The following is a 57,211-nucleotide window of genomic DNA, read 5'->3' as shown; positions in this document are numbered from 1 at the left end:
CGACGGGGCCCCCGCGGCCACCGGGACGCTGCGCAGGCTGCCGGATCGCTGGGAGATCAAGCGAGTGTTCGTCAGCCCCGATCACCGCCGACTGGGCCTGGCCAGTGCAGTGCTCACCCAGGTCGAGAACGCGGCACGGGAGCGGGGCGCGACGGAGATCTTCCTCCAGACCGGCAACCTCCAGCCCGCCGCGATCGCGCTGTACGAGCGCGAGGGCTGGCAGCACGCGGAGACCTACGCGCCCTACAGCCCGACCGACGGCATCAGCGTCTGCTTCCGCAAGAGCCTGGAGGCCGGCGCGCAGCAGCACTGAGCCGACTGCTGCCCGGGATCCTCAGCCGTTCACCACGCGCGCGAGCTCGCGGTCCGAGGTGCGGAGCGCCTCGCGGTCGTAGGTCGAGCCCGTCGCGAGGATCTCCTGGGCGCCGGTGCGCTCGATGATCTGCTCGAGCCGGCGGCGCACCGTCTGCGCGGATCCGGCGACGGTGGTGGCCAGCCCCTTCTCCACCCGTCGCGATTCGGTGCCGCTCCAGGTCGCGGCGTTGATCCGATCCACCGGCTCGAGCGCCTCGAACACGCCCGTGGTCCGTGAACGGGCCATCGCCCAGATCTCGGGCAGGGCCAGTTCGAGGGCTTCCTCGTCGGTGTCGGCGACCAGCGCGTCGAGAGAGACGATGATCTGCGCGCTGCTGCCCCGGTGCGGACGGAACTCCCGCCGGTAGGACTCCAGCCGTGCAGGCAGCTCCGGGGAATCCAGGATCGGTCCGCCGATCACCACGGGCAGGCCGAGCTCGGCGGCGGCGTCCATCCCGGTGCCGGTCGCCAGCACGAACAGCGGCACGTCACCGGCGTCCGCCGGCCAGGCGGTGACCGGTGCGGCCCCCTCCAGATGGTCGCGCACCGCTGCGATCTCCTGGGCGAACGACTCCGGCGCGACCTCGAGCCGTCCGAGCGCTTCCCGCACGGGCTCGGTGAACCCCAGCGACCTGCCGACCCCGAGATCCACGCGGCCCGGATACAGCGCAGCGAGCATGAGGAACTGCTCGGCGACGACGAGCGGGCGATGGTTCGGGAGCATGACGCCGCCGGAACCGAGACGGATCCTCGAGGTGCGGGCACCGATCGTGCTCAGCAGCACGGCCGGGGAGCCGCTCGCGATCCCGGGCACCGCGTGATGCTCGGCCACCCAGAACCGTTCATAGCCTGCACTCTCCACCGCGACGGCCCGTCGGGCCGAGTGCTCCAGGGCGGACGACGCCGGATGGCCACGGCGCGTGCGGGAGCGGTCGAGCAGGGAGAGCCTCATGCCGTGATCAACGCCGGTGACCGCCCAGAACTTCCCGGATCCACGGTCGAGAACGTCTCATCCCGTGCCCTGTCCACGGGCTGCGGAGCGTGGCTAGGCTCGAGCCATGAATGCCCCTCACGTGCCGCTGTCGATCCTCGATCTCGTCTCCATCTCCGAAGGGATGTCCACCCGGGAGGCGATCGCCGCGTCCATGGAGGGGGCACAGGTCGCCGACCGTCTGGGCTATGAGCGCTACTGGTTCGCCGAGCACCACAACACCAACAGCCTGGCCTCCAGCGCCACCTCGCTGCTGATCGATCGTGCCGCCTCGATGACCGAGCGGATCCGCGTCGGGTCCGGTGGCGTCATGCTCCCCAACCATTCGCCGCTCGCCGTCATCGAGCAGTTCGGCACGCTCGTCCAGTTCCATGGCGACCGTATCGACCTGGGTCTGGGCCGAGCTCCCGGCACCGACCAGCTCACCGCGCAGCTGCTCGCCCGGACGTCGGCGGAGCCCCAGGCCTTCATCGCCGCAGTGGAGCAGATGCGGGACTGGTCCCGCGAGGAGCCGCTCGGCGACAGCCTGCCCATCACGGCGGACGTCGCCCGCGGCACCGAGGTGCCGATGTGGATCCTCGGCTCGACCGCCAATGGTGCTCGCCTCGCGGCGCAGCTCGGCATGCCCTTCTCCGTCGCCTCGCACTTCGCCCCGTTCCAGTACCTCAAGGCGCTCGAGACGTACCGGGAGAACTTCAACCCCCGTGCCGAGGCCGCGCAGCTCGAGACGCCGCGCACCATGGTCGGGGTGAACCTCGTGGTCGCCGAGACCGACGAGGAGGCGCAGCGCCATTTCAGCACCCTGCAGCAGATGTTCCTCGGCGTGGTCACCGGTCAGCGGAAGAAGATCCAGCCGCCGACGCCGATCGAGGAGGTCGCCGCACCTCATCTCGTCCAGCAGGTCGACCAGACCCTCTCGATCCGCGCCGTCGGCTCCCCTGCGACCGTCGTGCGCCAGCTCGAGGAGATCGTCGCGACCACGCAGGCCGACGAGCTGATCCTCACCGCCTACTACTACGACCCGGCGGATCGTCTGAAGGGGCTCGAGCTGCTCGCCGAGGCCTGGGGCCTCTGAGCCGGGGTTCCTCCGAGCCGAACGGCACGGCTCAGAGCGCGCGGAGCTGTGCCATCACGCCGGCATGATCGCTCGCCTGGATGCCGTCGACGTCGTGCGAGTGCGCCGCATAGGCGTCGGCGGCGACACCGCGGGTCATGATCCAGTCGATGCGCGGCCCGTCGGTCGTCGGCTCCCCGTAGTCCGGGAAGGTGCCGATGTCCTCGCCATGGATCTGTGCTGCGTTCTGCCGAGCGTCCTCGAACCCCGCCTCGCGCAGCACCTCCCACGCCGGGCTCGCGCCGGAATCGGCGTTGAAGTCGCCCATCAGGATCACGGGCGCGCCGTCGGCCGCCTCGAGCAGGCGGCGCGCCACCAGGGCTGCGCCGTTCATCCGCGCGAGCGGTCCGGCGTGATCGAGATGAGTCACCGCGATCAGCAGCTCCCGGCCGGTGTCCCGGTCCTGGACCCGTGCCCATACGGCGATCCGCGGGCAGTGGCCGTCCCACCCCACTGATCCCATCAGCTCCGGCTGCTCGGAGAGCCAGAACTGGTCCCAGCCCAGCAGCTCGAAGCGCTCACGCCGCAGGAACAGCAGGTTGTGCTCGTCCCGGCCGCCTCCCTCCCGTCCGAAGCCGAGCCGCAGATGCGTCGAGGCGAGAGCATCCTCGAGCACCGGGAGCTGCGAGGGCAGCACCTCGAGCGCGCCCACCACGTCGGGATCGGCGGTGCGCAGCAGATCGACGAGCACGGGCGCCCGCTGGCCCCAATGGTCCGGTTCCCCGGGGCGGGTGGTCCCGGTGTCCATGCGGATGTTCTGCGAGAGGATGCTCAAGGCGGGAGAGGGCGCGCTGGGGAGGATCATCACCCCATCCTGTCGCAGCTGCCGTGTCCCTGTCATGGCTTCTCCTCTATGACGGCACATGACACCGCGTGACGACTCGCTGCACGACCACCGCTGTCGACGTCGCATACTTCCCCTATGAGCGCTCTGGTCCTGCAATCCGATTTCGGTCTCGACGACGGCGCGGTCAGCGCCATGTACGGCGTCGCCGTCGGCGTCGAGCCCTCCCTCCGGATCCACGACGTCACGCACAACATCCCGCCCTACGAGATCTGGGAGGGCTCCTACCGTCTCGCGCAGGTGCTCACCTACTGGCCCGAGGGCACGGTGTTCGTCTCCGTCGTCGACCCCGGCGTGGGCTCGGATCGTCTCTCGGTGGTCGCCCGCACGGCGACCGGGCACCTCGTCGTCACCCCTGACAACGGCACCCTCACCCATCTCGAGCGCATCTTCGGCGTCACCGAGCTGCGGGAGATCGACGAGACGCGCAACCGCCGCCCCGGTTCGGAGGAGTCCTACACCTTCCACGGCCGGGACATCTATGCCTTCACCGGTGCGCGGCTGGCCTCAGGCGCGACGAGCTTCGAGGAGGTCGGACCTGTCGTCGACCTCGAGCGGATGGTGCGCCTGCCCATCACCGAGCCCGAGCTCAGCGACGGCGCGGTGCAGGGCACCATCGACACCCTCGACGTGCGCTATGGCTCCCTGTGGACCTCGATCCCCCGCACCCTGTTCCGCGAGCTCGACGTCGCACCCGGCGACCGCGTGACGGTGCGGGTCCGCCACCACGACACGGTGGTGCACGCCGCACAGATCACGTACGCGCGCAGCTTCGCGGCCGTCGAGGTGGGCGAATCACTGCTCTACGTGAACTCTCTGGACCGTATGGCGATCGCCATCAATCGAGGTCACTACGCCCGAGCGTTCTCCCTCGGCACCGGCACCTCGTGGCGTGTGACCCTGGTGCCCGTGCGCTGATCCCCTCTCCGCTGCCCACGAAGGACTCTCCATGAACCGCACCTATTCCCCCGTCACCCAGGTGGTCGCCATCGGCGTCGGGGCCGCCCTCTTCTTCGTCCTCGGCCGCTTCGCCGCGATCCCGACCCCGATCCCCAACACGTCCCTCAACATCCAGTACGCGATCCTCGCCGTCTTCGCCGTGCTGTACGGACCGCTCGTGGGTGCCTTGGCGGGCTTCATCGGACATCTCCTGATCGACGTCACCGGGTACGGCATCTGGATCAGCTGGGAACTCGCCTCCGGTGTCTTCGGGCTGGTCGTGGGCGTGCTGCTGCTCAAGCACGCGATCACCGATGGCGAGTTCGGGAAGGCGACGGGCCTCCGCGTCAACCTCGCGATCCTCCTGGCGAACGCCGTGGCCTGGCTGCTCATCGCACCCCTCGGGGACGTCCTGATCCACTCCGAGCCTGCGAGCAAGGTATGGGCACAGGGCACGCTGGCCTTCATCGCGAACTCGGTCACGGCCTGTGTGCTGGGCACGATCATCCTGTCGGTCTATGCACGCACGCGTACCCGGACCGGATCCCTGAGCCACGACCAGTGACCGTGTCCGACACCGGTGGCGCATCGGACGAGGCCCCGCTGATCGAGCTGGCGGGATATTCCTTCCAGTACCGGGCCCAGTCCGAGCCGACTCTGCACGACATCGATCTCACGGTGCGGCGCGGCGAGAAGATCGCGATCGTCGGTGCCTCCGGGTCCGGGAAGTCCACCTTGATCAGCGCGATCAACGGGCTGATTCCTCACCATCACCGCGGCACGTCCAACGGTGCGGTGCGTGTGGCCGGGAACGACCCTGCCATGGTGCCGTTGGCCGCCACCGCGTCCGTTGTCGGCACCGTGCTGCAGGACAGCAACAGTCAGTTCGTGGGCCTCACCGTCGCCGAGGACATCGCCTTCAGCCTCGAGAACCAGCAGGTCCCACACGCTGAGATGCCCGCGCTCATCACGAGGGCCGCCGAGCTCGCCGGCATCAGCGATCGCCTCGACGACTCCCCGCAGAACCTCTCCGGCGGCCAGAAGCAGCGCGTCGCGGTCGCCGGCGTGCTGGTCGACGACGTCGAGGTGCTGCTGCTGGACGAGCCGCTCGCGAACCTCGATCCTGCCAGCGGTCGAGCCGCCATCGAACTCCTCGACGACCTGCACCGTGACCAGAGGAAGACGATCCTGCTGGTCGAGCACCGCCTCGAAGACGTCCTGCACCGCGATATCGACCGGCTCGTGCTGATGGCCGACGGTCGCATCGTCGCCGATGCCGCCCCGGACGTCGTCCTCGCCTCCGGTCTGCTCGAGCAGCACGGCATTCGTCCGCCATTGCACATCGCCGCGCTGAGATATGCCGGGGCACCGGCCACGGCCGAGCAGAGGCCGTCCCGCAGCACGGACATCGCCTTGACGGCGCAGCAGATCACGGCCGTGCGCGACTGGGTCGCGACTGCGGGGTCCTCCCTGGCCGCCGAGCCGGAGGCCGCCGAGCCGTCGCCCGCACTCGCCCCCGCACTGGACCTGCAGGACGTGCGCTGCGAGGTCCGTGTCAGCCCTGAACGCACCTCGGTCCTGCTCGACGGGATCACCGCCCAGGTGCACCGTGGCGAGATGCTCGGCGTGCTCGGCTCCAACGGGGCCGGGAAGTCGACCCTCGCTCGCGTGATCTGCGGCTTCGAGAAGCTCACCGGCGGAGCGCTGCGGATCGGCGCGGCCGATGCGAGCGGATGGAGCCTCTCGGATCGCGGCGAGCACGTCGGCTTCGTGCTCCAGGAGCCGGGTCAGATGATCTCCCGTCCTCTGGTCTCCGAGGAGATCGCGCTGGGCCTGCGCGCCCGCGGGGAGGACGAGGAGGAGATCGCCCGTCGCACCACCACCGTCCTCACGGCCTGCGGGCTCGCCCCGTTCCGCTCATGGCCCCTCTCGGCTCTGAGCCACGGCCAGAAAAAGCGCGTGACCATCGCCTCCGTGCTCGCGCTCGGACCCGACGTCCTCATCCTCGACGAACCGACCGCCGGACAGGACTTCGCGCACTACACCGAGTTCATGCAGTTCCTGCGCACCCTCAACGCCGACGGCACCACCGTCGTCCTGATCACGCACGACATGCATCTCGCGGTCGAGTACACGGACCGCGTGCTCGTGCTGTCCGACGGGCGCCTGCTGGCCGACGCCGACCCCGCCGTCGTGCTCACCGACCCGGACCTCACCCGTCGCGCCGACCTCGTGACCACCGGACTCTACGAACTGGCCAGGCGCTGTGGTCTCCGTGATCCACACACCCTGGTGCACCGTTTCGTGGCGGTGGATCGTGCTGCGCGGGAGGAGGAGCGATGAGCAGCCCCCTGCTGGGATACATCGACCGTGACGGCCCCCTGCACACCCTCTCCGGGGTCTCGAAGCTGGTCCTCTCCCTCGGCGTCGTGCTGGGTGCGATGATCGGCTTCGACGTCCGCTACCTCGCCGCCGTCTCGGCAGGTTCGATCCTGCTGTGGGCGGTCTCCCGTGTGCGACTGCGGGATCTCGCCGTCGTGCTGTGGCTGATCGCCATCTTCATGGTCCTGAACAACATCGGCATCTTCCTGTTCGCTCCCGGCTACGGAACCGACCTGTTCGGAACCCGCCATCTGCTCCTGGAGGGGCCCTGGCGCTGGGACGTCACGGCCGAGCAGCTGTTCTACCAGCTCGCCGTCACTCTGAAGTACGTCGCCGTGCTCCCAGCGGTGCTGCTGTTCGTCGCCACCACCAGACCTCCGGAATTCGCCTCCTCCCTGGCGCGGGTCGGGGTGCCGTATCGCATCGCGTACGCCGTCTCCCTCGCCCTGCGCTACATTCCGGACGTGCAGCGCGAGTTCCGCACGATCTCCCAGGCGCAGCAGGCTCGCGGGATGGACACCTCGCGTGCGGTGCGCCTGCCCACCAGGCTCCGGAACCTGACCTCCGTGCTGATGCCGCTCCTGCTCGGCACCTTCGACCGTATCGAGTCGGTATCCGCCGCCATGGAGCTGCGGGGCTTCGGCCGGGCGAAGGGACGCACCTGGTCCGTCCAGACACCCGTCCGTGCCGCCGACGTGTTCGTGATCGTCGTCAGCATCGCGCTCGTGGCGACGCCGATCGCTCTGCTGGTGGTCAACGGCGGACGGTTCTGGAACCCGTTCCTCTGAGCGGACGGCGGTGCCGCCTCCTGACGCACGGCGCCCTCCCACGGCATCCTGCCCGCCTGGTGCACGGCGCCCTCCCCACCGCGTCCTGCCCGCCTGGCGCACGCCCCGGTTCCGGCGTGCGAAGGGCCCCGACGCTCCGGAGAGGATCGGGGCCCACAGCGCTCACGAGGAGCGGCCTGCGTCGAGTCGACCTCGACGTGCTGGTCCGCCACCGCTCGGGCATCGAACGGTCAACGTCCCAGCGCTCCTCTCATTCGCTCGACATCCCCAGCAGGTTCGGGATGAACATCGAGATCTGCGGGACGAACACGATCAGCAGCAGGCCGGTCACGAGCGGCACGTAGAACGGCAGCAGGCGCGTGATCACCGGCTCGACCTTCATGCGACCCACTCGGGCGCCGACGAACAGGATCACGCCGACCGGCGGGGTGATCGTTCCCAGGCACAGGTTGAACGTGAGCATCAGGCCGAAGTGGATCGGGTCCACGCCCAGTTCGAGTGCCACCGGCAGGAAGATCGGGGTGAAGATCAGGATCGCCGGGGTCGGGTCCATGAACATGCCCACGATCAGCAGTGCCAGCATCATCAGCAGCAGCACGACGATCGGAGAGCTCGAGACCCCCAGCAGCGCCGTGGAGATGAACTGCGGGATGGTCGCATAGGCGAGCACCCACCCGAGCACTCCGGAGACCGCGATCAGCAGCAGCACCACCGCAGTGGTACGGGTGGCCGAGAGGATCACGGCCGGCAGCTTCTTCACGGTCAGCTCGCGATAGATGAAGCCGAGGATCAGGGAATAGACGACCGCGATCACGGCGGACTCGGTCGCGGTGAAGAACCCGGCCACGAGACCGCCGATCACGATCACCATCATGAACACGGCGGGCACCGCCGCCAGCAGGGTGCGCAGTGCGACGGCGAGAGTGAGCTCACCGCGCGCGGCCCCGTTGTCCGAGCCCACCAGTTCGGGGCGTCGCTTCGCCGCCACCCAGACCATCACCAGGCAGGCGAGCATCCACACCACGCCCGGGCCGTAGCCGGCGGCGAACAGGGTCGCCACCGAGGTGGAGGACGCCAGGGAATACACGATCAGCGTGTTCGACGGAGGGATCAGCATCCCGGAGGGGGCGGAGGCCACGTTCACCGCAGAGGCGAAGGCCGGGTCGTACCCCTCCTTGCGCTGCCGCGGGCCGAGGATGCCGCCCACGGCCGCAGCCGAGGCCACGGCAGCGCCGGAGACGGAGCCGAACAGGGCGTTGGCGACGACGTTGGTCTGTGCCAGTGAGCCGGGCATCCGCCCCACCACGACCTTCGCCGCATCGATCAGTCGCGCCGCGACGCCACCGGTGTTCATGAGTTGACCGGCCAGCACGAAGAACGGGATCGCGAGCAGGGAGAACGAGTTCGCCCCGGTGAACATCTGCTGGGCCGAGACGAAGACGGCCGGTTCGACGCCCATGACGGCGATGAGCGCCACCACCGACGGCAGGCCGATAGCGATCGCGATCGGGGCGCCGAGCGCGATGAGAATGACGATGCCGATGATCAGGATGATCCCGGCGAGCATTGCGGGATCCATGATCAGCGCTCCTTCTCGGTGTCGGGGAGGGTGCCGGAGCCATCGGACGATCGCTCGACCGGGTGTGCGTCGGCTCCCTGCTCGTGGACGACGGCGGCCGCAGCCGCGGCGCCGGAGCTCTCGGCCGCCTCGTCGTCGGTCTGCTCGAGCGGCGCGAGCTCATCGCCGCGCAGCGCGAGGAGGAGATCCTCGAGGGCGAGCCAGCCGATCATCACACCGGTGACCGGCAGGGCGAGGTACATGTGCCCCACGGTGAAGGGGAACCCGGGGATCACCTGGTCCCAGGACATCGACATGCCGCGGAGACCGCCCCACACCATGACCAGCACGGCGAAGGCGATGATGCAGATCTGCACGAGCACGATGAGCACGTGGCGGGAGACGCCCGGCGCGCGCTGGGCCACGACGTCGACAGCGATGTGGCCGCGCTCGCCGAACACCAGCGTGGCAGCGAAGAGGCTCAGCCACACGAACATGTACTGGGCAGTGACCGTGGTCCAGGGGCTCGGTGCACCGAGGACCTGGCGGGTGAAGACCTGCCAGACCACGACCACCACGAGCACCGAGAACAGCGCGATGCACAGCACCTTGAGAGCGGAGAGCAGTCCGTGACGAAGAGTGGACATCAGGCACCATCCTTCTCGGAGAGCGCGCGGATCGCGTCGTACAGCGCGATGTCCTCGGGGTTCTCGAGGATCGACTGTCCGGTCTCTTCGATGATCGGGGCGAAGGCGTCGGGCTCGGAGATGATCACGCCGCGATCGAGCATCTCCTGGGTGGCCTCCGCGGTCTCCCGCTTCCAGATCTCGACGAACTCGCTCTGCGTCTCCTTCCAGGCTTCCCGCACCGCCTCGCGGTCGGTCTCGTCCATGTCCGCGAGCAGGTCGGTGTTGGCCAGCATGAAGTCGAAGCCGACGAGATGGTTGGTCATGGTGAAGTGCTTGGCGACCTCGTAGTGCCGCTGGGTGACGTAGGAGATCTCGTTGTTCTCCGCCCCGTCGAGCACTCCTGCCTGCAGCCCCGTGTAGACCTCGCTGTAGGCCATCGGTGTGGGCACCCCGCCCATGTTGCGGATCAGACGCAGGAAGATCTCGGACTCCTGCACACGGATCTTCATCCCGGCCAGGTCGTCGGGCGATTCGATCGGGCCGCCGGAGGTGTAGAGGTGGCGGCTGCCCTGGGTGTAGCCGCCGAGCACGGTGAGGCGCTTGTGCGGTTCGAGGGAGGCGAACAGGTCGCCGACGATCGAGTCGTCGAGCATGACGCGGTTCTGGTGGTCGATGTCGTCGAACACCCCGGCCACGTTCATGGGCAGGAAACGCGGTTCCGAGTTCTCGATCTGAGTGCCGGAGATGACGGCCATGTCGATGGCGCCGTCGGAGACCAGCTGGACCGTCTCCTGCTGATCGCCCAACGAGTTGTTGGCGTAGACGCGGGCTCCGTAGCGGCCGTCGGTCGCGTCGGCGATGCGCTCGCCGAAGGAGACCAGCGACCCGTAGCTGGGATGCGATTCCGCCTGCCCGAGGGAGATGGACAGCACCCTGTCCACGTCGGTGACGGCTCCCTCCTTGGTGGCGCAGCCTCCCAGGAGGGCGGCACCGGCACCGGCGATAGGAAGAGCCTTGAGGAATCCTCGCCGGCCCACTCCTCCCAGCGTTCCGGAGCGGGAGCCGGCGAGCGAGCGGGGTGCTCCTCGTCGGCGGGGCAAACGTGATCGCACTGCATTCCTCCTCGAATGGGCAGCTCCGGCCGGAAGGCGCGCGACGATCACCGCACTGCAGCGTCGTCGTCCTTCCCGGGGCGTGCCGGTCGGACAGGGCTCCCGGTGACCCAGGAGCCGCGGCCTCGCGCGAGACGACGTTCCTCGGGCTTCCGAGATCCGTCGTCGAAGGGCTGCTGTGCCCGATGGCCGCAGCGCCCGGTCGCTTCGCGAAGCCGACCTCGGACAGAGTGCCAGCCGCCGGGAAACCGGTCTCACCCCTTGCCGACGGTTGCCATGGTTGCGGCCCGAGCAGGCAATTCCGCCGCTGACCTGGGAAAGCGCTACCCATCGGCGCCGGCGGTCAGCGGCTCGGCTCAGGGCGTGGCGTCGACAGATCCCCAGCACCCCAGGCAGTACCAGCCGCACGCACAGCGAAGGGCCCCGATCCTCCGGAGAGGATCGGGGCCCTTGGTGCTCTGGTGGGAGCGACGCGATCAGCCGTGAGGCTGGATCACATCATGCCGCCCATTCCACCCATGCCGCCCATGTCGTCGCCGCCGGCCGGGGCCTTGGGCTCCGGCTTGTCGGCCACGACGGCCTCGGTGGTGAGGAAGAGGCCCGCGATGGACGCTGCGTTCTGCAGCGCGGAGCGGGTCACCTTCACCGGGTCGATGATGCCGGCGGCGAGGAGGTCCTCGTACCCGCCGGTCGCCGCGTTCAGGCCCTGGCCGACGGGAAGGCCCTTGACCTTCTCCGCGATGACGCCGCCTTCAAGACCGGCGTTGACCGCGATCTGCTTGAGCGGTGCCTCGACGGCGACCTTGACGATGTTGACGCCCGTCGCCTCGTCGCCCTCGAGGGTGAGCTTGTCGAAGGTGTCCTTGCCGGCCTGCAGCAGCGCGACGCCGCCGCCGGCGACGATGCCCTCGTCCACAGCGGCCTTGGCGTTGCGCACGGCATCCTCGATGCGGTGCTTGCGCTCCTTGAGCTCGACCTCGGTCGCCGCGCCGGCCTTGATGACGGCCACGCCGCCGGCCAGCTTCGCGAGGCGCTCCTGGAGCTTCTCGCGGTCGTAGTCCGAGTCGGAGTTCTCGATCTCGGTACGGATCTGCGACACGCGGCCGGCGATGCGCTCGGCGTCGCCGGTGCCCTCGACGATCGTGGTCTCGTCCTTGGTGACGACGATCTTGCGCGCCTGGCCGAGGTGCTCGAGACCAGCGGTCTCCAGCTTGAGGCCGACCTCCTCGGAGATGACCTGGCCGCCGGTAAGGATGGCCATGTCCTCCAGCATCGCCTTACGGCGATCACCGAAGCCCGGGGCCTTGACGGCCACGGACTTGAAGGAGCCCTTGAGCTTGTTGACGACGAGGACCGCGAGGGCCTCGCCCTCGACGTCCTCGGCGAGGATCGCGAGCGGCTTGCCGGCCTGGATGACCTTCTCCAGCAGCGGCAGCAGGTCCTTGACGGAGGAGACCTTGGAGGACAGCAGGAGGATGTAGGGGTCCTCCAGCACGGTCTCCTGGCGCTCGGCGTCGGTGACGAAGTAGGGCGAGATGTAGCCCTTGTCGAACCGCATGCCCTCGGTGAGCTCCAGCTCGAGGCCCATGGTGTTGGACTCCTCGACCGTGATCACGCCTTCCTTGCCGACCTTGTCGAGCGCCTCGGCGATGAGCTCGCCGATGGCCGGGTCGGCCGCCGAGATGGCGGCGGTGCTGGCGATCTGCTCCTTGGTCTCGATCTCCGTGGCCTGCGCGAGCAGGGTCTCGGAGACCGCGGCCACGGCCTGGTCGATGCCGCGCTTGAGCGCGATCGGGTTGGCGCCTGCGGCAACGTTGCGCAGGCCTTCCTTGACCAGTGCCTGGGCAAGGACGGTGGCGGTGGTGGTGCCGTCGCCCGCGATGTCGTCCGTCTTCTTGGCGACCTCCTTGACGAGCTCGGCGCCGATCTTCTCGTAGGGATCGTCGAGTTCGATCTCCTTGGCGATCGACACGCCGTCGTTGGTGATGGTGGGGGCGCCCCAGGACTTCTCGAGGACGACGTTGCGGCCCTTGGGGCCGAGGGTGACCTTGACGGCGTTGGCGAGCTGGTTCATTCCCCGCTCGAGGCCGCGCCGGGCCTCCTCGTCGTAAGAGATGAGCTTGGCCATTGTGGAATCTCTCCCGTGTGGTGTGGTGTCCACCCGACCCTGTGCCCGCGACGGACGAGATCCCACGCCGTGTTCATGTCCCACGGCGCCGGATCCCTCACGGGGCCGGAATGTTCGTGGTCGAGCAGCAGTGCCTGCTGTCCGATCAGGCTCCCGACTCCCGAGGGCGACTGCCCCGAGGGGCGCTGTCACTCTCGATCACCGAGTGCCAGATCATCATAAGCACTCGGAGGGGGAGAGTGCTAACTCCGCAGGGTCGGATTCGTGCTTTCTGCTCTGGGCCGACGCCGGAGTGCAGAGCCGACGACCGCCCGCATCCCCGGATCTGCCCCGGACCGGCCGCCGCGCACAGCACGACGCGCGCCCGCCGACCCCAGGGGGAAGGCAGGCGCGCGTCGCATGCTGGAACAGAAGGCGTGGCGACGAGCGGATCAGCCCTCGCCGTCGCCCCCGTCGTCGCCCGCATCGGGCTCGTCGACCGCCACGAAGGTGATGCGCGCGTCGTACTCGTCGCTCTGGCGGGCCTCTCCGGCGCCGACCTCCTCGGCCAGGGCCTTCGCGGTGTCCGCATCCTCCGCGTCGCGGTAGAACACGATGGGCTCCTGCTGGACGTTGTCCGCGGTGTTGAGGCTGATGTCGGACCAGCCGGCATCCTCGAGGTTCTCCTGCCAGGTCCCGGCCAGGCCGTTGATCCCGCCGGCGTTGACGACCAGCACGGGGGTGGACTTGTCCGGCTCCGCCGCAGGCTCCTCCTCGTCGCTCTCCTCGGCCTCGGACTCGGACGAGGAGTCCTCGCTCGCGGCGGGAGTGGTGGGGTCCTGCGCACGATCATCGCCGCCGCCTCCGCGACCTCCGATGACGAACAGGAGCACGATCAGCATCACCAGCGCGGCGCCGATGATGATGATGTAGAGCAGGTTCTGTCGCCAGAACGGCTCCTCGGCGCGATGGGCGCCGTGGAACGAGACGGCGTCCGCCTCGTCGTCGAACCGGTCCGGCGGGTAAGGATACTGGGAATCAGCCACGGCCCCATTAAACCTGCTCGATCCGTCCTGCGGGTGGAGCACACGCCCCGGCACCCGGTCCGTCAGGCCACGCGACCGGAGTCACGCACCGGCGGGACGCCGTCCTCGGAGGTGCGCCGGTCGCGCAGCCGGTTCACGACGGCGGGGGCCGCGCGCAGGGCCGAGGGGTCATCGAGCAGGGCGTTGAGCCGCACGTAGTACGCCACCTTGGAGATGCCGATCTCCTCGCGGATGGCTCGTTCCTTGGCCCCGACGTAGCGGAAGGTGCGGGATTCGAGCGCGAGGATCATCCGGTCGCGCTCGGTCAGTCCGTCCTGCGGGGCCGACGGCGCCGGACCGGTCACCGGATCGGGTGCGTCGCCGGTCTCCGGGTCCCACAGCGCCGCATCGGTCGCCTCGCTCTCGCGCGGGGCGCGATCTCGATCACGGGCATGGTCAGCGGACATGGTTCGAGGCTACGCGGGAGCGGACCGCTGCCGAACTCGGCTCGCCGCGTTCCCCCGACGGGTGGAAGACTGCTCACATGCCGACGCCTCTTCCCGAGACCATCAGTGCCGACTGGGCCCAGGCCCTCGCCCCCGTCGAGGACAGGATCCACGCCCTGGGAACGTTCCTGCGCTCCGAGATCGAGGCCGGCCGCGGCTACCTCCCCCACGGCGATGCCGTGCTGCGGGCCTTCACCCGCCCGATGGCGGACGTGCGCGTGCTCGTCGTCGGTCAGGACCCCTATCCGACGCCCGGCCATCCGATCGGGCTGTCCTTCGCGGTGCACCGTGACGTGCGGCCGCTGCCGCGCTCGCTCGCGAACATCTACACCGAGCTGGAGACCGACCTGGGCATACCGCGTGCGAGCCACGGCGATCTCACGGCCTGGCAGGATCAGGGCGTGCTGCTGCTGAACCGGGTCCTCACGGTCACGCCGGGCGCCCCCGCCTCGCATCGACGCCAGGGCTGGGAGCTCGTCACCGACGCCGCGATCCAGGCGCTGGTCGCCCGCGGCGGGCCGCTCGTGGCGATCCTGTGGGGGCGCGATGCCCAGGCCCTGATCCCAGCGCTCGGTGACGTGCCGTATGTCGCGAGCCCGCACCCCAGTCCGCTGTCCGCTTCCCGCGGATTCTTCGGCTCGCGCCCCTTCTCCCGGGTCAACGAGCTGCTCGAGGCGCAGGGCGCCGCACCGATCGACTGGCGGATCCCGCAGTGAGGACCCGGGTCGGGGACACGACCCGCGTCGCCGGGCCGCCCGGCGGTCGCGAGGAGTGGTCCCCCGGCCCGGCGGGCGATGCGCCCTGCTCCGCGGAGGATGCCTCCGGCTCTGCGGGAGATGAGTCCGCGGCGAGCGGCGGGCCTCCTCGCCGACGGCGTGCCGTGCGCGCGGTGCTCCTCTGCACCGGTCTCCTGTGCCTGGCACTCGTCCTGGCGATCGGCGGCGGAGTGACCTATCTGGTCATCCAGCGCGATGCCGCCACGTCCCCGGAGACGGTCCCGCTGGAGGTGGACGGCATCAGCACCGTGGTCCCGACGGGATGGTCCGAGGTCGAGAACCCTGAGTTCGTCTCCCTCCAGGTGCTCTCGGCACTCGCGTCCCCCTCCGAGGATCAGCGGGTCGCGATCGCTCGCGAGACGACGGGCATCCGGGATGCCGCTGGCTTCTGCTCCGTGCTGCTCGACAGCGCCAAGGAGCAGGGCCTGGCGACGATCTCCGCCGAGGTCCTCGACCCGCTCATGGTCGACGGTGCTCGCGCGGCGCACAGTCGGTGGGTCTCGTACAGCGAGGACCGATGGCATCAGGGCGATGCATACTGCATGGCAGATGCCCAGAGCGTCGTCGTCCTCCTCGCCGAGGGCTCCTCCCCCGACGGCGCCGGCCCCGCGCCTGTCGCCGACGTCATGCTCGATACGTGGACCTGGGTCCGCTGACATGAGGCCCTGACCCCCGCCCCATGGGCCCCCTGACTCTCCCTGGCTCTCGTTGGTCCCTGACTGAGACACTCCCCCGGGTCGAGTAGCCGGGATGCTCAGGACTCCGTGGTCCACGACCAGGTGTCCAGGACCTTCTGGGCCTCGGAGACCCCTGCGGCCTCGGCCTCCGGCCCGCTGGTGCGTCCCAGCACCACGACGATGTGGAACTGCCTGGGCAGGCACCACAGGTCCTGGACCATGGTCTCCTCCGTGTCCGGGGCGGGCGCGATGGTCTGATAGTGCGCTGCGACGCGACCGTCCACCTCGACCTCGGGCATCTCGTGGAGTCTCAGCGCCTCGGCCTGATCCTGGCACTCCTCCTCGATCCCGTCCTCGACCACGTAGTCCATGACGGCCATCTTCGAGTTGTCTGCAGCGTCGAGGGTCGTGAGGACGTACTCGAACGAGGAGATGTCCTCCGACGGGTCCTGGGGCGCCCAGTGCGCGGGATAGGAGAACGTGTACCAGCCGGTATCGACCTCGGTCATGGGCGTCGGCGCCTGGTAGGTCGGGAACTCCGGGGCGGCGGCGGGCTCCGGCCTGGTGCTCAGCACGAGGTAGGTGACCGTGCCGACGGCGAGCAGCGTGAGCAGCAGCGCCGCGATCAGGAAGCCTGCGATCAGCAGGATCAGGGGACGGCGGGTCCCTGCCGGCCTCGTGGGCTGGTGCGTCATGAGTCCTCCGCGGGCAGGCCGTCGACCGTCCACTCCCAGCTGTCCAGGATCCTCTCCACATCCGGCATCGACTCGGGGCTGTCATCGTCGCTGAAGGTCTGGGCCACGAAGAGGACCACCCCGTCGGGCTTGGGGATGCACCAGGTGTCCACCACGCTGGAGGAGTGCTCCCCGTCCAGGTCGGTGGCGACGGCGCGATGGTGGAGAGCCTCACGGCCGTCGACGTCACGAGCACTGATCACCTCGTTCTGGTCGGCCCCCAACCCCTGGCTGTCCGTGCGCGCGGTAGCGTCCGAGCACTCCCCTGCGGCCGACATCGCCCCGCTGCGGTCCAGGACCGTCACGTACTTCGTCGTGTCGTCGTTCCTGAGCTCGAGCACCTGATCGGGATCGGGAAGCTCGACGCCGGTCGTGGTCCGGTGCCAGTCCACGGGGTAGCCGAAGGCGTATGTCGCGCCGGTGAACGTCGTCGTGGCCTCCGCAGCCCGCTTCTGCAGCACGAGATAGGTGATGCCGCCGGCCGTGGTGGCCAGCAGCAGGAGCACGGAGGCGGTGAGGCATCCGATGGAGAGGAGCAGCGCGACGGTCAGCCTCCGAGATCTCGTCGTGCCCGCCGACTGCGCGTGATCGCTCATCCGTTCCCGTCCCGTGCTCGCCTCCGCTGCACCGAGGGGTCCCGGGCTGTCGCGCATCCTACCGACCGCTGCACCTGCTGAGAGCTGTCACCGAGGCGGGCCAGGTGGGCCGGGCCTCACGCCACGAGTGCACCGGCCAGTGTCGCCCCTGCCAGGACGAGTCCGCCGACGATCGCCAGGATCCCGATGATCTCCATCGGGATCCAGAACACCGAATGCGGGCCGTGCCGACCGATCGCACGGCGCCCGTCGGTGAGGACCCGGCTGTTTCAGAGGTCGCGCAGCCGAGCGGTGATCCCTGCGGGCCCGTGGGTCTCCACCACGACCCGCCCATGCCATGAGCACCGTCACAGATCCAACGGCCCGCGGGATCGATGACGGCAGGAAAAGTGTGCCCGCACCCCTGGTCCGCGCCATCTCGTGACCTGCCGACCAGACCGGGAAGGGATCCACATCGCGGGCTCGGGAGTGGACCGCTGGAGTGCCTGGTGTCAGACTCTCGGAGGTTCGTCCCCGTCCGCGTACGGCTCGAGCCGTACCTGGGCGCCCCCGCGAGCCCGTGTCGACACCGAGGGAGTGGATGTGGCAGAGCCACGATCATCAGCTGAGGAAGCACGCGATCCGAGCACCCCGCCGGAGCGCCTTCTCGAACTGACCGAGAAGCACCCTCAGCTGCAGAGGACGATCGTGCTGAACCCGTCGTGCCCCGAGGTGGCGCGATCGTGGATCCTGGCGACGAACCCCTGGGCGAAGAAGGCGTACGACGAGGCCATGAGGGCCGCAGAACCGTCCGACGGCTCCGGCGACCCCGACGACTCCGGCGGCTCCGACGGCTATGACCTTGACGAGACCCAGGCGTCCCCCGTGATCCCCGACCAGGACGACACGCAGATCTCGCCCGCAGTCACCGACCAGGACGACACCGAGACGACGGAGAGCCCCGCTCGGCCTGAGGTCGCGGCGGCTGGTATTCGCGCCACCGGCTCGCCCGACGCTTCCGAGGCCTCCGAGGCTTCCGAGGCCTCCGAGGCTTCCGAGGCCTCCGAGGCTTCCGACGAAGCGTCCGTCTGGGGCGACCTCGCGTCGGCCGACGCCTGGAGCGCGTCCTCCCCGGCAGAGGGGTCGGCCCCCTCCCCCGCCGGTGCGGCGTCACCCGACTCCGCGCCCGCCGCTCCCACGACCGGCGGCGTGCGTGTGGCCCCGTCCGCCCGTGTCGTCCCCCTCGGCCCCGCAGGGGCGTCCCCCGCGACCAGCCCCTCCTCAGCATCCCGTTCGGACGCCGCACCCGCTGCAGGTGCCGGCGCAGCCGTCACTGCGGGAGCCGGCGCAGGCATCGCTGCGGGAGCCGGCGCTGGCGTCGCCGCGGGTACGGGCCTGGCTGCTGGCACCAGCGCCTCCCGGGCCGCCACGTATCCCGACTATCCGACTCCCGACTATCCGACGCCCGACCCTTACGGCGTGCCGCCGCACGGTCAGACCGGCCCGACTGCGGCCGCCTCGGCAGGCGGCCCTCCCACCGTGCCACCGGAGGCCGACTCCGATGGCTCCGGCTCGAACGGTCGACGCGCCCTGTTCGCCTGCGGCGGCTGCCTGCTGCTGGCGCTTCTGCTGGTGATCGTCGGTGCGTTCGTGGTGCGGGCCTGGGTCAGCGACGATGGCGAGGATTACCAGCGCACGAGTGCGACCTCGGCCTCCGAGGCCCCCTCGGAGTCGCCGACCGAGGAGCCCACCACCGAGGAGCCCTCCGAGGAGCCCGTCTCCCCAGCGCCCGACGACGCCGAAGACATCACGGCGCTGAAGTCCCCCACCGGAAACATCGTCTGCCTGCTCGAGGACGACTCCGTGGCCTGCTCCGTGCTCGAGCGGGACTACGCCGACGCGAGCCTCGAGGACTGTGACAACGGCCCCTTCTCCATCCAGGTCGGAGCGGAGGACGCGGCGACCGCCTGCGGCAAGTCCTTCCTCAGCGACTCCGCGCAGACCCTGGAGTACGACGAGAGCGCAGCCCACGGCGACGTGGCCTGCACGAGTCGTTTCGACGGGATGACCTGCTGGAACGTGATGACCGGCCACGGCTTCACGGTGAACAAGGTGACCTACTCCCGCTTCTGACCGCTCATGGAGCCCCGTCCCGGGGCCGGTGACGGCACCGCCCCGCAGGGCCACAGCGAGGCCACGACGGGATCACAGCGGGTCCAAGGACCACAGCGGAAGACCCCATCACGCATTGCGCCTGATGGGGTCTTCCTGATCGAGCTGGAGACGGGAATCGAACCCGCAACCACCTGTTTACAAGACAGGTGCGCTACCGTTGCGCCACTCCAGCGGGTGGGGTCGGCCGACGGATCGGCCGACCCCAGAAGTCTAGAGGAGCCCAGCGGGCTCCGCGGACGAGCTTCTCAGCCCTCACCACCGTCGGAGGCCGCGGCGTCCCCACCGGCGGCGAGCGCCGCCTCGCGCAGGGCGCCCTCGGTCTGCCAGTCCTGGAACTGCGTCCCGTCGATCTCGACGTAGGGCGTGCCCTCCGTCTTGTCGGCCGCATAGGGATCGGCGATCTGGTTCACCCAGGGACGGTAGGTCTCGGCATCGATCGACGCCTTGACGTCGGCCGAGGCACCCGCCTCCTCCGCATAGGCCCAGATCTCCTCGTCGGTGAGGCCGGCGGAGTTCTCTGCAGGCTGGTTCGCGAACAGCAGCTGCATGAAGGCCAGCGACGCCTCCGGGTCCTCCTCGTAGACGGAGACCATGGCGGCGGCCGTCCGGGAGGAGTAGTCGCCCGTGGTCGAGGCGAAGTCCAACATGTTGCGCGGCACGAGGTGGAGGGTGATCTCCTCGTCCTCGACCATCGACATGACGTCCTCACCGTTGACCTCCTCGAACTGCCCGCAGATGGGGCACATGAAGTCCAGGTGCAGTTCGACGACCGGCTTGCCGGAGTCCTCGGGGGCACCGAAGGTCAAGTACGGCTGGTCCTCGCTCATGCCGGTCGGCACGGTGGGTGCGGGCTCGGGCTGCATGGAGCGGTAGACGAGGAAACCGATGGCGCTCGCGATGACCAGCGCGACCACGACGATCGCGGCGATCACCACAGTGCGCACGGAACGCTGCCGGCGCAGCTCGGCCTGACGCTGCTGGCGGAGCTTCTCCCTCTGTGCCTCGCGGCGCTCCTGCGCTGACTGCGAGGGCGCTGACTTCGATGATCCGGACGCGGCCATGAATGCTCCTCACCCCGGGACGGGGCTGCGGTGGGTGACAGGTCGGGGGAAGTTTAACCGGGGTTCCCTGAGCGCCACCGGAGGGATGAGGCACCTCACGGACAGGCTCGGCGTCGCTCAGCGCCTCCAGATCGCGATGTCCTCGAGCCGGGGGCCGGAGGGGAACGGGAAGTAGTCGACCATGCCCTCGCGGGCCAGCAGGGTGAACACCACGGCGCCCACCAGCGCCAGCAGCAGCACGAGCACCACCGAGGTCCACACACGGTCCGGCGCTGCAGCATCGACCATGCGATGAGCGCCGTTGCGGGTCGTGCGGCTGCCCAGGCCCACCCAGGTGATCAGGAGCGTCACCGCCATCGCGGCGCCGAAGGCGACTCCGTCGGGCGGGGCCGAGCGCTCCAGCAGAGTCCATCCCGCATCGATCGCGATGCCCACCAGCACGCCGAGGATCAGCGGGAAGATGGCCTGCAGGACGATCTCGAGCAGGCCCAGGAGAGCGGCGAACGGGCTGATGAGGCCGGCGGCCCACAGCGGACCGGAGCCGGTGGAGCCGCGCATGCGGCGGTCCGCGATCCGTCGGTGCGAACGCTCCCAGGTGCGGGCGAGGGTGCCCAGCAGCACGAACGCGATGAGGGAGACGTACGGCGCGAGCGCAGCGAGGGCGATGATCAAGAGGTGCCCGAGCCACACCAGCACCGGGCGGCGCGGAGGCCGCGGAGCCGGGGCGGGCCAGCCCTGCTGCATCGGAGCCATCTGGCCCCCGCCCTGGACCGGGTAGCCCGGCGGCGGCCCCTGCTGCAGCGCCGAGGGGTCGTACGCGGGATGCTGCGCCGGCTGCGCGACCGTCTGGCCCGGGGCCGGGTAGTGCGCGGCCTGCCGAGGGTCTGCGGCGTACTGCTGCGGGGCTCGCTGAACCGGGTACTGCGAGGTCACACCGAATCCGCCGGTCTGCTCGGGCGGCGGCGGGGCCGACGGGGGCACGACGGGCATCTGCCGGGTGGGCGGGCCCATCACGGGCAGGGCTTCCGTGGGAGCGTCCTCCGCGTCGTACCCCGAGCCGCCGAGGGACAGCGCCTCGGTGGGCGGTTCATCCGGGGTGCCGACGCGCGGCAGGGCCTCCGTCGGCGGCTCGTCACCGATCGCCTCGTGGCTGTGCGGAGGCCGCGGGTCGACACCACCAGTCCCGGGCCCGTCGGCGGCTGCGGCCGACGCCGCGCCGACCGCACCAGCGGCAGCCGCACCGGCTGCACCAGCACCAGCACCAGCACCAGCGTTCGTCGCGGCCGTGCCCACGGCATCGGTGTCCTCGCCGGCAGCCCCTCCTGCCCCCGTCACCGGGAGCGCGGCCGTAGAGCCATCGGTGTTCAGCGCCTCCGTCGGCCCGGCGTCCTCGTAACGGCTGAGGTCCAGCTCCGTGAGCCGCGCGAGCAGATCCTCGGGGGCGGGGCGCTGGGACGGCTCGGACTGCAGGGCGGAACGCAGCCAGGCGGCGAGCTCGACGGGCAGGCCGTCCACGTCGATCTCGCCGCGCTCGGCACGCAGGAACACGAGGTCGGCGCGGCCGCTGCCGAAGGGCTCTCGGCCCGTCGCGGCGAAGGCCAGCAGCGCTGCCCACGCCCACCAGTCCCCCGCTTCACCGGTGTGATCGGTGCGGATCACCTCGGGGTCCAGGTAGGCGGCCGTGCCCATCACGAGCCCGGTCGAGGTCAGGCGGGACTCCTCGGCGGCGATCGCGATCCCGAAGTCGATGATCACGGGGTCCAGCCGGTCGCCGTCGGGATCGAAACCGGTGAGGTCCTCCTCATCGGCACCGCGCAGCAGCACATTGCTGGGCTTGAGGTCGCGGTGGATCACACCGGAGCGGTGGATCGCGTTGAGGGCGTCGCCCATCACCAGTCCGATCTCGCGGACCGCCTCGGGATGCAGGCCGCCCTGGGTGCGCACGGCGTCCTCGAGCGTCGGGCCGGGCACGAACTCGGTGACCACGAAGGCGTCCGAGGAATCCAGCTCCGCATCCAGGATCCGCACGATGTTGTCGCTGCGCACCAGCTTCTGGGCGGCCACTTCGCGGGAGAGGCGCTCGCGCGCTCGAGGATCGTCGGAGATCTCATGACGCAGCAGCTTGATGGCCACCTCGTGGTCATCCGCATCGAACGCCCGGTAGACGATCCCCATGCCGCCGGCGCCGATCCTGCCCAGGATCTCGTAGCCGGAGTCCTCGGCGAGCGTGACCAGCCGTGGATCACGGCGCTCGCCGCGAGGGGACCCGTGCGATCCGGTGGATCCCGCGGAGCCGGGAGGCGGAGTTTCGACCATGTCCGCCATGCTACGAGGCGCGGCGGCCGGCAGGCATCCGCTTCACCGCTCCCGCACACAGTCACCACCGCGGATCCCTGCACGCTCCTGTTCCGCACTCGCATCGAACCCGCTCCGCACGCGCATCGCGCCCTCAGTGCACGCGCGTCGCGCCGTTCCGCACCGCGATGCGGCACCGCCGGGAGGTGTCTGCCCCACCGTGAGAAGATCTCCCTCGCCATGCGGTGCGCGTCGTCACACCGCGAACCGTTCGATCCCCCGAGTCGTCCGCTCGCACACATCACCCCACCCGAGGAGAGGGCCGCCATGCGCTCCAACCTGTTCGACGCCTCCAACCAGGAACGCCAGACCACGGATCGCTGGGCGCTGCAGTCCCCCAAGATGCTGCGCTGCTCGCTGAACCCGCAGGCCCCCGAGATCATCTCCTCCGCCGGCGCGATGGTCGCCTATCAGGGCCAGATGGACTTCTCCTATCAGGGTTCCGGCGGCGGCATGAAGCTGCTGAAGAAGATGGCGACCGGCGAAGGCGCGAACATGATGCGCACCCGCGGCCACGGCGAGATCTTCTACGCCCGCCAGGCCAACGAGATCTTCCTGATCCAGCTCGAGGGCGAAGCCCTCACCCTGAACACCCGGAACATGCTGGCCTTCGACTCCTCCATCCAGTGGGACATCCGGTCGCTCGGCGGGGCAGGGTTCATGGCGGGAGGACTGTTCAACCTGTTCCTGCAGGGGCAGGGCATGGTCGCGGTGACGTCCGACGGGCCGCCGATGCTGCTGGACTGCTCCCAGCAGCCCACCTTCGTGGATCCGCAGGCCGCCGTGTGCTGGTCCGCGAACCTGCAGCCGCAGATCAAGAACGATTTCAAGATGGGCTCGCTGATCGGGCGCGGCTCCGGCGAATCATTCCAGCTGGCCTTCCACGGCCCGGGCTTCGTGGTGGTCCAGCCCTCCGAGGGACTGCCCGTCGGCACCGGCTCGTGACGCCTCTCCTGACTACCCATCAGGGCTCCGTGCCTACGATGGACGGGTGAGCATCGCACCACCCACGGCCCTGGCCGACGAGCTGGCCGCGCTCGGCCCCGTCGGCCGGTCGCGCGCCGCGACGTCGGCGGCGAGGATGTTCGCCGCCGACGTCTCCGTCGCCCCTCCGCGCATCGATCCGGTCCCCGTCGTCCTGGACGCCGAGGAGTGGGAGACCCTCTCCTCGGGCCTGGTGCAGCGGATGCGGCTGCTCGATGCGCTGTACGCGGATCTGTACGGACCGCGCACGGTGCTCGGCACCGACGTCGCCCCCGCGGCAGAGCTCCTCCAGGATCCGGCCTACCTGCGCTCCGCGATCGGTATCCCGTCCGCCGGTTCCGCCCATCTGTTCGCGCTGAGCTGCGTCGTCTCCCGCACCGAGGAGGGCAGCTGGGTGGTGCACGAGGACCACCTCGACGTGCCCGAGGGCGCCGGCACCGCCCTGGAGCTGCGCCGGGTGCTCTCCCGCTGCGCACCGACCCTGTACGGCTCGACCGCGCTGCGCCGACTGCACCCCTTCTTCGACACCGTCCGCACGGCACTGCATCACCGTTCCCGTGCCGAGGGGCGTGCGGGACGCACCGTGGTGCTCACCGACACCGATCCCGAGGACCCGCTGCGCGCCTTCGACCACAGCTGGCTCGCGAACCTGCTGGGCGCGCCTCTGGTCTCCGTGGGCGACCTGCGCACCGGGTCCGGCACGCTGACCCTGCGCCGACCGGGCCTGGAGTCCGATTCCGGGGACACGGTCGACTCCCTGGTGCGCCTGCTGCCCTCGCACCTGCTGGATCCCCTGGATCTGGGGCCGACGCCCTACGGCGGAGTGACCGGGCTGGTCGAGGCCGCACGCTGCGGCGATCTCCAGATGCTGAACCCCTTCGGCACCGGTCTGCTCGAGAACCCTGCGCTGCGGGCCACCCTGCCGGATCTGTGCCGTCAGATCCTCCACGAGGACCTCCAGCTGCGGCCGGCAGGTCCGGCGGATCCGACGGGTCCGGCAGGTCCGGCAGGTCCGGCAGGTCCGGCAGAGTCTCCGGGTCCGCCAGGATCGGCAGATTCTCCGGGTCAGGCAGGTCAGGCACCGATGGGCGCCGGCTGGTTGTCGGTGGACCCCCACGGCGGCGACCAGCTCGTGGAGCGGCCCGTCCGTCTGCAGCTGCTGGTGATCGCCTCCGAGGACGGTTTCGACGTGCTCCCCGGCGGCGTCGCCCGCACTGCGGACGACGGCCCCGAAGCACTCAAGGACATCTGCGTGGCCGTCCCGGAGCCCTCCTCCCTGCCGGATGATCCCCGCGATCTCCAGGAGCCCCGCCCGGACGACTCCGCGCTGAACGGCTCGACCCTCGAGATGAGTGCACAGGGGAACGGTGGCCCCGCCAGCCACGGAGTCCTCGCCGCCCCGCCCGCGATGACCCGGTCGATCGGTTCGGACCTGTTCTGGTTCGGCCGCTATCTCGAGCGGGTCGACTCCACCGCCCGGCTGCTGCGCACCGTGCTGGACACCTCCAACGACCTCGGCTCCGAGCACAGCCGCGCTGCCACCACGGCCCAGGCGGTGCTGCTCGGGGCGGTCACCCACGTCACCACGACCTATCCCGGGTTCCAGGCCCTGGATCCGACGGATCCCGACGCCGTGCACCGGGAGATCCTGAGCCTGCTCACCGACGCGGGCCGGCCCGGCTCTCTCGCCCAGTCCTACTCGTCGCTGGCCCACACCACTCGCACCCTGCGGGATCTCGTCTCCGATGACGTGTGGCCGATCATCGCGCGGATGCGCGGTAGCTTCGGCACCTTGAACGGCTCGGACCTGCAGCCGCTCGAACAGGGCCTGACCGACGTGGTCGACGGCTGCCTGACCCTCTCGGGCGCGGTCGCCGACTCCATGCCCCGCAACCTCGGATGGGATTTCACCGAAGCCGGACGAAAGCTCGAACGGACGATGGGGCTGCTCGCGCTGCTGCGCGTCGCCCTGGGCCATCGCCGTTCCCGCGCCGCCGAGATCCGCATCGCCACCGCGATCGCCCAGATCACCGAGTCCGGGGCCTCCTACCGGCGCTCGTTCCATGCGGCCGTCCAGCCCGAGCTCCTCCTCGAGCTGCTGCTGCACGACACCACGCTGCCGCGATCGATCGCCTTCCAGATCGAGCGCCTGGGGTCGACCCTCGATCGCCTGCCCGAGGTGGAGCCCGCCCCGGAGCTGCGCGCGCCGTGGACCTCGCTGCGCTCCCGCATCGCCTCCTGGGAGCCACGGTCCCTGTTGCGCCCCGGCAGCGGGATGCTGGTCGAGGGCGGCGAGAGCGGAGGGGCGCCGACGGCGATGCTCGCCGAGGTCGACTCCGCGATCGCCTCGCTGCGCGAACTGGCGACCGCTCTGGAGGACCACTACTTCCGGCCCTCGGAGGCCACGTCACGATGGGGGATCGACGATGTCTGAGAATCCCGGACCCGCACGCCGTGCCGCTCCGAAGATCCCGCTGCGCCACGACGACGAGCCGTCGGCCCCGTCGCTCGACTACCGCGTTCACCACCTGACCAGCTATCGCTATGCGAAGCCGGTCTCGCGCAACTACGGCCGCGCCCACGTCGAGCCCCGCGCCACCCCGCACCAGCGGGTGCTCTCCCATGAGGTGGCCGTGGATCCGGCGCCGGCTCGGCTCACGGCCCATACCGACTTCTTCGGCAACTCGTCGACGTACCTGCTGGTCGACGGCATGCACGAACGGCTCGATGTGCACTCCCACGCCTTGGTGACCGTGGCGGAACGACGGTACGGCGCCGACGCGATGTCCCGCCCGTGGGAGCTGTGCGGCCCCGAGCACTGGGGGCCGCTGCTGCCCGCGGAGAGCATCGATTTCGTGCACCCCTCGCCGAGGATCCCCGCCGGGACCGCCGCCAGGGAGCTCTCCGACGCCGTGTTCACCCCGGAGCGGCCCATCGGGGAGTGCCTGGCCGAGCTGACCGGCCTGATCCACACCGACTTCACCTACGACTCCTCGGCCACCACCGTCGCCTCCACCCTGCAGGAGGTGCTCTCCGCGCGGCACGGCGTGTGCCAGGACTTCGCGCACGTGGGCGTCGCGGCGGTGCGGGAGGCCGGTCTCGCCGCGCGCTATGTCTCCGGCTATCTGCGCACCGCGCCCTCCCAGGCCGGGGCGCTGGTCACCCAGCCCGCCGGCGAGATGGTCGGCTCGGCGGCCTCCCATGCGTGGCTGAGCGTGCTGGTGCCCGGGATCGGCTGGGTGGACATCGACCCCACCAACCGCACCTTCGTGGATCAGCGCTTCGTGACCACGGCCTGGGGCCGGGACTACGCGGACGTGCCGCCGCTGAAGGGCATTGTCGTCGGCCCTCCCGGATCCCGCAGCACGCTCGACGTCGCGGTCGAGGTGGTCCCGGTCGACGCCTCGGCCTCCGCCTCCGAGAAGCCGGTCGCGACGACGGGCGCGTCGGCCCCCACCCCGGAGTAGTCCGTCGAGCCGCCGTCGTCGTCGAGGGACGACATCGGGAATCGCCGTCAATGTCGGGAGTCGCCGTCGGTGGTCGTCACCGGGGGACGCCGTCGTCGGGGGTCGCAGCCGTCGTCAGGAGTCGCCGTGGCGGCCGGAAGTCCCCTCGCGAGGAAGATGACCGACAGTGAACGTCTGCGCACGCTAAGTCAGCGCCGGGCGTCCCTCGTCCCCAGCACCCGTACGACGCCGGCGACCTGCGTTCTTGCCGCAGAACAGGCCTGATCTCGAGCGGCTTCGCGGCGTCGAGCCGCTCACATGCACCGGGGACGGAACGAATTTCGCGTATACAGTGGTGCGGAAATCAGCGCGCCCTCGACGACGCCTTCGACGACGCACCAGACCCGGCGCCACGGCGCCACGAGACCGAGGTGAGATGTCCTCCTCCCAGAAGCCCTTCCGTCTGGCCGTGATCGGCTCCGGCCCCGCCGGCGTGTACGCCGCCGAGACCCTTCTGCGCACCCCGCAGGTGAAGAACGGGGAGCTCGAGGTCTCGATCGACCTGTTCGACCGCTTCCCCGCCCCTTTCGGTCTGATCCGCTACGGCGTCGCGCCCGACCACCCGCGGATCAAGGGCATCATCACCGCCCTGCACCGCATCCTGGGCCGCGGCGACATCCGCTTCCTCGGTGACGTCGAGTTCGGCACCGACCTCACCGCCGAGGATCTGCGCACCCACTACGACGCGGTCATCTTCGCCACGGGCGCCCTCAAGGATGCCGACCTCGACATCCCCGGCATCGACCTCGAAGGCTCCCACGGCGCCGCCGACTTCGTGGCGTGGTACGACGGCAACCCCGACTACCCCCGTACCTGGCGGCTCGACGCGGAGTCGGTCGCCGTGATCGGCAACGGCAATGTCGCACTCGACGTGGCGCGCGTGCTCTCCAAGAGCGCCGACGAGCTGCTGCGCACAGAGATCCCCGAGAACGTCTACGAGGGCCTGCAGGCCGCCGCGACCACGGACGTGCACATCTTCGGCCGTCGCGGTCCCGCCCAGACCAAGTTCTCCCCGCTCGAGGCGCGCGAGCTCGCCCACCCCAAGGGCCTCCAGGTCGTCATGGACCCCCGCGACGTCGAGCAGATCACCGACGCCGAGTGGGAGGCCATCAAGGCGGACAAGCGCACCGACCAGGTCACGCGGACCTTCGTGGGCTGGCTCGAGGAGCAGCAGCGCCGCGAGGCCGCCGGCGAGGAGCCGACCGACAAGGACGGCAACCCCGCGCAGCGTCGCCTGCACATGCACTTCTGGCACCGCCCCGTCGAGGTGCTCGGCGAGGACGGCAAGGTCACCGGAATGCGCTTCGAGCGCACCCGCCTCGACGCCGAGGGCCGCGTGCAGGGCACCGGCGAGTTCCTGGACTACGAGATCGGTGCGGTCTACCGCGCCGTCGGCTACCACGGCTCGGAGCTGCCCGGCATCCCCTACGACGCCGCACGCGGCGTGATCCACAACGACGCCGGCCGCGTCACCGAGGCCGACGGGACCGTGCTGCCCGGCGTCTACGCCAACGGCTGGATCAAGCGCGGACCGGTGGGCCTGATCGGCGCCACGAAGTCCGACGCGATCGAGACCATCACCTCGCTGATCGAGGACATCGACGCCGGCGTCCTCGCTGCGGCCCCCGAGCGCGATGATGACGCGATCCTGCGCCTGCTCGAGGACCGCGGCGTCCAGTACACGACGTGGGAGGGCTGGACCGCCCTGGACGAGCACGAGAAGTCGCTCGGCGCCGCCGCGGTGGACGCCGACGGCGAGCCCCGCGCCCGCGTCAAGGTCGTCGAGCGCGACGAGATGGTGCGCGTCTCCCAGTCGGGGATGCCCCAGACCTCGAACGCCTGATCCGCGGCGGCAGGAGTCGGCAACCGCTCCCGCCGCCGCGCTCACCCCTTTTCTCCCCGGAAGGCCGCCGTGCTCGCCCTCGGATCCGTCCTCGCCCTGCTCGCGGCCCTGCTCCACGCGGTCATCTTCGTCCTCGAGTCGCTCGCCTGGGGCAGCCCCCGCGCTGCGAAGGTGTTCGGGGAGCAGAGCGAGGCCGAGGTGGCCGCGACCCACGACCTGGCGTTCAACCAGGGTTTCTACAACCTGTTCCTCGGCGTGCTCGCCGCACTCGGCGCCGTCCTCGCCCTCGCCGGGCTCAGCACGGTGGGCATCACGCTCATGCTCGCCGGCACCGGGTGCATGCTCGCAGCGGCCACGGTGCTGCTGCTCAGCTCGCCCGCGCATCGCGGCGCTGCCGTGCGGCAGGGGACGCTTCCCCTGCTCGCGGTGCTCGCGCTGCTGCTCGCCCTCGCCGTCTGAGCGCGCCGCGGTCTGAGCTCGCCGCCCGCCCTCGCCGTACGCCCTCGCCGTCCGGGCGCGGCCGCCCGTGCTCAGCGGCGGATGCCGGCGAGGTAGTCGGCGATGCGGTCCATCGCGTTGGCGAGCAGCTCCGTGCTGGGCAACGTGACCAGGCGGAAATGGTCCGGCGTGGCGAGGTTGAAACCGGTGCCGTGGGTGACCAGCAGTTTCTGCGTGCGCAGCAGGTCATAGGCGAACTGCTCATCATCCTCGATCGCGTACATCTCGCGGTCCAGCTTCGGGAACATGTACAGCGCACCCTGGGCCTTGACCACGCTGACCCCGTCGATCGCGCTGAGCCCCTCATAGGCCACGTCGCGCTGCTCGAGCAGGCGCCCTCCGGGCAGGAGCAGCTCGTTGATCGACTGATAGCCGCCCAGCGCCGTCGCCACCACGTGCTGGGCCGGCACGTTCGGGCACAACCGCATGTTCGAGAGCACGTCCAGGCCCTCGATGAAGCTGGTCGCATCATCCTTGGGTCCGTACAGCGCCATCCATCCGGCGCGGAAGCCGGCCACGCGGTACGCCTTGGACAGCCCGTTGAAGGTGATCGACAGCAGATCGGGCGCGAGGGACGCGATCGGGGTGTGGACCGCATCGTCGTAGAGGATCTTGTCGTAGATCTCGTCCGCCAGGATCATCAGGCCGTGCGTGCGGGCGACCTCGACGATGTCGCGCAGCACGTGCTCGGGGTACACGGCGCCGGTGGGGTTGTTGGGGTTGATGACCACGATCGCCTTGGTGCGCTCGGTGATCTTCGAGGCGATGTCCTCGACGTCGGGCCACCAGCTCTCCTCCTCGTCGCACACGTAATGGACGGCACGGCCCCCGGCGAGCGCGACCGACGCCGTCCACAGCGGATAGTCCGGCTGCGGCACGAGCACCTCGTCGCCGTCGTCCACCAGTGCCTGGCACACCATCTGGATCAGCTCCGAGACGCCGTTGCCGAGGTAGACGTCATCCAGCCCGATGCCGGGCATGTCGCGGGTCTGGTAGTACTGCGCGACCGCACGACGGGCCGCAGGGATGCCCTTGGAGTCGGAGTAGCCCTGTGCGGTGGACAGATTCTTGATCATGTCGACGAGGATCTCGTCGGGGCACTCGAAGCCGAACGGGGCGGGGTTGCCGATGTTCAGCTTGATGATCTTGTGCCCCTCTGCCTCCATGCGCGCAGCCTCTGCGGGCACCGGGCCGCGGATCTCGTAGCAGACGTCGCGCAGCTTGGAGGACTGGGTGAAGATCATCGGGGGCTCCTGGCCTGGTCGGGGGTGGGATCAGGCTAGCGCTCCGACCGGCCCCACGAGGACGACGACCGACCCACGGACGTGCGTCGGCCCCGCCGCCGACAAGCGCACCGGCGCCGACGACGGGCGCACCGCCGCCGATGACAGGACCGACCGGGGGCGCACCGCCCCGCGCGGTCGGCCGGACGTCACTCCAGGTGGATGCCGTTCGCGGGTCCGATCGGCAGGTCCAGACCGTAGAACACGAGGAGGACCGCGACCCATACCGTGAAGAACACGAGGGTGAAGGGGACCAGACGTGCCACCAGCGTGCCGAGGCCCGCGCCCGGCTCGTACCGGCGCACCATCCCCAGCAGCACGATGAGGTAGGGGCTGAGCGGGGTGATGATCTGCGTCGAGGAGTCGCCGATCCGGAAGGCCGCCTGCACGAAGGCGGGCTCGAGGCCGGCGAGGCCGAGCATGGGTACGAACACGACCGCCATCAGCCCCCACATCGAGGTGCCGGACGTGATGAAGAGGTTGGCGACCGCGCACAGCACCACGAAGGCCAGGATCACGGGCAGTCCGCCGAGCTGCGCCGACTCGAGCCAGGCCGCCCCGTGCACGGCGAGATAGGTGCCGACCCCGCTCCACTCGAACAGGGCCAGGAACTGTGCGAGGGCGAAGGCCACCACGAGGAAGCTGGTCATGGATCGCAGGCCCTGCCCCATGTGACGGGCCACGTCGCCGCCGGTGCGAATGGTGCCCAGCCGTGCGCCGTAGACGATGCCCGTCACCGAGAACACCACGACGATGAGGAACACGATGGACCCCATGAACGGCGAGTCCGGCAGCAGCCCGCCGCCGTCGCTCCGCCATGGGGAGAACGGGATCACGGCGATCGCCACGATGAGCGCGACGAGGCCTGCCAGCGTCACACCCGCCCAGACCAGCGCGCGCTTCTCCACGGGCTCGACCGACGAGCTGACGTCCTCGTCCCGCTCCCCCGTCCTGGCCTTCGGTCGCTCCTTCTCGCCGGACGCCGCGGTGCCGCCCGGAGAGCCGTCGGCCTCGGCCCCGCCGCCGCTGCTCGGGCCGGTCGGCGCACCCTCGTCCGGGTCGTCGATGGCCCTCGGGACACCGGCCCTCTCCAGGCGCGGCTCGAGCACACGATCGATGAGAGCGCCGCAGGCGAGCACGAGCACCAGGGAGGAGGCGAGGTTGATCCAGTAGTTGGAGACCACGGTGACGGGGGTCGCCTGGAGCGCATCGGGCAGGGCACCCATCACGCCGGAGGTGATCCCGGCGAAGTTCGCGTCGATCGGTGAGGGCAGCATGGAGGTCGAGAACGAGGCGCCGACGGCTGCGAAGCCGCCGATCAGTCCGGCCACGGGGTGGCGGCCGGCGGCGGCGAACACGAGTGCGGCCAGAGGCGGGATCACCACGAACGAGGTGTCGCTCATGAGGTTCCCGTTGACTCCGACGAAGGCGACGACATACGGCAGCAGCCAGCGCGGCGCGGACCCGAAGAGCCCTCGGATCGCGGCACTGAGCAGGCCCGAGCCCTCGGCGATGCCGACCGCGAGGACGATCGGCAGCACGTTCACCAGGGGTGGGAAGCCAATGTAGTTCTCCCCCATCGTGGTCGTGAACCAGGTCAGCCCCTCGCCACTGAAGAACGAGCGCACCTGCAGGGGATCGTCCTCGCCGGGCACCTGCACCTGCGCCCCGAGCGCCCCCAGCACCGTGGTGAGCACGGCGGTGAGGAGGAACAGTCCGGCGAAGAGCACGAGCGGGTCGGGCAGGCGGTTCCCGATCCGCTCGACCCGGTCGAGCACGCGGTCCAGGCGCTTCGGACGGACGGGCGCGGCGGAGGCGGACATCGAGCTCCCACGGGGCGGGCGTCTCCCGCTGCCGGGAGGCGCGCGAGGGCCACGCGCAGGGCCTCATCATAGGACCGGGAAGTCCGCCGGGATCGCCCGTCCACGCTCGCGAGGAGCACGTTCCGTCTCAGGACCGACGCTCCCCTTGACGTCCGAGCCCGTATTTAGTTTCATGGTTTCAGTTAAGCGCTCAGCGCAGTTCCTCTCGCCCGGCACCGCTCGCCCCGCACCGTCCGCTCGGCAGCGCCGGTCCACCCCGCACCGTGCGCCACCCCGCCCCGTCCGCCTGTCCGTCCCGTCCGTCCCGTCCGTCCCGTCCGTCCTTCCGGAGGCCCCCGATGACCCCACGTCCTACTCCCGGCTCCGCTGCGGAGAGTGCCGTCACGGCCCCCGCGCCCGGGGCCACCCAGCGTCTGCACCTGGCCGCCGCGGGAGTCTCGGTGGTCCTGGACGTGACCGAGGGGCGCATCCCCGCCCTCCTCCACTGGGGCGCCGACCTCGGCATGCTCGGCGCGGCCGGGCTGGACGCGGTGTGCACGGCGAGCATCGAACCCGTCCCCCACAACGCGGTCGACGTCCCCGTCCGGGTCGGGATCCTTCCCCAGCAGTCCGACGGCTGGATCGGACGGCAGGGCCTGACCGGGTCCCGGCCCGACGGCTCCGGCTGGGCGCCGCGGCTGGCCACCCAGTCGATCTCGGTCGACGGGACGCCCCTGCGCGCCGCGCACGCCGAGACCGGCGCGGCCCTGGTGCGCTTCGAGCTGGCCGACGAGGAGCTCGGACTCGCCGTCGCCCTCGAGGTGGAGCTGCTGCCCACGGGCCTCCTGCGACAGCGCGCCACCCTCACCAACACCGCCGCGAGCCCGTACGCGCTCGAGGAGCTCACGCTGACCGTGCCCGTCCCCGGCGACGCGGACGAGCTGCTCGACTTCGCGGGCCGCTGGGGCAAGGAGCGCACGCCCCAGCGCAGCACCTTCACCGTCGGCACCCACCTGCGCGAGAACCGCCGCGGCCGCACCGGGGCCGATTCCGCGCATGTCCTGCATGCAGGCCGTCCCGGCATCGGCTTCCGCCAGGGCGAGGTCTGGGGCGTGCACACCGCGTTCTCCGGCAACCACCGCCACCTCGCCGAGCAGATCAACACCGGCGACCGGCTCCTGGGCGGCGGCGCGCTGCTGGTGCCCGGCGAGGTGGCGCTGGGCGAGGATGAGAAGTACACGAGCCCCTGGCTGTATGCCTCCTACGGGGAGGGTCTTGATGCGGTCGCCTCTCGCTTCCACCGCCACCTGCGGGGGCGCGAGCACCACGTGAGCACCGATCGTCCCGTGACCCTGAACGTGTGGGAGGCGGTCTACTTCGCCCACGACCTCGACACGCTCACCGCCCTCGCCGATCACGCCGCGGATCTCGGTGTGGAGCGCTTCGTGCTCGACGACGGCTGGTTCGGATCCCGCCGCGACGACACCCGCGGCCTCGGCGACTGGGTGGTCTCGGCCGACGTCTGGCCCGACGGCCTCGGCCCGCTGGTCGACCACGTCACGGGTCTGGGCATGGAGTTCGGACTCTGGTTCGAGCCCGAGATGGTGAGCGAGGATTCCGACGCGGCCCGCGCCCATCCGGAGTGGATCATGTCCCCCTCTGCCGACCGACTCCCCCTGCCCTCGCGCCACCAGCAGGTGCTGAACCTGTCGATCCCCGAGGCGTTCGAGCACGTGAAGACCCAGATGAGCGCCGTGCTGGACGCCTACGACATCGGCTACATCAAGTGGGACCACAACCGCGACCTGCTCGAGGCCGCGACCCGCAGCACAGGCCGGGCCGCCGTCCATGAGCAGACCCTCGCCGCCTACGCCCTGATGGATGCGCTCAAACGGGATCATCCGGGGCTGGAGATCGAATCCTGCTCCTCGGGCGGCGCCCGGGCGGACCTCGCCGTGCTCGAGCGCACCGACCGCGTGTGGGTCTCCGATTGCATCGATCCCCTCGAACGCCAGCAGATGAACCGCTGGACCGCGCAGCTCCTCCCGCTCGAGCTCATGGGCAGCCACATCGCCTCCGGGGCCTCCCACAGCACCGGCCGCCTGCACAGCCTCGACTTCCGCGCGGCGTCGGCCCTGTTCGGCCATCTCGGCATCGAATGGGACCTCACGCAGGCCGACGCCGAGGAGATCACCGCGCTGCGCGGCTGGATCCGCCTCTACAAGGACCGCCGCGCACTGCTGTTCACCGGCGACCTGGTCCGGGCGGACCGCGGCGACAGCCCGCTGTGGCTGCACGGGGTCGTCTCGCCGCAGCGCGACCGCGCCCTGTTCACGCTCGCCGCCGTCGGCCGCTCGGACCGCTCCCAGCACGACCGCCTGCGGTTCCCGGGCCTGGACCCCGAGTCCCTCTACCGGATCCGCCCCCTCCCCTCCGAGGCCCGCACCTCGAGCCTGATCCCGCCGCGCTGGATCCAGCTCGCCGAGGAGGCGGCCGAGGACGGCGGCCTCCTGGTGCCGGGCTCGGTCCTGACCGTCTCCGGCCTCGCCGCTCCGCTCCTCGACCCCGAGCAGGCGCTCCTGATCGACATCACCCGAGCAGAGGTCTCCTGACCTCTGCCCCTGCACGGACGGGTCCGGGCGGTCCGGCCCCGTCGAACCGAAAGAAGGTAGCCATGTCCACCGCGACGACGTCGACGCGGTCGGCCCCGACACGACGCCGACGGAAGGACGATACGAAGCTGGCGCTGCTGTTCATCGCGCCCGCCACGGTCGGCCTCCTGGTGTTCCTCGTGTGGCCGCTGCTGACCGGTCTGTACTACTCCTTCACGGAGTACACGACGCTCACCCCACCGCAGTGGGTGGGGCTGCAGAACTATCAGAAGCTGATCGCGGATCCGATCTTCTGGAACTCGCTCAAGGTCACGGTGCTCTACGTCCTGATCAACATCGGGGTCCAGACGATCGTGGCGCTGCTGATCGCGGTGCTCATGCAGCGCCTCACGCAGTCCACGATCCTGCGGTCCCTGGTGCTGGCCCCGTATCTGGTCTCCAACGTGGTCGCAGCGATCGTGTTCCTGTGGATCCTCGACTCCCAGCTGGGCGTCTTCAACATCTTCCTGCAGTGGATCGGCTTCGACCCGATCTCGTTCTGGTCCAGCGAGACCTGGGTGATCCCCACCGTCGCGCTGGTCAACGTGTGGCGCCACATGGGCTACACCGCGCTGCTGCTGTTCGCGGGCCTGCAGTCCATCCCCGCCTTCCTCTACGAGGCCGCGCGCACCGAGGGCGCCGGAGAGCTCACGCTGTTCCGTCGGATCACGCTGCCGCTGCTGCGTCCGATCCTGGCGCTGGTGCTGATCATGACGATCATCGGCTCGTTCCAGGTGTTCGACACGATCTCGGTGACGACCCAGGGCGGCCCGGCCGACGCCTCGAAGGTGCTGCAGATGTACATCTACGAGAACGCCTTCGGCCAGTACCAGTTCGGCTACGCCTCGGCGCTGTCCGTCGCACTGCTGGTGATCCTCATGGTCATCACCTTCGCGCAGTACTGGATGACCAATGCCGGCAAGTCGGACCTGGACTGACGGGAGAGAGCACATGACCACGACAACGCATCCCGCCCCCGCCGGGTCCCCGCGCATCGCGGACCAGGACCGTCCTGTCGCACGGAAGCCGAAGAACGGCATCCCGTGGGGCAAGATCGCGGCCTGGGCCGTGATGGTGATCTTCCTGCTGATCACCCTGTTCCCCTTCTACTGGATGCTGCGCACGGCACTGTCCAGCAACAACGCCCTGGCCACCGATCCGGGCAGCCTGCTGCCCGTGGGGCTGAACTCCGGCGGCTTCGAGCGGGTCTTCGGCCTGCAGGACGTCGAGACGGCGATCTCCCAGGGCGGCAGCGGTGCCTCGATCAACTTCTGGCGCTACCTGCTGAACTCGGTGGTCGTCGCGACCGCCGTCACCGTCGTGCAGACGTTCTCCTGTGCGATGGCGGCCTACGCGTTCTCCCGCCTGCACTGGCGCGGTCGCGACACGGTCTTCCTGATCTTCCTGGGATCGCTGATGATCCCGCAGATCTTCACCCTGCTGCCCAACTTCATCCTCATCAAGCACCTCGGCCTGGTCGACACGCTGCTGGGGATCATGCTGCCCACCCTGTTCATCTCGAGCTTCGCGATCTTCTTCCTGAGACAGTTCTTCAACAACGTCTCCCGCGAGGTCGAGGAGGCGGCCCTGATCGACGGGGCGAGCAAGGCGCGCGTGTTCTTCGTGCTGATCCTGCCGATGTCCAGCGCCCCGCTGGCCACGCTCGCGCTGCTGACCTACATGACGGCGTGGAACGAGTACTTCTGGTCGCTGATGGTGTCGTACACCGATCAGTCCCGGGTGCTCACCGTGGCGCTGGGCGTCTTCCGCGCCCAGGCGCCGGGCACCGGCCCGGACTGGTCGGGGCTGATGGCGGCGACCCTGGTCGCGGCCGCACCCATGCTGCTCCTCTTCGCCCTGTTCGCGAAGAAGATCGTCAACTCCATCGGCTTCAGCGGGATCAAGTGAGGTGCCCCAGATGAACTCCCCGATCCACCGAGCAGGCACTGCTCTCCCCACCCCTCCCTCTGCGCTGACCCGTCGTCGGCTGCTGCAGGGATCGGCCGCCCTCGCGGTCGGCACCGTCGGCGCCGGTGCCCTGTCCTCGTGCGGCAGCGCCTCCGGCCCGGCGGGCTCCACCGAGATCGACTACTGGCTGTGGGATGCGAACCAGCTTCCCGCCTATTCCGCGGCGATCGATCGCTTCATGGAGCTGAACCCCGATGTCTTCGTCCGCGTCACGCAGCTGGGCTGGGACGACTACTGGACGAAGCTGACGGCGAGCTTCGTGGCCGAGTCCGGCCCCGACGCCTTCGCCGACCACCTCGCCCGCTATCCGGAGTTCCTCAAACTGGGCGTGATCGCCCCGCTGGACGGCCTGGGCCCGCTCGACGAGATCCCGGCGGACCACTTCCAGGACGGTCTGCAGGAGCTGTGGACCGGGCAGGACGGGAAACGGTACGGCCTGCCGAAGGACTACGACACGATCGCGGTCATGTACGACAGGACGATGCTCGAGGAGGAGGGACTCTCCCCCGAGAACCTCGAAAACCTCGACTGGAATCCCGAGGACGGCGGCACGTTCGAGAAGATGCTCGCCCGCCTGGCGCTGGACGAGAACGGTGTGCGCGGTGACGAGGAGGGCTTCGACCCCGAGAACGTGGCCCGCTACGGGATGGCGGCAGACGCCGCGGTCGACTACACGGGCCAGTCCAGCTGGTCCGCCTTCGCCCTGTCCACCGGCTGGACGTTCACGGATGCGGACACCTGGGGAACCCGATTCAACTACGACGACGAGCGCTTCGCCGCGACCATGGACTGGTACTTCGGTCTCGTGGACAAGGGCCTGTTCCCACCCTTCGGCGTCTTCGGCGATTCCAGCCCGGCCCAGACCCAGCTGCAGTCGGGCAAAGCCGCGCTCGCCCTGGCGGGGTCGTGGATGATCACCACGTTCAACAACATGGAGGGCATGGAGCTGGGCATCGCCCCGCTCCCCTCCGGTCCGATCGGCACGCCCGTCTCGATGTTCAACGGACTCGGGGACTCGATCTCCTCACAGTCGGACAAGAAGGAGGAGGCGGCCCGCCTGATCGCGTTCCTGGGGTCCGACGACGCGCAGCAGATCATCGGCGAGCGCGCCCCGTTCTTCCCCTCGACCGATGCCGGCACCGAGGCGGCGATCGAGTCGTATGCCGCGGAGGGCCTGGACGTCACTCCGTTCACCGACCGGGTGAAGAACGGTGAGACGGGGCTGTATCCGCTCGTGGAGAATTCGGCCACGATCATGACGACCATGCAGTCGGCCTTCGACCAGTGCTGGATGCGCCGGATCGACGGGGCCGATTTCGCCTCATACAACGACCGGGTAAACGACCTGTTCGAGTGAGCCTCGGCGCTCAGCGCGCACCTCCGGCTGACGGCCGACTCCTGCGACCTGGAGCCGGCCGTCAGCCCGTTCCAGCCATCAGGCCGTTCGAGCCGTCAGCCCGTTCGAGGATGCACCGGGAACTGCACGGTGCCTGCGGCGCTGGCCGTCAGGTCGTGCGCGGGGCGACGCCCACGAACTCCTGGATGGCGATGACGGCGGCGCCGCGTGCCCATTCGTCGAAGTCCCCGCTGAGGGTGCGCACCACGAGGTCGCGCTGGCCGCGGGCCGTGGTCTCCCGCAGGGTCTGCTCGAAGACGGGCCGGGCGGCCTTCAGCAGGTCGACGTTCTCGCCACCGAGCACGATCGCCTCGGGGTCCACGACCGCCACCAGGCCAGCCGCGGCGAGCGCGACCATGCGCGCGAGGTCCTGCGCGACCTCCAGCGCCGCCGGCTCCTGCTCGCGCACGAGCGCCCGCAGCTCCTCGATGCCCTGATCGGGCTCGAGCACGCCCTGCTCCTGCGCCCGGGCCACGACTGCGTCGGTGCTGGCCACATCCCGGATGGCGAGCGGACTGCCCTGCGGGTCCTGGCCGACCACGACCCGGCCGGTCAGGCCCGCCATATGATTCCGTCCCTCGAGCACGCGCCCGTCGATCACGGTGCCGATGCCCACGCCGGCGCCGACGGTGAGCACGGCGAAGGAGTCGTAGGACCGCCCGATGCCGAACCAGTGCAGGCCGTTCACCATCGCGACCAGATCGTTCTCGACCACCACGGGCAGACCCACCCGCGCTTCGAGGAGGGCCGCGAGCTCGACCGGCTGCTGCCATCCCAGCAGGTGGGCGTTGACCACGGTGCGTCGGCGCGCGACGAGTCCGCCCAGGCTCACTCCGATGCCGGCCAGGCGCGGATGCGCCTCGATGATGGCTTCGACGGGCGCGAGCATGGCTTCCAGCAGCTCGTCCACCGTGGTGCCCGTCAGGGGCAGCACGAGCTCCTCGAGGGTGTTGCCGCGCACGGTGGTCACGACGGTGTGCACCTCGTCGGCCGTGACCTTGACGCCGATGAACAGGGGCCCGCGGTTCTCGACGATGTCGAGGGGTTCGTGAGGGCGGCCCTTGGGGCGCACCACCGCGGTGAGCGGGTGCAGCCGGTCCGCCTCGAGCAGGTCACGGGTCACGCGGGTGACCGTGGGGGCCGAGAGCCCCAGACGCTTGGTGAGCTCGCTGCGCGAACGGGGGCCGAAGCGCAGCAGATCCCGGTACACGGACCTCATGCTGTCGCTGCCCAGATCCGCGACGGCGCTCACCCCTGTGCTCTCCTGCTCATCGCTCCCGGACATGCGGAGAGCCTATCGTCCCAGGTGCTGCGGCCGACGCCTGTCCGCTACATGCCCCGGTCCCGGGGCGAGCAGCTGCTCGAACTCCGGTCGTCCCCGACGTGGCCGGGCCAGTCCGATAGTGTCGAGGTCACCCACCCGCCACTACCCCCATCGGATATGCCGAGCCTTCACGCGTCACCGTCACTGTCGACATCCGCCGTCACCTCTCCCCGCTCCTGGTGGCGACGCCACCTCGGAGCGGAGCTCGATCCCGACGCCACGTGGCGTCCCGGGGTGAGCCGGGAGCCCGCGCATCCCGGGGTGCGCGGCACGATCCACCAGCTGCAGCTCCGGAACGATGGCATCGACCTCGTCGCCGAGCTCTACCGGCCGCTGTCCGTGCCCTCGACCGGCGTCGTGGTGGTGGTCCCCTGCTACGACACGCCGCCCTTGTTCGCCGAGCCCACGGCCCGCACCGAGCTCGCCGATCTCGATCCCTCGGCGGCGGCCCTGGGGCTGCAGCTCGCCGCCGTCGGCCACAGCGTCCTCGCCGTGCCCTGGCGATTCGAGCAGATCGCCGCACATGATCCGGTGCTGGCCGAGGAGTCCGGCGCCGCCGAGCGCTACGGCCCCCTCGCCGCGCGTCACCAGCGCGAGCAGGGAGGAAGCCCCATCGGCCGCAGCGTCGCGGACCTCATGCTCGCCGTGACCGCCCTGCAGGAATCCGGGCTCGCGGACGGCTCACGACTGGCGACCTTCGGGGACCGTCTGGGCGGTGGTCTCGCGCTGCGCCTGGCGGCGCTCGACGAGCGGATCGAGGTCGCGGCCGTCCACGAGCCACGGCTCGATGCCGCCGACGTCGCGGAGCCGGACCAGAGCTCCCACCCGGGCCACGTCCCGTTTCCGGGCCAGGGACCGGAGCACGAGGAGCGCCAGGAGGCGGACGACCTGCTCTCCCTCATCGCGCCACGCCCGCTCCTGCTCGCCGGGAGCACCCACGGCGGCGCCCGCCAGGGCTTGGAGCCGATCCGTCGGGCCCGACGGCACTGGCCGGATCAGGAGGGCCCGGACCTGCTGCGGCACGAGAACGAGCACGCACTGCCGCATCATGTGATGGCCGGCATCCGGGAGTGGCTGCGCGACCGCACCTGCTGAGGAACCCCGTCCGGTGAGACAGCACCCGGTGGCGCCGGGCACCGAGATCCGGTGGAGTCGACCCGCCCCGGTCTGCCATGCTCGGTGCAGACCTGCCCGACGCCGCCCGGAGCGCTTCCGCGGCGCGGGCGAACACCCACGACGCACAGGGAGCCCCATGAGCGAGACCGCGGCGGATACCGCGACGGACGAGCAGTCGATCTACACGGCCTACGAGATCGACTTCATGCTCTCCCTGCGACCCACCGAGAGCGCTCAGCTCTCCCGCGAGCAGGTGGGACTGCACAGCGCCCCCGAGGAGGCCCGCGAGTTCGTGACGGCGGCCGTCACCTCGGGGCTGCGCGCCCGCGGGAAGGTGGATCGCTCGAGCGACGGCCAGTGGCTGCTGGGCGAGGAGGGCCAGGTGGTGGCAGGGATCCTCACCTCGGCCGATCGCTGGCTGGGCCTTGCGCTGTCCGAGGGCGACGCCATGCGGATGGCGTTCGTGGTCAAGGCCGGGCAGGCCGTCCTCCTGCTCACCCAGGACGAGATGGACTCCTTCCTCATCACCTCCCTGCCGGATCCTCAGCACGTGCCGTCGGCGGTCGCGGACATCGTCACCGCCTTCCTCGACGACGGTCGCGAGCGCACCGCCTCCCTGCGCCGCGTGGACCTCTCCGCCCCGGAGGACGAAGTCCCGCTGATGATCCACGTCGAGCAGGACGGCACCTGGCGATCCGGCCACCTGCCGCTGGACTCCGACGGCATCCTCACCGTCTCCGGCACCGAGCGCGGCGAGCTCACCGAGACCGTGCGCCTGCTGTGGGAGGACGGCACGAGCAGAGACCCGGGTACCGCTGCCTGAGCGGCATGGTCTGCTCGCCGTGGCCCGACCGGCGCACTCCGGTCCCTGCGGCAGGCCCAGCGGCCCCGCCCCTGATCGCGTACCTCCGCTCAGGGGCGGGGCCGCTGCTGTCGGCGCAGCTCTCGTCGCAGCGTACGGAGGTCGTGCCCGGAGCGTCGGCCGTACGTCCAGACAGGGCGGTCGAAGACCGGCATGACGACCTGGGTGCCATCCGTCAGCCGCAGCGTCGCCGTCAGCCAGTGCACCGGATGGACCACCTGGGTCCGCACCGCACTGATCTCGTGCCATGCCACGTCGCGGCTGCTCAGGGCGCCGACCACGCGCAGGCCGTGCTCGGAGATCTCCACGCGGGCACGCGCCGTCGCCAGCGCCACGATCGCGAAGCGCACGCTGAGCAGGAGTGTCAGAGCGGTGGTGACCCCCAGGGGGAGCATCACCAGGAGCAGCCCCATGCCCGGGGCGCGCCCCGCGTCGACCGTGAGGGCGAGCAGCACGAGCGCGACAGCCATCACGAGCGCGCCGGCACCACCGGCCGCCGCGACCAGGGTCCGCATCAGGGTGTCCCGCAGCGCGTCGGCCGGGAGCAGGACACGAGGCCGGCGCAGGCTCTCCACCGGGCGCACGGCGGCATGACCCGCCGGCGATGGCGCTGCGGGCGGTCCCAGGTTCTCGATCATCCGCTCGACCGTCGCGCTGCTGCGCCGGAAATCGGGCAGGACAGGCAGGACAGGATGTCCCTCCGGTCCCGGGCCGAGATCCCGCGGAATCGTCATGTTCGCAGGCTAATGACGCTCTCCCCGCCCGGCGATGGGCCGAACTCCCCATCGCGCAGTGGCCCCGGTCGCGCAGGTCTCCATCGCGCAGGTCTCCATCGCGCAGTGGCCCTCGGTCGCGGGGCCCGCGCCGCCTGAAGGGGATTCCCATGGTCGGGTGAGAAGTTCCTGGCCAGACGACAAGGTCATGGCCGGGCGAGAAGCCGTGGCCCCGGCGGGTGATGAGCCGTTGCACAGCTTCGCCCTCGTACGATGCGCGCCCTCGGCCGTGGTGCGTACAGTGCGGAACATGGCCTCCTCCGGTTCTTCCAGCCCTCGATTCCGTCGCCCGGCACCCCTGTTCGACTCGGTCGCCGAGGCCATCCCCGGAGAGCCGGACCCCTCCACCTCGACGGACCTGGCCCACGATTCGGCGCAGGCCCTGCTGCACGGGGTGTTCCACAGCTCCGACCCCGAGGTCGTCGAGCGTGTGCTGCGCCTGGCCGCCCAGGACGGTCTGTCCGATCTGGCCGCGCTGTGGTCCAGCTCCCCGGCGAGCACCCTGCCCGGCGCCCTGTGGCGCCTCTACGTGCTGCACACCTGGGTGCAGCACAGCGGGGACGACGTGGTGCGTCGTTACCGTGCCGGGTCCCGGACGGTGCCGGGACTGCGCTACCTCTCGGGCTTCTCCGAGCCGCCGGACGTGATGCACGTCCAGCGCACCATGGACGACATCCTGCGCGGAGCGTTCGTCGGCGACCTCGGCCTCGCCCTCACGCGTGCCGGCGCGGTCGCGACCATCCTGGCCCACGGCACCGCTCAGCTGGCGGATTCCGATCGCGACCCCGACCGCACCCTGCAGGCGGAACGGCTGCTCAGCACGGGCGAGGAGCTCGCCATGGCCGGTCGGCACGCGGAGGCCGGTCGCCTGGATTGAGCGGCCTCCGCCGGCGGTGCGTCCCGGTGAGGCTCGCGCCCCTGTGCGGCCGCCCGCCGCTGCCCGCCCGCCGCACGGCTCGCGCCACCCGCAGACGTGGCACACGCCATTCCTCCCCGGGGCCCGGCTGGATGCATGCCGCCGCCGTGTCCTACGATGTACGGGCGTCGGGCCGCGGTTGCCCCGGGCTCCAACATCTGCCGCTTCGAGCGGCCTTCGCGCCGACAGGCGCATCCCGGTCCGACGCACCAACTTCAGGAGCATGTCGCCCCTCCTCACCCGAGGGTGCGGACTGCGGGGACAGCGCCACCGGGGCGCGAGGAGGCGGCCACAGGTGGTGCAGCTCTTCGCTCGTCGGAGCGAACGCTCGATGAACGATCTGTTCGGCGAGCTCGCCGAACTTCTCGTCCAAGGCGCAGACACCCACTCCCGCCTGCTCGGCCATGGCTATCGCGAGCGCACTCGCATGGCTCCCGCGCTGCACGATCAGTCCACCCGCGCCGAGGAGCTGTGCCATCGCATCGCCCAGCGGCTCGCGCAGTCGCTCATCACGCCGTACGAGGCGGAGATGCTCTACGACCTGGCGCTGACCATCGCGGACACCGTGGACTCCATGGAGCACACGGCCGAGCTGCTGGTGCTCTCCCGCGTAGGGGCCGTGCCCGAGCCGCTGCTCGAAGCCGCTCAGGGCATCGAGCGCGCCGCGGAGCTCACGGTGGTCGCCACCTGGACGCTGACCCGCGTGCGGGACATGGGCGACTACTACCCCCAGATGCGCAAGCTGCGCCGCCAGGGCGACCGGCTGGTCCGCCAAGCGCTCGGCGAGCTCTACTCCCGCGGCGGCGCCACCTCCGAGCTGCTGCCCCTGCACGACATCGCCGAGTCGATCCGCCGCACCGTCGAGCTGCAGGAGCGCACCGCCCGTCTCGCCGATCTGCTGCGGGTCAAGGACGCCTGAGTGACCCCGGCCCTGCTCGTCCTGGTGGTCGTGCTCGCGCTGGTCATGGCGTTCTACAACGGTTTCCACGACGCCTCCAACGCCGTCTCCACGGCCATCACCACCCGTTCGCTGCGTGAATCCACGGCGCTCGTGATGGCCTCCCTGCTCAACCTGCTGGGCGCGCTGCTGTGCATGATGCTGCTGTCGGTGACGGCGAGCTGGGCGGTCGAGCTGCTGGGCCTTGGTCGGCTCACCGAGTCCACGGCCGGCGCCCCGGACGTGCTCGGTGCGGGCCTGGTCGCGATCCTGCTCGCAACCCTGACCTGGGAGGTTCTGACCTGGGCGTTCGGCATGCCGTCGTCCACCTGGCACGCCTTCTACGGAGGCGCCGTGGGAGCCTCGCTCGCGATCGGCGCGGCCGCTGCCTGGGATCGCCTGGTCACGATGCTGGTGGTCTCGGTGGTGGGGCCGCTGCTCGCTGCGGGCCTGTCCTATCTGCTGATGCGAGGGCTGCTCGCCCTGGCCCGCGACGAACGGGTGCGGGTGGGCCACCTGCGCTTCGCCCAGACGGTCTCCGCCGGGGCGGTCGCCACCGGTCACGGGCTCAGCGATGCGCGCCTGCCGCTCGCGGTGATCGTGGTGGCGCTGTCCGTCTCCGGGACCTCCGGCGGGGCATCGCTGGCGATGATGAGCGCGGTCGCGGTCGCCCTCGCGGCCGGCACCCTGCTGGGCGGGCGCCGCATCATCCGCACCATCGGCCGCCGTCTCACCGACCTCAACGTCGCCCAGGGCCTGGCCGCGGAGTCCTCGGCGGTGATCGCCATGTCGGTGGCGATCTTCGGCCACGACTCCCCCGTCTCCTCCTCCCACGGGCTCGCCGCGAGCGTCGTGGGCGCCGGCGTCGCCCGCGGGCCGCGACACGTGCACTGGAACGTGGCACGCACGATGGTGCTGGTCTGGGTCGCGACGCCGATCGTCACGGCGGTGCTGGGCGCCGCGGTCGCCGGGGTCCTACTGGAGCTCCGCCTGGGCTGATAGTCCGAGCCGAACGTTCCTGCCTGATCGCCGCCTGATCGCCGCCGCCCGGGGATCTCGGAGACTCGACGGCTATCCTGTGCGCGCCCCACCCCGAAGGAGTACTGATGGCCGACGGCGAGTCCACCACGCCCGCCCCGCGCAGACGACCGACGTACGGACGCCCCGCACCGACGACCCCCGGTCCGACCGACGGGGCCCCTGGTGCGGCCGACGGCTCCTACGGTGCCGGTGGCGGCGCCTACGGTGCGGCCGACGGAGCCTACGGTCCGGCCCACGGCTCGGCCGGCGGTCCCTACGGCGCTGCCGGCAGTCCCTACGGTGCGGCCGACGGAGCATCCGGGAACAGCGCACCCCAGTGGGGATCCTCCTTCGGATCCGCGGCACCGGGCTCGGACCGGTCCCCGTCCGCAGACGGCTCTGTGCTGGCCTCGGGCCCACTACCCGCGCAGCCGCCGAACTCGGCCCCGCCGCGCAAGCGCCGCGGGCTGCTGCCGCTGCTGATCGGTCTCGCACTGCTGGTGCTCATCGCGCCGATCACTGCCATCGGCGGGCTCGTGTGGGGCTTCAGCTCGCTGGGAGGCGATGCGTCGGACGGCCCCACCGTGATCGAGGGCTCCACCGGCGAGCTCGAGATGAGCGCGAACCAGATGCTTATCCTCTACGTCCCCGCGGAGGACGCCGACGCGACGACCTGCACCGCGGAGGGCACCTCGGCGAACGCGGTCACCACGGTGCCCACCTCGGGCGAGGTGACCTTCGGCGACGGCGTGGCGTACTCCCAGACCATGGGCGTCGCCGCTCTCGAGGACACCACCGTGACGATCACGTGCGAGGGCACGGACGCGCCTGCCTACCTCGGCCCGTACAACCTGCTCTCGGTCGCCGCGCCGATGCTCATCGGTCCGATCATCGGCATCGTCGCCGGGCTCATCGGCCTGGTCCTCACGATCGTCGGCATCATCCTGCTGGCTCGAAGCCGCCAGGCCTGACCCAGCTCGTGCCGGAAGTCCCGGACGGCAGGCGCGACTCCCCGCACGGCCCTACTCTGGGGAGATGCGCATAGAGATCGTCATCTTCGACGGGTTCGATCTGCTGGATGCCTTCGGGCCCCTCGAGCCGTTGATAGCTTCCGGGTGCGAGGTCGAGCTCGTCCACCTCGACGGGCCTCGACTGATCCGGTCTCAGCAGGGCGTGCGCGTCGAAGCGACGGCTCGGCTTGGCGCAGGCGATCTGACGGACGGTCTCCTCGTCCCCGGCGGTGGATGGCTCACCAGGGCTCCGGAGGGGGCGTGGGCCGAGGTGCGATCCGGTCGCCTTCCGGAGGCGGTCGCTGACCTCGGCTCCCGGATCCCCTGGGTCTCCTCCGTGTGTTCCGGCGGCATGGTGCTCGCCTCGGCCGGACTCCTCGAGGGGCGGAGGGCGACGACCAACCGCGCGTGCTTCGAGGAGTTCCGCCCGCTCGTGGGAGAAGTCGTCGACGCCCGTGTCGTCGACGACGGCGATCGCCTCACGGCCGGCGCGCTCTCGTCAGGCCTCGACCTCGGACTGCACCTCGTCTCTCGCTTCGTGGGGCGCGACGTCGCCCGGGACGTGTCGCGGCGGCTGGAGTATCCGCCCCCGCAGTGAGATGGCCCGGCCAGTCCACCTCTCGGGGAGCAGTCCCGTGCGTCTCAGGGATCGACCCCGTCCTCCGTGGCGGGCGGCCCCCTGACCTAGAGTGGCGCCATCAACCCCACCCGAGGACGGAGTGATGAACATGCACCCCCGTGCAGGCCAACTGGCCCTTCCGGAGGACCTCGTCGATGTCGACGCTCTCCTCGATGCGTACTACGACCTCCACCCTGATGCGTCCGATCCCGATCAGGCGGTCTCCTTCGGCACCTCCGGCCACCGCGGCTCCTCGCTGGACACCAAGTTCAACGAGGATCACATCGCGGCGACCACACAGGCGATCGTCGAGTACCGCGCCTCCCAGGGCATCCGCGGGCCGCTGTTCATCGGCCGCGACACCCACGCCCTGTCCCGCCCCGCCTTCGACACCGCGCTCGAGGTGCTCGCCGGCAACGACGTCTCGGCGCAGGTCGACTCGATGGACGGCTACACGCCCACCCCGGCCGTCTCCCACGCGATCCTGGTCCACAACCGCGGCCGGTCGGCGGACGATCCCGGCCGAGCAGACGGCATCGTCGTCACCCCCAGCCACAACCCGCCGCGTGACGGCGGCTTCAAATACAACCCGCCGCACGGCGGCCCCGCCGATTCCGATGCCACCACGTGGATCGCGGATCGCGCGAACCAGCTGCTCGCGGCCGGACTGAACGGCGTGCGCCGCCACGGACGCCAGAAAGCGCTGCAGGACGCCGGCCGCTACGACTACCTCCACACCTATGTGCAGGACCTGACGAGCGTCGTGGACCTCGAGGCGATCCGTCGGGCGGGCGTGCGCATCGGCGCCGATCCCCTGGGCGGCGCGGCCGTGGACTACTGGGCCGAGATCGGCGAGATGCACGACCTGGACCTCACCGTCGTCAATCCCGAGGTCGACCCGCAGTGGTCGTTCATGACCCTGGATCGCGACGGCAAGATCCGCATGGACTGCTCCAGCCCGTGGGCGATGGCCTCGCTGCTGGAGAAGCGCCACGAGTTCGACATCGCCACCGGCAACGATGCGGATTCCGACCGCCACGGCATCGTCACCCCCGATGGCGGGCTGATGAACCCCAACCATTACCTGGCCACGGCGATCCAGTACCTGTTCGCCCACCGACCGAACTGGCCGGCCGGGGCGAAGGTCGGCAAGACCGTGGTCTCCTCGAGCCTCATCGACCGGGTCGTCGGCTCCCTGGGCCGCGAGCTGTACGAAGTCCCCGTGGGCTTCAAGTGGTTCGTGCCGGGCCTGATCGACTCCTCCGTCGGCTTCGGCGGCGAGGAGAGCGCAGGGGCCTCGTTCCTGCGTCAGGACGGCTCGGTGTGGACGACGGACAAGGACGGCATCATCCTCGCGCTGCTGGCCTCGGAGATGCTCGCGGTGACGGGCCGCTCCCCCAGCGCCCTGCACGAGGAGCTGGTGGAGGAGTTCGGATCGAGCGCCTACGCCCGCATCGACGCCCCCGCCGATCGCGAGCAGAAGGCGAAGCTCAAGGCGCTCAGCCCCGATCAGGTCATCGCGACGGAGCTCGCCGGCGAGCCGATCGTCTCGGCGATCACCGAGGCGCCTTCCGGCGGCGCGATCGGCGGCCTGAAGGTCTCGACCGAGTCGGCCTGGTTCGCCGCCCGCCCGTCCGGCACGGAGGACGTCTACAAGATCTATGCGGAGTCCTTCCGCGGCGAGGACCACCTCGACGAGGTCCAGACGGCAGCGAAGGCTCTCGTGGACGACGCCCTGGCGGAGTGATCTCTCGGCGGGGAGCAGCGCGCTGCTCCCCGCCTCTGGCTCTTCTTCCGCCCCGGCGCACCGGTCACGGATCGCCGTCCCTGGATGGCTGCGGCGCACCACTGACGGTCCCCGTCAGCCCGACTCTTCTCGGGCCTGCTCCTCCGGATCGGCGCTCCGCTCCTCCGGATCAGCAGACTCCACCCGCACCCCGCATTGTGACGTGCGTCATCTTGCAACCCTTTGGGGGTCACAGGGCAAAGCGTCCCGACCGACACGCCGAGGTCGGCCTGCCCCAATGCGCAACGCGCGACACCGCCACGCCGCTGCCAACACGCCCTTCTAGTTACCTGCCCGTCACCAGTCGATTCACTCATCCTCCACATCGCTCGAGCGGCGATCGCGCACGCTGGCGCGTAGGAGGGAATGCCCCAAAGACGCAGGTGGATGGTCAAGAGTTCACCAAGTCACGGTCAATATTGCGCATGTCACGCCATGGTGGCGCCGTCCACACCCCCTTGCGTCGGGCCCCGCAGAGGCCGGAGCATGGAAGGTGGAAGTAAAGGGTCGGTAGGGTAATATGCTCGGCCGGACCCATCGGAGATGACGCCGACTACAGCTTGCGAGCTCGCGACAAGGAGAGGGGGGACCGCGCCTATGCGCCTACGTTCACGCATGTTCGCCTGCTCCGCAGCCCTCACCATCGCGCTCCCCACAGCCGCTCTGCCCGCACTCGCAGAGACTGCCGATTCCGACGCTTCGGACGCCAGCACCACCGCCGAGACCGATCCGGTCGAGCCCGTCGCTCCCGAATTGCCTCCTGCAGATAAATCGCCGGTAGCCCCAGCTGTGCCGGAGCCTGAAGACCCTGTCGCACAGGAGGAAGGCGCACCTGAAGAAGGTGAGGAGTCGTCCCCTCAGCAAACCGAGGATCAGCACACCGAGACCACGCCGGAGACTCCCACTGAGCCGGCGACAGGAACAGGGACGTCCACGACGACTAGCGGCACCTCGACAGAGACCGAGACCGAGACCGAGACCGGGAGCGTTTCGCCCTGCGACAACGCAGGAGAGAACGGCGAGAAAAGCAAGGATGGTCAGGTTGTGCCGTCTGTACTTCGACGGGCATCTCAGAACACCGACTGCGCTGGTGAAGACTGTGATACCGACGACGCCTGCGACGGCGACGGCGACGGCGACGGCGGCGACGACGGCGACGACGGCGACGACGGCGGCGAGGGCGAGGGCGAAGAGGACGACGGCGAACAGGGCGACGACGAAGGCGAAGGCGAGGGTGAAGACGACGATCCGGTAGAGACCCCGTCGGGCGACCAGACCCCGACGGAGTCCACGGACGACTCCCAACCCTCGACTCCGACGGATGGTCCGACGACCCCGACCAAGGTGCCGACCACTACCAAGGCACCCTCCGAAGTCGCACCGTCGGCTGAGAAGGAACCTGACGCTCAACGCACCGCAGCGCAGCAGCGTCAGGCCCCCGAGACGACCGAGCAGAAGACCGAAGCCGCCGCCCCGGCGACGACGGACAACGACCCGACGGATCCCCCGCGCGAGCCGGAAGCCGCCGAGCCCAGCGAGTCCGCCGAGACGACGGAGTCGACCGAGGCGCCCGCAGCTGCCCCCGAGACGACGACGTCGGAGCCCGCGCCGACCGCGGAGCCCGAGCCCGCCGTCCCGGTCGCCACGCAGCAGGAGGGCGGCCCGATCGTCCAGCTGCTCAATGCGGTCTCGTCGCCGGATTCCAACTCGGCCTTCGGCCGAGTGAAGCAGGTCCTCGTGGTCGCACTCGGGATCGGCTTCCTCACCACCGCCGGGTTCGCGGGTGCCACCTGGTACAGCCGCCACGCCACCGGACAGGGATCGTCGAAGACCCCCGGCAAGTGACCTGACCGCACCTCCGCGTGCGCACGGCGCGTATCCCCGCGCGAGCCCCTACCGGGCCCCGCATGGGTCTCATGCGTGGCCTCATGCGTTATGCGTGGGCCTCATGCGTACTGAACGGTCGGCGGGTCAGCGCCCGCCAGCAGCATCGCGTCAGCGACCGCGACGCTGGTCGAGCGATTCCTGCACGTGCGCGAGGATCGCCGGCAGGCTCCGCTGCATCTGCACGATCGTCCGGTCGAAGGCTCCCTGACCCTCGTACCAGGGGTCGTCCACGGCGATCTCCGTCTCCAGCGCGCTCGCCGCGATCTCGGGGTCGAAGCGTCGCCACAGCGCGATCTCCGGCCCGCTGTCGCCGTCGGGCGCCTGCTCGGCCATCCGCCGCAGCCGCTGGACGTGCTCGGCCGTCATCCCCAGCACGAGGTCCCACGCCAGCAGCTCAGTGAGGTGGATCGTGCGCGCGGTGTGCTCGAAGGGCCGCTCATATCCGGCGCGCACGAGGGCCAGCTCGGTGCGGTCGTCCATCGGCATCCCCTCGGCCTCCCAGCTGGTGCCGGCGGAGCCCACCTCCACGTCGCCGGAGAGGCCCGCATCGATCATCTCCTGACGCAGCATCACCGCCGCTGCGGGTGAACGGCAGACATTGCCGGTGCAGACGGTGAGTACGCGGAGGGAGGACATGGGGCCCATTGTGTCAACGATGGGCATGTGGTGAGCGCCGAATCGCCATGCGCCCTACAATGCTGTGGAAAGCGTGTCCGGTGCCAGAACCCGGCCACGCACATTCGCCAGGGCGTGTTCGCTACGGCCTCAGCGCCGGTGGCCACGCAACGACGGCTCAGGAGGACAGCAATGGCCGAAATCATCCGCGCCCACGACGACGACTGGTCGCTCGTGCGCGAGATCCGTCTCCGGTCTCTCAGCACCGACCCTTCGGCCTTCGGGCAGAGCTGGGAGACGGAGTCCACGTACGAGGACAAGGTCTGGAAGAAGCGCGTCCGAGAGGCCGCATGGTTCCTCGCGGTCGATGACGGTCAGCCGGTCGCGGTCGTCGCGGTGCGCCACGAGGGCGACTCCCCCGCCAACGAGCGCGAGCTCCAGGCGATGTGGGTCCTGCCCTCGGCGCGCAAGAGCGGCATCGCGGTGAAGCTCGCCGAGGCGGTTTTCGACTGGGCTCGCGAGGACGGGGCGGACACCGTCACGCTCTACGTCGGCCCCAAGAACGAGGTCGCGAGCTCGCTGTACGAGTCCCTCGGGTTCGCGGACACCGGGGACCGCTGGGAGGTCGTCGAGGACGATCCCGACGGTGCCTGGCTGAAGATGGCCCGAGGCCTCTGAGAGTCGGTGTTCTCCACCCGTCGAGCCGCCTCCGGTTCCCGCCCGGTCCTCTCCGTAACGACCACGGAGCAGGACGGGCCGGACCGGGGGCGTCTGCATTGGGCGGCCCGCTTCGAGGACGTCAAGAACGCGACCGTCGGCAGCGCGCTGCGCAGGCTGCACTGGGATCTGCGCCTGCAGCCCTTCCACGGCTACGGCTCCTCCACCCGAGTGCGCGTGCTCGCCAAAGTCCTCTACGCCGCACCGGGCAGCCCTGCCGACTTCCATGACAAGCCGGTCCACGACATGCGCACGATGGCCGTGCGCGGCTGGCGGAACTTCACCAGCCAGGTAGCGCCCTTCCGCACGGTGCGCATCCTGCTGGGCGGTCGTGAATACAGCGTGCGCGCCGATCGTTCCGGGATCGTCGATGTCGAGCTCGACGTCGACCTCGAGCCCGGCGAGCACGAGGCCGTGCTGTGGACCGTCGCCGGCAACGAGGTGACCGCCGAGATCAGCGTCTTCCCGCCGGAGGCGACCGTCGGCCTGGTCAGCGATATCGACGACACCGTCATGGTGACCCTGCTGCCGCGCCCCCTGCTCGCCTTCTGGAACGCCTTCGTCATGCACCAGTCCTCGCGCCAGGTGGTCCCGGGAATGCCGATGCTCTACCAGCGCCTCGCCCGCGAGCACCCCGGGCTTCCGGTGCTGTACCTGTCCACGGGCGCCTGGAACGTGTTTCCCGTGCTCAAGCGGTTCCTCTACAAGAACGGCTATCCCGACGGGGCGCTGCTGCTGACCGACTGGGGCCCCACGAACACGGGCTTCTTCCGCTCCGGCCGCGAGCACAAGGCACGGGCCCTGCGCCGGCTCGCGGAGCTGTTCCCGCAGCGGCGCTGGCTCCTCGTCGGGGACGACGGCCAGCACGATCCGTCGATCTATGCCGAGTTCGCCGCCGAGCATCCCGAGCTCGTCGAGGCGATCGCCATCCGGCAGCTCACCGAATCCGAGCAGCTGCTCGCTCATGGCACCCTGCGCCCGCTCCCGAGCCGACGCCGCGGTGCCGACGCCCCGCTGACCGTCACGGCCCCCGACGGGCACGGTCTGCTCGCCGCCCTCCAACGCTCCGAGGTGATCTCATGACCACGCACATCTCCGACGCAGCCGCCTCCGCCGGCTCGACCGCCGCCTCGTCCACCACCCCTGCCGCAGCGAGCGCGATCACGGTGCGCCCGGCCCGAGAGGCCGACGTCGACGTGATCGTGGACCTGGTCCAGGTCGCCTATCGCGGCGAGGGCGGCTGGACCACCGAGGCGCACCTGGTCAGCGGCTCCCGCACCCATGCTGCGGAGGTGCGCGAGATGCTCGCGGACCCCGCGGTCACCCTGCTCGCCGCCGAGATCGACACGGTCGACGGGCTCGACGGGCTCGACACGCTCGCGGATGCCTCCGGCCCGGACAGCGTCGAAGCCGCGGACGACGCGCCCACCACGAGCCCCGGGCACGCAGAGCACGCCGAGCAGCCCGGGCACGCCGCAGACAGCCCCGCACCGAGCGGGCCCCGAGTGGTCGGCTGCTGCTACACCCGGCAGGAACCGGCCGACGACGACGGCATGACGCGTGCCGAGCTCGGTCTGTTCGCCGTGCATCCGGGCCTCCAGTCCCGCGGGCTCGGCGGCCGTCTCCTGGAGGCCCAGGCGGAGCATCTGCGTGAGGCCGGGATCGAGATCCTGATGATCCGGGTGCTGCAGTCGCGGCCGGAGCTGCACGCCTGGTACGAGCGGCACGGCTTCGTCCGCACGGGTGCCAGCGTGCCCTTCGCCGGGAACCCTGACTGGCTCCAGGTGGAGGGTCTCGGGATGGATGTCATGGAGCGCCCGCTGCAGGCGGGCTGACCTGCATCTCCGTTGTCTGCGGAGGGCGCAGGCCCGTAGAATGTGCCGATGAGCACCGACGCCTTCGTCCCCGCCGCCGACCGTTACGCCTCGACGCCCTATCGGCGAGTAGGGCGATCCGGCCTGCGCCTGCCCCCGATCTCGCTGGGCCTCTGGCAGAACTTCGGGGACGATCGCGATCCCCAGACCATGCGCGCGATCGTCCGACGGGCCTTCGATCTGGGCGTGACCCACTTCGACCTGGCCAACAACTACGGCCCGCCCCCGGGCAGCGCGGAGACCCACCTGGGTCGCATCCTCGAGCAGGACTTCCGCCACCACCGCGACGAGCTCGTGATCTCGTCGAAGGCCGGGTACCTCATGTGGCCCGGCCCCTACGGCGACGGCGGCTCGCGCAAGTACCTGCTGAACTCCCTGGACCAGTCGTTGGATCGGCTCGGCCTGGACCATGTCGACATCTTCTACCACCACCGCGAGGACCCCGAGACCCCGCTCGAGGAGACCATGGGGGCGCTGGACCACGCGGTGCGCAGCGGGAAGGCGCTCTATGCCGGCATCTCGAACTACTCCCCGCAGAAGACCCGCGAGGCCGCCGCGATCCTCGCCGACCTCGGCACTCCCCTGCTCATCCATCAGCCCTCGTACTCGATGTTCAACCGCCACATCGAGAACGGCCTGCTCGAAACCGCGACCGACCTGGGCATCGGACTCGCGGTCTTCTCCCCGCTGCAGCAGGGCCTGCTGACGAACAAATACATGTCCGGGGTGCCGCAGGGCTCCCGCGCGAGCGGCACCGGCGGCTCCCTCACCTCGCGCCAGGTCCATGACCACACCTACCAGGCTCGGAGGCACGGCCTGAATGGCATCGCCCACGAGCGCGGCCAGAGCCTCGCCCAGCTCGCTCTGGCCTGGGCGCTCCGTCACCCCACCGTGGCGACCACCCTGGTCGGCGCGTCCTCCGTGCGTCAGCTCGAGCAGAACATCGAGACGATCGAGCACCTCGACTTCGCCGCGGAGGAGCTCGCCCGGCTCGACGAGTTCGCGGTCGACGGCACCGCCCGCTGAGCCGACGGGTTCGCGCCCGGACGACACCCCGCACGAGGAAGGCCCCCGACGATCACCAGGATCGTCGGGGGCCTCCCACGTTGAACGCTGAGGTCACCCGGTGTTCTTCAGACCCGCTGCCACACCATTGATGGTGGTCAGCAGGGCCCGCTGCAGCTCGGGCGAGAGCTCCTCGCCCCGTGCCGTGGCGGCCCGGGCACGCTGGAGCATCGCGACCTGCATGTAGGAGATCGGATCCAGGTAGCGATCGCGCACCGCAAGCGTGCGCTTGAGGATCGGCTGGTTGTCCAGCAGACCCAGCACGCCGGTCAGACGCTCGATCTCGGCGACCGAGAGCTCGTACTCCGCCTTGATGCGATCGAACAGCGGCCACAGCCGCTCCGGCACCAGCGAGTGCACGTAGTGCGCGGCGATCGCCATGTCCGTCTTGGCGAGCGTCATCTCGACGTTGCTGATCACAGTGCGGAAGAAGTGCCAGTTGCGCAGCATGTCGTGCAGATCGGGTTCCAGGCCCGCCTCACGTGCGGCCTTCAGGCCCGACCCGGCACCGAACCAGCCCGGCACGATCTGCCGCGACTGGGTCCACCCGAACACCCACGGGATCGCCCGCAGACCGTCCAGGCCCTTCTCCGAGGTCGCGCGCTTGGAGGGACGCGAGCCGATGTTCAGATCGCCGAGCTGCTCCACCGGGGTGGAGGTCACGAAGTACTCGGGCAGGTCCGGATCGTCGGCCAGCGTGCGGTACCGCTGGTAGGAGGCGTCGGAGACCGTCTGCATGACGTCCCCGAAGTGCTCCAGCTGCTCGGGCGTGGAACGCGGCGAGGTGTGCAGCGCGGAGCCCTCGAGCACAGCGGCCAGCGACAGGTCCAGGTTCTCCCGGGCGAGCGTCGGCAGCATGTACTTGTCCGAGATGACCTCGCCCTGCTCGGTGAACTTGATCTCGCCCTCGAGCACGCCGTACGGCTGGGCCAGGATCGCGTCGTAGGTCGGGCCGCCGCCACGGCCGACGGAGCCGCCGCGGCCGTGGAACAGACGCAGCGTGACCCCGTGACGGGCGGCGACGTCGCGCAGACGGCGCTGGGCCTGGTGGATCTCCCACTGGCTGGTGATGACGCCGGAGTCCTTGTTGCCGTCCGAGTAGCCGAGCATGACCTCCTGGAGATCGCCGCGCAGGCGCACGATCTCGCGGTAGGAGGGATCGCTCAGCAGCTCGTCGAGGATCTCGCCGGCGTGACGCAGCTCGGCGACCTCCTCGAGCAGCGGCGCGAAGCTGATGTCCGAACGGTTCTGCTCGCCACCGGGAAGGGTCACCAGGCCGGCTTCTCGGGCCAGCAGAGCGACGGCGAGGATGTCGTCGGCGCCATGGGTCATCGAGACGATGTAGGTCTCGATGCAGGACTGGCCGTACTGCCGGTGGGCGTCGCGGATCTCGCCGAACACCTTGTAGGTGGTGCGGGTGGCGTCGTCGAGGATGGTCTTGTCCTCGCTGAGCGCGGTGCCCACCAGGGGGCGCCGGCTCGCGAGCTCGGCGGCGAGCACCTTGGTGCGCTCGTCGCGGCTGAGCTCCGCGTACGGACGATCCAGCTCGCCGACGCGGTCGAACAGGCGGGCCAGCACCTCGTGGTGCTTCTCCGAGTGCTCGCGCACGTCGAGGATCGCGAGGTTCAGGCCGGAGGCGGCCAGCACCTGCTGCGCGATCGCGATCTCGCCGTCCGCGGCGCGCTTGCCGCCGTGGCGGGACAGCGCCGCACGCAGCACCGAGAAGTCGTCCTGGAGCTCCGCGTTGTCGAGGTAGTCCTTGCCCGGGACGTGCGCCTCGCCGGTGCGGATCCGCTCCCGGGTGGCCCGGAGCTTGGCGCGCATGGTGCCGAGCTTGAGCCGGTAGGGCTCCTCGGCGTACATGCTCTGCTGGACCTCGTCGACCTCGGAGGCGAACTCGAGATCGGCCTCGAGGCTCGCCTGCAGCTCCTCGTCCTCGCCGGTCAGGGCGCTCGAGATCGACAGGTCCGAGATCAGCTCGGTGATGATGTCGATCGCGAGGTCCACCGCGGTCTCGGCCTGCAGCTGGAGCACCTCGCGGGTGACCTCGGCGGTCA

At 70.2% G+C, this 57,211-nt stretch carries 49 protein-coding genes and 1 tRNA gene (2 of these 50 only partly in view); 31 read left to right on the top strand and 19 right to left on the bottom strand.

Going from position 1 to position 57,211, the window contains the following annotated elements; all coding sequences use genetic code 11:
• Positions 1-313, top strand: partial view of a GNAT family N-acetyltransferase gene (locus tag CIK71_RS03770; RefSeq protein ID WP_096163845.1) — the 3' portion only. Its footprint begins 200 nt before the window's first position; the window shows 313 of its 513 coding nt (coding positions 201-513); the start codon falls outside the window, past its left edge; it ends in the stop codon at positions 311-313.
• Positions 314-334: 21 nt separating this feature from the next.
• On the opposite strand, the gene CIK71_RS03765 is transcribed toward CIK71_RS03770, so the two are convergent.
• A complete protein-coding gene (locus tag CIK71_RS03765; RefSeq protein ID WP_096163844.1) occupies positions 335-1,306 on the bottom strand; it encodes an MsnO8 family LLM class oxidoreductase in 972 nt (323 codons plus the stop codon).
• Positions 1,307-1,412: 106 nt separating this feature from the next.
• Here CIK71_RS03765 and CIK71_RS03760 point away from each other — a divergent pair, with 106 nt between their 5' ends.
• Positions 1,413-2,420 carry an LLM class flavin-dependent oxidoreductase gene (locus tag CIK71_RS03760; protein WP_096163843.1) on the top strand — a complete coding sequence of 336 codons (1,008 nt, stop codon included), beginning with the start codon at positions 1,413-1,415 and terminating at the stop codon, positions 2,418-2,420.
• Between the two features lie 31 nt (positions 2,421-2,451).
• On the opposite strand, the gene CIK71_RS03755 is transcribed toward CIK71_RS03760, so the two are convergent.
• Complete coding sequence (locus tag CIK71_RS03755) at positions 2,452-3,264, bottom strand: endonuclease/exonuclease/phosphatase family protein (RefSeq protein ID WP_096163842.1); 813 nt, start codon at positions 3,262-3,264, stop codon at positions 2,452-2,454.
• A 117-nt stretch (positions 3,265-3,381) separates the two neighbouring features.
• Here CIK71_RS03755 and CIK71_RS03750 point away from each other — a divergent pair, with 117 nt between their 5' ends.
• The 4 genes from CIK71_RS03750 to CIK71_RS03735 are packed head-to-tail and all read left to right on the top strand — an operon-like array spanning position 3,382 to position 7,412.
• Complete coding sequence (locus CIK71_RS03750) at positions 3,382-4,221, top strand: SAM hydrolase/SAM-dependent halogenase family protein (RefSeq protein ID WP_096163841.1); 840 nt, start codon at positions 3,382-3,384, stop codon at positions 4,219-4,221.
• A 31-nt stretch (positions 4,222-4,252) separates the two neighbouring features.
• Positions 4,253-4,807: an ECF-type riboflavin transporter substrate-binding protein gene (locus CIK71_RS03745; RefSeq protein WP_096163840.1), complete on the top strand. Its 555-nt coding sequence runs from the start codon at positions 4,253-4,255 to the stop codon at positions 4,805-4,807.
• Positions 4,804-6,585 carry an ABC transporter ATP-binding protein gene (locus CIK71_RS03740; RefSeq protein ID WP_176485519.1) on the top strand — a complete coding sequence of 594 codons (1,782 nt, stop codon included), beginning with the start codon at positions 4,804-4,806 and terminating at the stop codon, positions 6,583-6,585. Before CIK71_RS03745 ends, CIK71_RS03740 begins: the two co-directional genes overlap by 4 nt.
• Positions 6,582-7,412: an energy-coupling factor transporter transmembrane component T family protein gene (locus CIK71_RS03735; RefSeq protein ID WP_096163839.1), complete on the top strand. Its 831-nt coding sequence runs from the start codon at positions 6,582-6,584 to the stop codon at positions 7,410-7,412. The genes CIK71_RS03740 and CIK71_RS03735 overlap by 4 nt, the downstream gene beginning before the upstream one ends.
• Before the next feature lie 250 nt (positions 7,413-7,662).
• On the opposite strand, the gene CIK71_RS03730 is transcribed toward CIK71_RS03735, so the two are convergent.
• The 6 genes from CIK71_RS03730 to CIK71_RS03705 form a co-directional block, all read right to left on the bottom strand.
• On the bottom strand, positions 7,663-8,991 hold the full coding sequence (locus tag CIK71_RS03730) for a TRAP transporter large permease (RefSeq protein WP_096163838.1): 1,329 nt from the start codon (positions 8,989-8,991) through the stop codon (positions 7,663-7,665).
• Between the two features lie 2 nt (positions 8,992-8,993).
• Positions 8,994-9,617: a TRAP transporter small permease gene (locus CIK71_RS03725; RefSeq protein WP_096163837.1), complete on the bottom strand. Its 624-nt coding sequence runs from the start codon at positions 9,615-9,617 to the stop codon at positions 8,994-8,996.
• Positions 9,617-10,711 carry a TRAP transporter substrate-binding protein gene (locus CIK71_RS03720; protein WP_245857277.1) on the bottom strand — a complete coding sequence of 365 codons (1,095 nt, stop codon included), beginning with the start codon at positions 10,709-10,711 and terminating at the stop codon, positions 9,617-9,619. Before CIK71_RS03720 ends, CIK71_RS03725 begins: the two co-directional genes overlap by 1 nt.
• Positions 10,712-11,204: 493 nt before the next feature.
• Complete coding sequence (gene groL / locus CIK71_RS03715; RefSeq protein WP_096163836.1) at positions 11,205-12,839, bottom strand: chaperonin GroEL; 1,635 nt, start codon at positions 12,837-12,839, stop codon at positions 11,205-11,207.
• A 431-nt stretch (positions 12,840-13,270) separates the two neighbouring features.
• Positions 13,271-13,864, bottom strand: a complete 594-nt coding sequence (locus CIK71_RS03710; protein WP_096163835.1) for a LytR C-terminal domain-containing protein — start codon at positions 13,862-13,864, stop codon at positions 13,271-13,273.
• A gap of 62 nt (positions 13,865-13,926) precedes the next feature.
• Positions 13,927-14,310 carry a DUF3263 domain-containing protein gene (locus CIK71_RS03705; RefSeq protein ID WP_241964030.1) on the bottom strand — a complete coding sequence of 128 codons (384 nt, stop codon included), beginning with the start codon at positions 14,308-14,310 and terminating at the stop codon, positions 13,927-13,929.
• 77 nt (positions 14,311-14,387) lie between these two features.
• Here CIK71_RS03705 and CIK71_RS03700 point away from each other — a divergent pair, with 77 nt between their 5' ends.
• Complete coding sequence (locus CIK71_RS03700; RefSeq protein ID WP_096163834.1) at positions 14,388-15,065, top strand: uracil-DNA glycosylase; 678 nt, start codon at positions 14,388-14,390, stop codon at positions 15,063-15,065.
• Positions 15,062-15,781, top strand: coding sequence for a hypothetical protein (locus tag CIK71_RS03695; protein ID WP_096163833.1), 720 nt, complete (start codon positions 15,062-15,064; stop codon positions 15,779-15,781). The genes CIK71_RS03700 and CIK71_RS03695 overlap by 4 nt, the downstream gene beginning before the upstream one ends.
• A gap of 98 nt (positions 15,782-15,879) precedes the next feature.
• On the opposite strand, the gene CIK71_RS03690 is transcribed toward CIK71_RS03695, so the two are convergent.
• Together CIK71_RS03690 and CIK71_RS03685 are read right to left on the bottom strand one after the other, a co-directional pair.
• Positions 15,880-16,497, bottom strand: coding sequence for a hypothetical protein (locus CIK71_RS03690; protein ID WP_096163832.1), 618 nt, complete (start codon positions 16,495-16,497; stop codon positions 15,880-15,882).
• Positions 16,494-17,132, bottom strand: a complete 639-nt coding sequence (locus CIK71_RS03685) for a hypothetical protein (protein ID WP_096163831.1) — start codon at positions 17,130-17,132, stop codon at positions 16,494-16,496. Before CIK71_RS03685 ends, CIK71_RS03690 begins: the two co-directional genes overlap by 4 nt.
• Before the next feature lie 582 nt (positions 17,133-17,714).
• On the opposite strand from CIK71_RS03685, the gene CIK71_RS03680 reads away from it, so the two are divergent.
• Complete coding sequence (locus tag CIK71_RS03680; RefSeq protein WP_096163830.1) at positions 17,715-19,244, top strand: variant leucine-rich repeat-containing protein; 1,530 nt, start codon at positions 17,715-17,717, stop codon at positions 19,242-19,244.
• A gap of 142 nt (positions 19,245-19,386) precedes the next feature.
• On the opposite strand, the gene CIK71_RS03675 is transcribed toward CIK71_RS03680, so the two are convergent.
• The 3 genes from CIK71_RS03675 to CIK71_RS03665 form a co-directional block, all read right to left on the bottom strand.
• Positions 19,387-19,458, bottom strand: a tRNA-Thr gene (locus CIK71_RS03675).
• A gap of 73 nt (positions 19,459-19,531) precedes the next feature.
• The gene (locus tag CIK71_RS03670; RefSeq protein WP_096163829.1) at positions 19,532-20,347 is read right to left on the bottom strand and encodes a DsbA family protein; all 816 of its coding nucleotides are present in this window, start codon (positions 20,345-20,347) and stop codon (positions 19,532-19,534) included.
• 117 nt (positions 20,348-20,464) lie between these two features.
• Complete coding sequence (locus tag CIK71_RS03665) at positions 20,465-22,663, bottom strand: serine/threonine-protein kinase (protein ID WP_096164215.1); 2,199 nt, start codon at positions 22,661-22,663, stop codon at positions 20,465-20,467.
• Positions 22,664-22,969: 306 nt separating this feature from the next.
• Between CIK71_RS03665 and CIK71_RS03660 the strand changes: the two genes are divergently transcribed.
• From CIK71_RS03660 to CIK71_RS03640, 5 genes are all read left to right on the top strand, one after another.
• A complete protein-coding gene (locus CIK71_RS03660; protein ID WP_096163828.1) occupies positions 22,970-23,647 on the top strand; it encodes an AIM24 family protein in 678 nt (225 codons plus the stop codon).
• A 46-nt stretch (positions 23,648-23,693) separates the two neighbouring features.
• The gene (locus CIK71_RS03655) at positions 23,694-26,120 is read left to right on the top strand and encodes a circularly permuted type 2 ATP-grasp protein (RefSeq protein ID WP_176485528.1); all 2,427 of its coding nucleotides are present in this window, start codon (positions 23,694-23,696) and stop codon (positions 26,118-26,120) included.
• Entirely contained in the window at positions 26,113-27,153 is a 1,041-nt protein-coding gene (locus CIK71_RS03650; RefSeq protein ID WP_096163827.1) for a transglutaminase family protein, read from the top strand. The genes CIK71_RS03655 and CIK71_RS03650 overlap by 8 nt, the downstream gene beginning before the upstream one ends.
• A gap of 415 nt (positions 27,154-27,568) precedes the next feature.
• Positions 27,569-29,035 (top strand): FAD-dependent oxidoreductase, encoded by a 1,467-nt coding sequence (locus CIK71_RS03645; RefSeq protein ID WP_096163826.1) that lies wholly within the window; start codon positions 27,569-27,571, stop codon positions 29,033-29,035.
• 69 nt (positions 29,036-29,104) lie between these two features.
• Entirely contained in the window at positions 29,105-29,494 is a 390-nt protein-coding gene (locus tag CIK71_RS03640; RefSeq protein ID WP_096163825.1) for a DUF1304 domain-containing protein, read from the top strand.
• 71 nt (positions 29,495-29,565) lie between these two features.
• Here CIK71_RS03640 and CIK71_RS03635 read toward each other — a convergent pair whose 3' ends face one another.
• Entirely contained in the window at positions 29,566-30,777 is a 1,212-nt protein-coding gene (locus tag CIK71_RS03635; RefSeq protein ID WP_096163824.1) for a pyridoxal phosphate-dependent aminotransferase, read from the bottom strand.
• Positions 30,778-30,965: 188 nt separating this feature from the next.
• On the bottom strand, positions 30,966-32,639 hold the full coding sequence (locus CIK71_RS03630) for an AbgT family transporter (RefSeq protein WP_096163823.1): 1,674 nt from the start codon (positions 32,637-32,639) through the stop codon (positions 30,966-30,968).
• A gap of 338 nt (positions 32,640-32,977) precedes the next feature.
• Here CIK71_RS03630 and CIK71_RS03625 point away from each other — a divergent pair, with 338 nt between their 5' ends.
• From CIK71_RS03625 to CIK71_RS03610, 4 genes are all read left to right on the top strand, one after another.
• The gene (locus tag CIK71_RS03625; RefSeq protein ID WP_096163822.1) at positions 32,978-35,230 is read left to right on the top strand and encodes an alpha-galactosidase; all 2,253 of its coding nucleotides are present in this window, start codon (positions 32,978-32,980) and stop codon (positions 35,228-35,230) included.
• A 62-nt stretch (positions 35,231-35,292) separates the two neighbouring features.
• On the top strand, positions 35,293-36,207 hold the full coding sequence (locus tag CIK71_RS03620) for a carbohydrate ABC transporter permease (RefSeq protein WP_096163821.1): 915 nt from the start codon (positions 35,293-35,295) through the stop codon (positions 36,205-36,207).
• Positions 36,208-36,220: 13 nt separating this feature from the next.
• The gene (locus CIK71_RS03615) at positions 36,221-37,177 is read left to right on the top strand and encodes a carbohydrate ABC transporter permease (protein WP_096163820.1); all 957 of its coding nucleotides are present in this window, start codon (positions 36,221-36,223) and stop codon (positions 37,175-37,177) included.
• Between the two features lie 10 nt (positions 37,178-37,187).
• On the top strand, positions 37,188-38,594 hold the full coding sequence (locus CIK71_RS03610) for an ABC transporter substrate-binding protein (RefSeq protein ID WP_096163819.1): 1,407 nt from the start codon (positions 37,188-37,190) through the stop codon (positions 38,592-38,594).
• A gap of 148 nt (positions 38,595-38,742) precedes the next feature.
• Here CIK71_RS03610 and CIK71_RS03605 read toward each other — a convergent pair whose 3' ends face one another.
• The gene (locus tag CIK71_RS03605; RefSeq protein WP_096163818.1) at positions 38,743-39,918 is read right to left on the bottom strand and encodes an ROK family protein; all 1,176 of its coding nucleotides are present in this window, start codon (positions 39,916-39,918) and stop codon (positions 38,743-38,745) included.
• A gap of 273 nt (positions 39,919-40,191) precedes the next feature.
• Here CIK71_RS03605 and CIK71_RS03600 point away from each other — a divergent pair, with 273 nt between their 5' ends.
• Together CIK71_RS03600 and CIK71_RS03595 are read left to right on the top strand one after the other, a co-directional pair.
• The gene (locus CIK71_RS03600; protein ID WP_096163817.1) at positions 40,192-41,052 is read left to right on the top strand and encodes an alpha/beta hydrolase family protein; all 861 of its coding nucleotides are present in this window, start codon (positions 40,192-40,194) and stop codon (positions 41,050-41,052) included.
• A 157-nt stretch (positions 41,053-41,209) separates the two neighbouring features.
• Positions 41,210-41,896 carry a hypothetical protein gene (locus CIK71_RS03595; RefSeq protein ID WP_096163816.1) on the top strand — a complete coding sequence of 229 codons (687 nt, stop codon included), beginning with the start codon at positions 41,210-41,212 and terminating at the stop codon, positions 41,894-41,896.
• A gap of 89 nt (positions 41,897-41,985) precedes the next feature.
• Here CIK71_RS03595 and CIK71_RS03590 read toward each other — a convergent pair whose 3' ends face one another.
• Positions 41,986-42,669 carry a PH domain-containing protein gene (locus tag CIK71_RS03590; protein WP_096163815.1) on the bottom strand — a complete coding sequence of 228 codons (684 nt, stop codon included), beginning with the start codon at positions 42,667-42,669 and terminating at the stop codon, positions 41,986-41,988.
• Between the two features lie 289 nt (positions 42,670-42,958).
• Between CIK71_RS03590 and CIK71_RS03585 the strand changes: the two genes are divergently transcribed.
• From CIK71_RS03585 to CIK71_RS17640, 7 genes are all read left to right on the top strand, one after another.
• Positions 42,959-43,585, top strand: coding sequence for a hypothetical protein (locus tag CIK71_RS03585; protein ID WP_096163814.1), 627 nt, complete (start codon positions 42,959-42,961; stop codon positions 43,583-43,585).
• Positions 43,586-43,919: 334 nt separating this feature from the next.
• The gene (locus tag CIK71_RS03580) at positions 43,920-44,543 is read left to right on the top strand and encodes a DUF47 domain-containing protein (RefSeq protein ID WP_176485527.1); all 624 of its coding nucleotides are present in this window, start codon (positions 43,920-43,922) and stop codon (positions 44,541-44,543) included.
• Positions 44,544-45,560, top strand: coding sequence for an inorganic phosphate transporter (locus tag CIK71_RS03575; protein WP_096163813.1), 1,017 nt, complete (start codon positions 44,544-44,546; stop codon positions 45,558-45,560).
• A 107-nt stretch (positions 45,561-45,667) separates the two neighbouring features.
• Positions 45,668-46,552, top strand: coding sequence for a hypothetical protein (locus tag CIK71_RS03570; RefSeq protein WP_096163812.1), 885 nt, complete (start codon positions 45,668-45,670; stop codon positions 46,550-46,552).
• A gap of 64 nt (positions 46,553-46,616) precedes the next feature.
• Positions 46,617-47,189: a DJ-1/PfpI family protein gene (locus CIK71_RS03565; protein ID WP_096163811.1), complete on the top strand. Its 573-nt coding sequence runs from the start codon at positions 46,617-46,619 to the stop codon at positions 47,187-47,189.
• 130 nt (positions 47,190-47,319) lie between these two features.
• Positions 47,320-48,957 (top strand): phosphoglucomutase (alpha-D-glucose-1,6-bisphosphate-dependent), encoded by a 1,638-nt coding sequence (gene pgm / locus CIK71_RS03560; protein ID WP_096164212.1) that lies wholly within the window; start codon positions 47,320-47,322, stop codon positions 48,955-48,957.
• Between the two features lie 654 nt (positions 48,958-49,611).
• Positions 49,612-50,841, top strand: coding sequence for a hypothetical protein (locus tag CIK71_RS17640; RefSeq protein ID WP_176485526.1), 1,230 nt, complete (start codon positions 49,612-49,614; stop codon positions 50,839-50,841).
• A gap of 150 nt (positions 50,842-50,991) precedes the next feature.
• Here the strand turns inward: CIK71_RS17640 and CIK71_RS03545 are convergent, their stop codons facing one another.
• On the bottom strand, positions 50,992-51,519 hold the full coding sequence (locus tag CIK71_RS03545; RefSeq protein ID WP_096163808.1) for an arsenate reductase/protein-tyrosine-phosphatase family protein: 528 nt from the start codon (positions 51,517-51,519) through the stop codon (positions 50,992-50,994).
• 171 nt (positions 51,520-51,690) lie between these two features.
• On the opposite strand from CIK71_RS03545, the gene CIK71_RS03540 reads away from it, so the two are divergent.
• The 4 genes from CIK71_RS03540 to CIK71_RS03525 are packed head-to-tail and all read left to right on the top strand — an operon-like array spanning position 51,691 to position 55,115.
• The gene (locus CIK71_RS03540; protein WP_096163807.1) at positions 51,691-52,176 is read left to right on the top strand and encodes a GNAT family N-acetyltransferase; all 486 of its coding nucleotides are present in this window, start codon (positions 51,691-51,693) and stop codon (positions 52,174-52,176) included.
• Between the two features lie 6 nt (positions 52,177-52,182).
• Complete coding sequence (locus tag CIK71_RS03535; RefSeq protein ID WP_176485525.1) at positions 52,183-53,298, top strand: App1 family protein; 1,116 nt, start codon at positions 52,183-52,185, stop codon at positions 53,296-53,298.
• On the top strand, positions 53,295-54,050 hold the full coding sequence (locus tag CIK71_RS03530) for a GNAT family N-acetyltransferase (protein ID WP_176485524.1): 756 nt from the start codon (positions 53,295-53,297) through the stop codon (positions 54,048-54,050). The genes CIK71_RS03535 and CIK71_RS03530 overlap by 4 nt, the downstream gene beginning before the upstream one ends.
• 48 nt (positions 54,051-54,098) lie before the next feature.
• Positions 54,099-55,115, top strand: a complete 1,017-nt coding sequence (locus tag CIK71_RS03525; protein ID WP_096163806.1) for an aldo/keto reductase — start codon at positions 54,099-54,101, stop codon at positions 55,113-55,115.
• A gap of 93 nt (positions 55,116-55,208) precedes the next feature.
• Here the strand turns inward: CIK71_RS03525 and ppc are convergent, their stop codons facing one another.
• Positions 55,209-57,211: the 3' portion of a phosphoenolpyruvate carboxylase gene (gene ppc / locus CIK71_RS03520; RefSeq protein ID WP_096163805.1), read on the bottom strand. The gene runs 826 nt beyond the window's last position; 2,003 of the gene's 2,829 nt are visible here — the last part of the coding sequence; the start codon falls outside the window, past its right edge; its stop codon occupies positions 55,209-55,211.

The organism is Brachybacterium alimentarium (genome assembly GCF_002332425.1).
Taxonomy (GTDB): Bacteria; Actinomycetota; Actinomycetes; order Actinomycetales; family Dermabacteraceae; genus Brachybacterium; species Brachybacterium alimentarium.
The sequence above is the reverse complement of the archived record's forward strand: the minus strand, read 5'-3'. Positions and strand labels throughout refer to the sequence as shown.

Bases quoted from the DNA above. Each gene is read 5' to 3' on its own strand.
- CIK71_RS03685 (WP_096163831.1), bottom strand. From the start codon at position 17,132: ATGAGCGATCACGCGCAGTCGGCGGGCACGACGAGATCTCGGAGGCTG.
- CIK71_RS03630 (WP_096163823.1), bottom strand. From the start codon at position 32,639: ATGTCCGCCTCCGCCGCGCCCGTCCGTCCGAAGCGCCTGGACCGCGTG.
- CIK71_RS03585 (WP_096163814.1), top strand. From the start codon at position 42,959: ATGGCCTCCTCCGGTTCTTCCAGCCCTCGATTCCGTCGCCCGGCACCC.
- CIK71_RS03620 (WP_096163821.1), top strand. From the start codon at position 35,293: ATGTCCACCGCGACGACGTCGACGCGGTCGGCCCCGACACGACGCCGA.
- CIK71_RS03615 (WP_096163820.1), top strand. From the start codon at position 36,221: ATGACCACGACAACGCATCCCGCCCCCGCCGGGTCCCCGCGCATCGCG.
- CIK71_RS03725 (WP_096163837.1), bottom strand. From the start codon at position 9,617: ATGTCCACTCTTCGTCACGGACTGCTCTCCGCTCTCAAGGTGCTGTGC.
- pgm (WP_096164212.1), top strand. From the start codon at position 47,320: ATGCACCCCCGTGCAGGCCAACTGGCCCTTCCGGAGGACCTCGTCGAT.
- CIK71_RS03540 (WP_096163807.1), top strand. From the start codon at position 51,691: ATGGCCGAAATCATCCGCGCCCACGACGACGACTGGTCGCTCGTGCGC.
- CIK71_RS03745 (WP_096163840.1), top strand. From the start codon at position 4,253: ATGAACCGCACCTATTCCCCCGTCACCCAGGTGGTCGCCATCGGCGTC.
- CIK71_RS03545 (WP_096163808.1), bottom strand. From the start codon at position 51,519: ATGTCCTCCCTCCGCGTACTCACCGTCTGCACCGGCAATGTCTGCCGT.
- CIK71_RS03750 (WP_096163841.1), top strand. From the start codon at position 3,382: ATGAGCGCTCTGGTCCTGCAATCCGATTTCGGTCTCGACGACGGCGCG.
- CIK71_RS03530 (WP_176485524.1), top strand. From the start codon at position 53,295: ATGACCACGCACATCTCCGACGCAGCCGCCTCCGCCGGCTCGACCGCC.
- CIK71_RS17640 (WP_176485526.1), top strand. From the start codon at position 49,612: ATGTTCGCCTGCTCCGCAGCCCTCACCATCGCGCTCCCCACAGCCGCT.
- CIK71_RS03755 (WP_096163842.1), bottom strand. From the start codon at position 3,264: ATGATCCTCCCCAGCGCGCCCTCTCCCGCCTTGAGCATCCTCTCGCAG.
- groL (WP_096163836.1), bottom strand. From the start codon at position 12,839: ATGGCCAAGCTCATCTCTTACGACGAGGAGGCCCGGCGCGGCCTCGAG.
- CIK71_RS03665 (WP_096164215.1), bottom strand. From the start codon at position 22,663: ATGGTCGAAACTCCGCCTCCCGGCTCCGCGGGATCCACCGGATCGCAC.
- CIK71_RS03700 (WP_096163834.1), top strand. From the start codon at position 14,388: ATGCCGACGCCTCTTCCCGAGACCATCAGTGCCGACTGGGCCCAGGCC.
- CIK71_RS03590 (WP_096163815.1), bottom strand. From the start codon at position 42,669: ATGACGATTCCGCGGGATCTCGGCCCGGGACCGGAGGGACATCCTGTC.
- CIK71_RS03595 (WP_096163816.1), top strand. From the start codon at position 41,210: ATGAGCGAGACCGCGGCGGATACCGCGACGGACGAGCAGTCGATCTAC.
- CIK71_RS03605 (WP_096163818.1), bottom strand. From the start codon at position 39,918: ATGTCCGGGAGCGATGAGCAGGAGAGCACAGGGGTGAGCGCCGTCGCG.
- CIK71_RS03610 (WP_096163819.1), top strand. From the start codon at position 37,188: ATGAACTCCCCGATCCACCGAGCAGGCACTGCTCTCCCCACCCCTCCC.
- CIK71_RS03670 (WP_096163829.1), bottom strand. From the start codon at position 20,347: ATGGCCGCGTCCGGATCATCGAAGTCAGCGCCCTCGCAGTCAGCGCAG.
- CIK71_RS03635 (WP_096163824.1), bottom strand. From the start codon at position 30,777: ATGATCTTCACCCAGTCCTCCAAGCTGCGCGACGTCTGCTACGAGATC.
- CIK71_RS03760 (WP_096163843.1), top strand. From the start codon at position 1,413: ATGAATGCCCCTCACGTGCCGCTGTCGATCCTCGATCTCGTCTCCATC.
- CIK71_RS03705 (WP_241964030.1), bottom strand. From the start codon at position 14,310: ATGTCCGCTGACCATGCCCGTGATCGAGATCGCGCCCCGCGCGAGAGC.
- CIK71_RS03570 (WP_096163812.1), top strand. From the start codon at position 45,668: ATGGCCGACGGCGAGTCCACCACGCCCGCCCCGCGCAGACGACCGACG.
- CIK71_RS03660 (WP_096163828.1), top strand. From the start codon at position 22,970: ATGCGCTCCAACCTGTTCGACGCCTCCAACCAGGAACGCCAGACCACG.
- CIK71_RS03765 (WP_096163844.1), bottom strand. From the start codon at position 1,306: ATGAGGCTCTCCCTGCTCGACCGCTCCCGCACGCGCCGTGGCCATCCG.
- CIK71_RS03525 (WP_096163806.1), top strand. From the start codon at position 54,099: ATGAGCACCGACGCCTTCGTCCCCGCCGCCGACCGTTACGCCTCGACG.
- CIK71_RS03730 (WP_096163838.1), bottom strand. From the start codon at position 8,991: ATGGATCCCGCAATGCTCGCCGGGATCATCCTGATCATCGGCATCGTC.
- CIK71_RS03650 (WP_096163827.1), top strand. From the start codon at position 26,113: ATGTCTGAGAATCCCGGACCCGCACGCCGTGCCGCTCCGAAGATCCCG.
- CIK71_RS03625 (WP_096163822.1), top strand. From the start codon at position 32,978: ATGACCCCACGTCCTACTCCCGGCTCCGCTGCGGAGAGTGCCGTCACG.
- CIK71_RS03735 (WP_096163839.1), top strand. From the start codon at position 6,582: ATGAGCAGCCCCCTGCTGGGATACATCGACCGTGACGGCCCCCTGCAC.
- CIK71_RS03565 (WP_096163811.1), top strand. From the start codon at position 46,617: ATGCGCATAGAGATCGTCATCTTCGACGGGTTCGATCTGCTGGATGCC.
- CIK71_RS03645 (WP_096163826.1), top strand. From the start codon at position 27,569: ATGTCCTCCTCCCAGAAGCCCTTCCGTCTGGCCGTGATCGGCTCCGGC.
- CIK71_RS03690 (WP_096163832.1), bottom strand. From the start codon at position 16,497: ATGACGCACCAGCCCACGAGGCCGGCAGGGACCCGCCGTCCCCTGATC.